Genomic DNA, 56,096 nt, shown 5'->3' with positions numbered 1-56,096 from the left:
GCCGCTGGCCGGTCGGTGTGTCATGGATTGCTTCCAGCATCGCCGCCACACGGCTGTCATCCTGCCGCCGCTCGATGCCGATGGCGCCCTGCGCCAGGGCGGGCAGCATCACCGAGGTTTCGATCGGGGTATAGGGCACGTCCTCCAGCTTCAGCCGGTTCAGCCCCGCCATCGCCAGAAACGTCGCCTCGGCCACGCCCTGATCAAGCTTCATCAACCGGGTCTGCAGGTTGCCACGGAATTCCACCACTTCCAGGTCCGGGCGGCGCAGCCTGAGCTGGGCGCTGCGGCGCAGGCTCGACGTGCCGACGACCGTGCCGGGAGCGAGGTCGGTCAGGCTGGCGGCGCGTGGCGAGATGAAGGCGTCGCGCACATCCTCGCGCGGCAGATAGGTGTCGAGCAGCAGCCCCTCGGGCTGCAGCGTCGGCATGTCCTTCATCGAATGCACCGCGATGTCGATGCCACCGTCCAGCAGCGCCTCCTCGATCTCGCGGGTGAACAGCCCCTTGCCGCCGATCTCCTTCAGCGGCCGGTCGATGATCCGGTCGCCGGTTGTCTTGATCACAACGATGCTGAACGCCTCGAACGGCAGATCGAAGGCACGGGCCAGCCGGTCGCGGGTCTCATGCGCCTGCGCGAGCGCGAGCAGGGAACCGCGGGTTCCGATCTTGAGGGGTGCGGCGGGGCTGGGCAAATCATGTGTCATGGCGCCTTCCTAGCCCGCTATCGCGGCAGAGCCAACTCTTGTATCCCCCCCGCCTTGCGTTAGATGTGGGCCAGTTCCAAATTGCAGAAAGATCCCGCCATGACACAGCAGAAAACCATCCTCCGTGCGCTTGCTGGCGAGACTCTGGACGTTCCGCCGATCTGGATGATGCGCCAGGCCGGGCGCTACCTGCCCGAGTACAAAGCGACCCGCGCCAAGGCCGGCGACTTTTTGTCGCTGTGCTACAACCCCGATCTCGCCGCCGAAGTGACCCTGCAGCCGATCCGCCGTTTCGGCTTTGACGCGGCGATCCTGTTTGCCGACATCCTGCTGGTGCCGCAGGCTCTGGGCGCGGATCTCTGGTTCGTCACCGGCGAGGGGCCGCGGCTTTCGACGATCACCACACAGGCGGATTTCGACACGCTGAAACCGGGCGATGCGATCCACGAGCATCTCGGGCCGATCTATGAGACTGTCGGGATTCTGGCAAAGGAACTGCCGACGGAAACCACGCTGATCGGCTTTGCCGGCGCGCCCTGGACCGTCGCCACCTATATGATCGCCGGTCAGGGCACCCCGGATCAGGGCCCCGCCCATGCGCTCAAGGCCGAGAACCGGGCGGTGTTCGAGGCATTGATGGGGCGGATCACCGACGCGACGATCCATTACCTCTCCGCACAGATCGAGGCCGGGGCCGAAGTGGTCAAGCTCTTCGATTCATGGGCCGGATCTCTGCAGGATGCCGATTTTATCAACTATTCGATCAAGCCGATGGCGCGGATCACCGCCGCGCTGAAGGAAAAGCACCCCGACACCCCGATCATCGCCTTCCCGCGCGGCGCCGGGGCGCGGTTCGAGGGTACCCATGCGGCAATCGGCGCCGATTGCATCGCACTCGACAATGGCGTGAGCGCCGCCTGGGCCGCCGAACATGTGCAGCCCGCAGGCTGCGTGCAGGGCAACCTCGCCTCTTCGCATATGGTCACGGGCGGCGACGCGTTGGTGCAGGAGACGCGGGCGATTGTCGATGCGCTGTCCAAGGGGCCGCATATCTTCAACCTCGGCCACGGGATCACCCCTGATGCCGACCCGGCCAATGTGCAGCTGATGATCGACACGGTGCGCCAGCGCTGAAACACAAAGGGGCGGCAGTGCCGCCCCTCGGCTCAGCCTGCGACAGGTCTCAGATCCATTTCGCCATCGGCGGCAGGCTCATCAGCACCGCATTGGCGTCATGGCCGGTTTCCAGCCCGAACTTGGTGCCCCGGTCATAGACCAGGTTATACTCCGCATAGAGCCCCCGGTGGACCAGCTGCGCCTCCTTGTCGGCCTCGCTCCAGACGGTCTCGCGGCGCCTGTCCACCAGCGGCGCGAAAGCAGGCAGGAACGCGGCGCCGACATCCCGGGTAAAGGCAAAATCCGCCTCCCAGTCGCCGGTATTGCGGTCATCATAGAAGATCCCGCCGACCCCGCGCGCCCGGTGTCGGTGCGGAATGTAGAAATACTCGTCCGCCCAGGCCTTCAGCTCGCCATAAAGCCCCGCGCCATGCGGATCGCAGGCGCCCTTCATCGCAGCGTGGAAATGCGCGGTGTCCTCGTCATATTCCAGACAGGGGTTGAGATCGGCACCGCCGCCGAACCACCAGGCATGCGGGGTCCAGAACATCCGCGTGTTCATATGCACCGCCGGGACATGCGGGTTCTGCATATGCGCCACCAGCGAGATGCCCGAGGCCCAGAACCGCGGATCGTCGGCCATGCCGGGAATGCCCCTACGCGCCGCCATTGCCATCTGCGCGCGATCCCCGAGCACGCCATAGACGGTGGAGATATTGACCCCGACCTTCTCGAACACCCGACCACCGCGCATCACGCTCATCTCGCCGCCCCCGGCGTCCGAACCGTCCTCGGCGCTGCGGCGGGTCTTGCTGACCTCGAAACGCCCGGCGGGCTGATCGCTCAGCGGCCCGTCCGTATGGCGATCCTCGAGCGCGTGAAACTCCGCGACGATCTCGTCGCGCAATCGGCGAAACCACTCGGCAGCCCGGCTCTTCATCGGCCCGAAATCTTCGCTCATCGTCTTTGCCTTTCTGATGTTGTCCGCAAGGCTTAGCGCCATCGCGCAGCGGCCTCCATGCGGCGCATCGGCGCGTCGCGCGGCCGCTCAGGAGCCGAAGATCAGCGGCGCGTGCTCGGCCATGTAGATGCGCAGCCACGGGGTGAAGAGCTCGGGCCGCGCGGCGATCTCGCGGCGCAATTCCGGCAGGCCGATCCAGCGCGTCGCCATCACCTCGTCAGGGTTCGGCGCCAGCGGCAGATCGCGCGCGGCCCGCGCGAGATAGACCTCCACCACCTCATCCTCGATCAGCCCGCCACCGACATCGGCACGATAGGCGACCTGTCCGCGATGCTCCGGCGCCAGCCCGCGAATGCCCAGCTCCTCGTCGAGCCGCCGCGCCACACAGGCATCCGCCGCCTCGCCCCAGTCGGGATGGGTGCAGCAGGTATTGGCCCAGAGCCCCGGCGTATGATATTTGCCGAGCGCGCGACGTTGCAGCAGCAGCGCGTCGCCGTCCATCACGAAGACCGAGACGGCCTGATGGCGCAGGCCGCGCAGATGGGCGTCCAGTTTCTCTACCGGCTGCAGGCGGCCGTCGATCCAGGCGGGTATCATGATCTTGCTCATCGCCGGGTCTGTGGCACAGATGGGCGCGCCGGGGCAAGGTCATTCAACAACGTCCCCCGGGCTGCGGCGCAAACGCGCAGCCGCATCGGCCCGCCCTTTACTCGTGGCACGCTCGCGCTACCTTGGCCATCAAACCAGCGAGGAGCCAACCATGAAAATCCTGTCGATGACCAGTCTGGGGCTTGCCCTGCTTGCCGCTCCGGCCTTTGCCGAAAGCCATATGAGCGGCGACCCCGAAGCCGGAGAAAACGTGTTCAAACGGTGCAAATCCTGCCACATGGTCGTTTCCGATGACGGAGAAGAGATCCAGAAAGGCGGCAAGACCGGCCCGAACCTCTATGGCATCTATCAACGCCAGGCCGGGTCGGTGGAGAATTTCCGCTATGGCGATGCGCTCGTAGCCGCCGGTGAGCAGGGGCTGAAATGGGAAGAGGCCGATTTCGTCGCCTATGTGGGCGATCCGAAGGGCTTCCTTGCCGAGCATCTCGACGACAAGAAGGCCCGCTCGAAAATGGCCTTCAAGCTGAAGAGCGAGGAAGACGCGGCCAATGTCTGGGCCTATCTGGTCTCCGTCGGTCCCGAGGTCGAGGCCGGTGACGCAGGCGAGGAAGCCGAGGAAGCGACCAACTGAATTATCCTCCTCGCGGATAAGAGAGACCGGCAGCCCTTGACGGGGCTGTCGCGAAGGCTGGTTCCGTTTGTAACCAACCTATGCTAGAATAGACGCATGAGCGTCGATGACGATATCGAGATGAAGGATTTCCTGCCCTACCTGCTCAATCAGGCCGGGGAGGAAATCAGCATGGAGTTCCAGCGCGTTTACAAGGAACGCTACGGAATGCTGCGGACCGACTGGCGTGTTCTGTTCCATCTCGGACGCTACGGGGACTTGATCTCGAGCGAGATTGTCCGCCGCTCGAAACTGCACAAGACCAAGGTCTCCCGCGCCGTGTCGCGGCTGGAGACGAAGCGTTTTCTGGTGCGCCGGGAGGTGCCGCAGGACCGTCGTCAGGAGGTGCTGAGTTTGACCCCGGCGGGGCGCGCCGCCTATCGCGATCTTTCGGTCGTGGCGCAGGAATACAACCAGCGGCTCTGGCAGGGGATCGACCCCGAAGACCGTGCCCGCATCACCCGGTTCCTCGCTGATCTGGCAAAGCTCGAAGGCTGAGCGCGGCGCAGGGCCAACGGGAACCCCTCTCTCAATCACCATCCTCGCTGTTCCGCTCCGGCGGTTGCAGCGCCGAATAATACCGCGCCAGCGCCTCGATCTCCTGTTCATTAAGGCTGGCCGCCGCCTTGGCCATCAACTCGGCGCGTGTGCCGCCACCACGTGCACCGTCACGCCAGAGCCTGAGCTGTGCCTCCAGAAAGAGCCGTGATTGTCCTGCAAGGGGCGGAAAATGCTGCCGATCGCGGCGCCGGTCCGGGCCGTGGCAGGCCTGGCAAGAAGGCACGTCATCGCTGCCGCGTGTCGCCAATTCGGCGCCGGGGTCGGACGCTTCGGGCGTCCCGGGTGGCAGGTCGGGTGGTGTGGTCCGGGACGGAGGTATCCGCGCGAAATACGTTGCCAACCGCGCCAGATCCGACTCGCTCACCTGCGCCGTCGCATGGGCCATGAAACCCGACCCGCGCCTGCCATCGCGATAATCAAGCAGTGTCTGGGCCATGTAGGTCTGCGACAGGATATCGAGCCGGGGGACATGGGCGTTGCGCGGATTGCCGTCGCTGCCATGGCAGGCGGCGCAATAGGCGATCTGCGGATCGTCGGGTTCCGGCGGGGTCGCGACCCGTTCCTGCGCCTTATTTGCGGAATGCTCCGGTAGCTGGTCGAGATAGGCGACGATGGCCCAGACCTCATCCTTGCGCGCGGCAGGCCAATGCGGCATGCCGGTCATCTTCACCCCCTCGTAGATGATCTGGAACATGTGCTCGGGCTGCCATTGGCGCACGGCTGTCTCGATATGCGGCGGCGGCGGTTCCATCGACAGCGCCGTGGCGCTGCGCGTGTTGCCGGGGCTGGCATGGCAGAAGGCGCAGGCGCTGTCGTAATGCCGTGCGCCGAGCGCCACGAGATCCGGGTCATCCAGCGGCGGGACCTCCTCGGGGGCAGGCGCCCGCAGTCGGATCGCGTTGCGATAGGCGCTGTGCATCACCCAGGAAACGCCGGGCAGATGTCCGGCCCGCGCCGAGACATTGTAAAGCCCCAGCCCCAGCACCGTGACGGCGCCCAGACCGGCGAGCGTTCCCAGCACCAGCAGCGTCAGCAGAACCTTCCTCATACGCCCTGTTCCTCCCCGCCTTCCAGCACGCCATGCACCAATATCAGACCACCGATCAGATAGACCGGCGTCCCGATCCCCAGCATCAGCAGCCCGCCGATCTGCTGCTGCCCGAGGTCGGGTGCCAGGCCGCAGATCGCCGCGAAAAGGTCGCGCGGCGCGAGGATCAAGAGCGCGCCGAGCAGGGTCATGTGCATCGAGGTCACCAGCAGCCCCCCCGCCCCGGTCAGCGCCTCGCCGGGACGCAAGGCGCTGACCCAGACCAGCAGCCCGACGGCCAGGAAGCCGGCCTGTTCCAATACGTAGCCCGGCAGGTGCAGATATGCGATCCCGTGCAGGGTCGGCAGGTGCCAGAGCCAGACGACCGCAAATTCCAGCGCGCTGGCCAGCAGCGGCGAGATGGTCAACCAGGGCATGCGCGCACCGAGCCCGATCGCCAGCAGCGGTGCGGCGATGGCAACGAGCGCCATGTGTCGCAGCATGTGAACCGGGAATACCCAGCCCAACCAGAGCTGAAGCGGCAGCAGCCAGATCGCCGCCAGCACCGCCAGCCCGGCATATGTGGCCGCCTGTCTCATGCGCAACTGCCGATCAGCAGCACCGGCAGCGCCACGTAGACCACCCCGATCAGCGAGATCACCGCCAGCAGAAACCCGGCATGGCCCATGAACTGATGCCGGTCTTCGCTGTGGCCCTGGTCATTCTCCCAATCCCGATCTCGGATCACGTCCCATTGCCGCCAGGAACGCCAGCCGAGCCAGAGGATCAGCGCCACGGCCAGCAATGTCAGCGCGCCGATCCCGAGCCGCAGCAGCGCCACGGCCTCTGCCGACCCTGCTATCCGCGCACAGACCAGCGCGGTCGCGCCATAGCTGATAACGAAATGCAATGCCCAGACGAGGGGGCCGAGAGTGAGCCGCCAGAGAGAATCCGCCTCCTCGCGGAACTCGGCGCTCTCTTGATTTCTGCCGATATCGCTCATCCCAGCACCCTCGGCGCGATGGTCATGACGAATCCGGTGACCAGCGCGGTCAACACCATGAAGTGCCAGAACAGCGTCACGTTCCACAGATCGGCGTCATAGCGCGGGGTCAGCTTGCCGAACAGCGACCCGGCGAGACAATAGAGCTGCATGATCGCGCCAAGCCCCGAATGCGCCACCAGCCAGATCATCAGCGCCCACATCAGCGCCGGATAGACATGGGCGGTCGGCTCCAGATCCAGCACCGAGAAAATTACCAGGGTCGCCGCGCCGATGGTCGCCAGCGCCCCCGCTGCCAACGCGCCGCGCGCCAGAGCAACGCTGTCGCGTCGGTTGAGCTCGCGTGCCGCCAACGTCAGCCCCCAGGACAGCACATAGAGCACGACGGCCAGCGCAACGACGATCGCTTCGGCATGGGCGGTGCCTTCGGGCAGGAAGTCGGGCCGCGCGGTCCAGTAGAAGAAGAAACCGAAGATCAGGCTGGCAAAGGCGGTGGAATCCCCGAGCATGGTGATCCAGACCGCCCACCAGCCCACCGCCTTTGGCCCCGAGGCATAGGTCGGCAGCGACAGGCCGAGACCGACGTCCTTGTGATCCTTCTCCGGGATCCGCGCGGTGCTGGTCCAGAGCCAATAGAGCACGCAGACAATGGCGAAGGCACCGCAGATGATCGCCGGAGGATAGATGTGGAAGGTCGGAAAGATGAAGGCACCGCCGGTGAACAGCGCCGCCCAGATCGTCACCCAGGCCGGACCGGTCACGCGCTGCACGACCAGCGGCTTGGCATCGATCACCGAGGTGGTGATGGTTTCGCGCCGCCCCTCTTCGGCATCCGGGAGATAGTAGCCGCCACGGTCCATCCGGGCGAGGAAATCCGGCTGGTCCCAGAGCGGATAGCGGCTGGTGACGTAGGGCACCGAGCGGTTGCCCCAGTTCTCCTCCGGCACGTCATGGCTCCATTCCAGCGTGCCTCCGCCCCAGGGATTGCGGTCGATCTGTCCCTGGCGGCCCTTGGGGCGAAACAGGTCATAGACAAAGACCGCGAATCCCGCCGCCACCACGAAGGCGCCGATGCTCGAAATCAGATTCAGCAGATCCCATCCCGCGCTTTCCGGATAGGTGAATACGCGGCGCGGCATGCCCTTCAGCCCGGTGAGATGCATCGGCAGGAATGTGATGTTGAAGCCTGAGAAGATCAACCAGAAGGCCCAGCGGCCGAGCCGCTCGCTCAGCATCTTCTTGGCGATGAACGGGTAATAGTAATAGACCCCCGCCAGCACCGGAAAGACCATGCCGCCGAACAGCGTGTAATGCAGATGCGCCACCACGAAATAGCTATCATGCGCCTGCCAGTTGAACGGCACGATGGCCAGCATCACCCCGGTCAGCCCCCCGGCGACGAAGATCGCCAGCGCGCCGGCGATCCACAGCATCGGCAGGGTCATCCTGACCCGCCCGACCATCAGCGTCGCGATGAAGGCGAAGAGCTGGATGCCGGTGGGAATGACCACGGCCTCGGAGGCGGCGGAGAAGAAACCGAGGCTGAGCTGCGGCAGGCCGGTGGTGAACATGTGATGCACCCAGAGACCGAAGCTCAGGAAGCCGGTGCCGACCGCCGAGAGCACGATCCAGGAATAGCCGACGATCGGGCGGCGTGCGACCGTCGGCACGATCATCGCGGCGATCGCGATCGAGGGCAGGAAGATAATATAGACCTCCGGATGGCCGAAGATCCAGAACAGGTGCTGCCAGAGGATCGGATCGCCCCCGCGCGTCGGGTCGAAGAACGGCCAGTCGAAGGAGCGTTCGAGCTCGAACAGGAAATCCCCGGCGATCAGCGGCGGGAAGGCGAAGAGGATCATGCCGCCCACCACCAGCACGTACCAGGCATAGAGCGGCATGATATTGACCCGCATTCCCGGCGGGCGGCATTTCAGCGCCCCGACGATCAGCTCGACCGCGGCGGCGATGGAGGCAACCTCGATGAACGACAGGCCAAGCAGCCAGATGTCGGAGCCGACTCCCTGTTCCTGCGTGGCCAGCGGCGGATACATGAACCAGCCCGCCTTCGGTGCCACGTCAAACAGCAGCGAGCCCATGACGAAGATGCCGCCGATCAGGAAACACCAGTAGCCATAGGCCGAGAGCCGCGGAAACGGCATGTCGCGCGCGCCGAGCATTCCCGGCAGCAGCAGGATCGAGATCGCCTCGAACATCGGCACCGCGAAGAGGAACATCATCGCCGAGCCGTGCATGGTGAAGAACTGGTTGAACCGGTCGGCATCGAGGAAGGTATTGTCCGGCACCGCGAGCTGCACCCGCATCAGCAGCGCCAGCACCCCGGCCAGCAGCATGAAGCCGAACGCGGTCAGCGTGTACCAGACCCCGATCTCGGTATTGTTGACCGCGGAGATATAGCGCCAGCCCTTCGGCGTCGCCCAGGTCTCGCGCAGCCGTTTCTTCTGCGCCTCCTGCAGCTCTTGCGGCACCGGTCGGTCCAACATCTCCTCGCTGGGTGGATAGATGCCTTTCGGCGCGAGCTCATCCTGCGGCGGTCTCACGTCAGCCCCTCCAGATAGGCGGCAAGCGCGCGCAGATCATCTTCTTCGAGATAATCGAAACTCGGCATTTTCACCTCGGGCTTCAGGCCTTCCGCATGGCCGATCCAGCGCATGAGCGCCCCACGCTCCATCGGAAGGATCCCGGCACCCAGCGACTTGCGCGCGCCGACATGGGTGAGGTCGGGCCCGACCCGGCCGATGGCCTCTGTGCCGCGGATCGCATGACAAGCACCACAGCCCTCGCGCGCGAAAACCTCGGCCCCCGCCTGCGCTAGCGGATCGCCCGGCGCTGCCGCGTCGCGTGCTTCTTCCGCGAGCCAGGCGTCGAAATCCTGCGGCGCCATGGCGACCGTCTCGAAGGCCATCAGCGCATGGGAAGCGCCGCAGAATTCGGCGCATTGCCCCCGGAAGACGCCCGTCCGCTCGGGCTTCAGGCTCATCCGCGTCTCGCGCCCCGGAATCATGTCGGTCTTGCCGCCCAGGGCGGGGACCCAGAAGGAATGGATGACGTTATGCGCGTTGAGGATCAGCTCGCTGCGCGCGCCGACGGGCAGGCGCAGCTCGTTGGCGGCGATTACCGGCGTACCCCCGTCCGCGGGCAGGTATTCCACACGCCACCACCATTGCTCGGCGGTGATGCGCACCACCAGCCCGTCACCCTCCTGGCGCTGCGCGCCCATCATCGGCAGCGAATAGGCCAGCAATGCCCCGAGCAGCAGCACCGGAAAGACGATCCCGCCGCCGACGATCAGCGTTTCGGCGAGCTTGCGGGGCATGGCGCTGACGTTGATCCGCGTCACATAGATGAAAAGCAGCGCCACCGCCCCCCAGAGCAGCAACGCGGCAATCACCATCACCCGAAATAGGTCGAAAAGATCGCGCGCATCCTCGCCCGCAGGATCGAGCACCGATTGCCGACCGGCACAGCCCGCCAACAGGAGCAGGCCGACAAGCAGCGTAGCGTTCCGCATGGAAAGGTGAGTGCGCGCCGTCACGTGGGCGCGACCGGTGAAGCAACGAATGGAAGACAAGGGCAAGAGCGTTGAGCAGCGGCCAAATCTCTCACGCCTGAACCCATGACGCCGCCCTTCCCTGCCGTCAATTCTTCAATTCGCCCGCGGCCCGGACGTTGCTTCCCTGTGCCTGCGCAACGTTCCCGGCAGCTCCAAGGTTCCACGATCACAACGATTTATCCACTCTTTTCCGCGCCCTTATGGGTCACCAGACGATAGAGGTAGATCAACACCAGCGCCGCGAGCAGCACATTGGTAACCGGATTCAGCCATTGCGCGACGCGGGTATATTGACTGCCCAGCAGATAGCCGAGCCCGGTGAGACCGCTGTTCCAGATCAGCGTGCCGATCAGGGAATAGAGCAGGAACGGCGCCGTCTTCATCCCGGTCAGCCCGGCAGGCACCGAGATCAGCGTGCGCACCCCCGGCACCATGCGACCCAGCAGGATCGCCATACGGCCGTGACGCTCGAACCAGTCGGAGGCACGGTCGAGATTGTCGGTACTGATGGTCAGCCAGCGGCCGTGTTTCTCCACCAGCCGCCGCAGACGTTCCTGACCGAACTTGCGCGCCGCCAGATACCACAGCCAGGTGCCGAGCAGCGAGCCGAACGTCCCGGCCAGCAACACCCCGATCAGCGTCAGCTTGCCCTGATAGACCAGGAAACCGGCCAGCGGCATGACCAGCTCTGACGGGACGGGCGGAAAGATGTTCTCGAACCACATCAGGAAGGCGGTGGCGAAATAGCCGCCCTGCTCCAGCAATCCGGTGATCCAATCGAACATGCTTAATCTCCTTTCACCGCGTCCACATCGGCACAGCGTCGCGGTTTACTACCTTGAAGGGCAAACACGAGGGGAGAGAGGCTTGTTCCGGGCCGCCTAGACGAGATCGAGCCTGACGCTGCCCATGCCGGGCATGTCCACCGCGATCCGCGCCGGTCCGGGCAGCAACCGGATCGGCGCATGGGTGCCGCAGAGGACGACCTGCCCCGCTTCGAGCGTGAGGCCGCGGGCGGCGAGGTGATTGGCGAGCCACAGCACGGCGGCGCAGGGATCCTGGGGCGCGGCGCCGGTCACGTCGAGCTCATCCTGTCCGTCGATCGTGACGATCATCCGCTGCCGCGCCACGTCGAGCGCGTCGGGAGCGATCCCCGGCCCGCCGATCACCGCCCCGGCATTGGTGATGTTCTGCCCGATGATATCGGGCATGTGACTGGTCAGCACATCGACCCTGCGCATGTCGAGCAGCTCGAGCGCCGGAACGAAGCGTGTCACCGCGTCGATGATCTCCGCCCGTTCGAAAGGCGCGTCCGGTGGCGCGAGCCGCTGGCCGATCACCGCCGCGATCTCGGGCTCATAGGCGAATTGCGCGAATTCCGCGGCCTTGAGGCGGGCCGGGGAAGCATGGCGCTGATCGGCAAAGACCCGACCGCTGGCCGGTTCGCTCATGGAGAATCTCTGCATCAGCGCCGCTGAATTGGCGGCGATTTTCCAGCCGCCGACAGCACCGCGCGCGCCATCGCGCTGCAACCTTGCGACCACCGCATCCTGCAGCGCATACCCCTCGGCAAGGCTGCGCGGCCGCGTGTCGGGATAGGGGTTGAACGTCCTGCCCTGCAGGATGTCGCGCGCGATCTCGCCCGCCGGATGGTCGCTGGCGCTCATGCCATCATCTCCCTGAAAGCCGCCATCCAGCCGAGCCCTTCCTGCGTCCTGCCGCGCGGGTGATATTCGGCCGATATTTCGCCTCGATAGCCGATCTCTTCCAAGGCCCCGAGCGCGGCGGCAAAATCGACCGAGCCGCTGCCCGGCTCATGGCGTCCCGGCGTATCGGCGAACTGCACATGACCGATCCGCGCGCCCGCCCGGCGGATCGCCGCGACCAGATCCGGCTCGTTGATCGACATGTGATAGAGATCGAATTGCAGCGCCAGGTTGGGATGATCGAGATCCGACAGCAGGTCGAGCGCGGGGGTAAGCCCGTCGAGGAAAAATCCCGGCACGTCGTGCGGGTTCACCGGCTCCACCATCACCCGCACGCCGAGCCCGCCGAGCAGATCCGCCGCCATCTGGAGATTGCGTGCGAGCACCTTGCGACAGGCATCGCGCGCCGCTTCCGGCGGCGGCCGTCCGGCCAGTACATTGACCTTGTGGACGCCCAGCGTCAGGCATTGGCTGCCGCAGATCTCGACCGCGGTGCGAAAGGCCTGTTCCTGCCCCGGCAGTGCCGCGAGCCCGACCGCATCGCCGAGCCCGCGGGGCACGTTGATCAGCACGATCGGGATGCCCGCCGCCTCGCTGGCGTCCCGCAGGGGGGCCACATCGCTAATCGTCGGGAACTGGACCTCGACCCCGTCGAAACCGGCCTGCGCAGCCGCGCCCACCCGCTCCGCCAGCGGCAGCTCGGTGAACAGCATCGAAATATTTGCGCAGAGCCGCATCGCCACCTTTACCCGTTCACATTCCTCTGTTCATATATGAATATGAAGGATAGTTTCTTTCAAGCTTAAAATAAAGCAGGGGGCAGGTTGCGATGTCGGATAGTCAGGGCAAACCTCTGCGATCGCGGATCACCACCGATGGTCTCGATCGCGCGCCGCACCGCGCCTTCATGCGCGCCATGGGGCTGGATGATGCGGCCATCGCGCGACCGATGGTCGGCGTGGTCAGCCAGAAGGGCGAAACGACACCCTGCAACATGACCCATTACGCGCAGGTCGAATATGCCAAGGAAGGTGTCGCCATGGCTGGCGGCACGCCGCGCGAATTCACCACGATATCGGTCTCCGACGGGGTCGGCATGAACCACGAGGGGATGAAGTTCAGCCTTGTGAGCCGCGAGCTGATCGCCGATTCCATCGAGGCGGTAGTGCATGGCCATGCCTATGACGGGCTGGTCGGCTATGGCGGCTGCGACAAGACCCTGCCGGGCGTGATCATGGGCATGGTACGCTGCAACGTGCCGTCGGTCTTCGTCTATGGCGGATCGGCGCTACCCGGGCGGTTTCAGGGGCGCGATGTCTCGGTGCTCGATGCCTACGAGGCGGTCGGCGCGGTGCAGGCTGGCACCATGAGTGAGGATGAGCTGACCGAGCTCGAAGAGGCCTGCAAGCCCACCATAGGCGCCTGTGCCGGGCAATTCACCGCCAATACCATGGCGATGGTCGCGGAAGCGCTGGGGCTGACGGTACCGAATTCGGCGATGGTGCCGGCCGTCTATGCCGAGCGTAAAGGCATCGGACAACGCGCCGGGGCGCTGGTGATGGAGATGATCGCACGCGGCGGTCCCCTGCCGCGCGAGATCGTCACCCGCAAGGCGCTGGAAAACGCCTGCGCCATCGTCGCCGCCACCGGCGGCTCGACCAATACCGCGCTGCATATCCCCGCAATCGCCCATGAGGCCGGGATCCGCTTCACCGCCGATGACGTGGCCGAAGTGCTGCAGCGCACCCCGTTCATCGGCAATCTGCGCCCCGGCGGCAAATATCACGCCAAGGATGTCTACGAGATCGGCGGCGCCCATGTGGTGATCAAGGAACTGATCGCGGGCGGGTATATGCATGGCGACACGTTGACCGTGACCGGGCGCAGCCTCGCCGTGGAGGTCGCCAATGCCCCCGCCCCCGATGGCGAGGTGATCCGCCCGCTCAGTGATCCGATCATGGCGTCGGGCGGTGTGGTGGTGCTCAAGGGCAACCTTTGCCCCGATGGCGCGCTGCTCAAGGTCGCCGGGCTGAAATCGCTCGGTTTCACCGGGAAAGCGCGGGTGTTCGAGAGCGAGGATGACGCGGTGATCGCGGTGCATGGGCGCGACTACGCCGCCGGTGAAGTGCTGATCGTGCGCAATGAAGGGCCGAGAGGCGGCCCCGGCATGCGCGAGATGCTCGGGCTGACCGCGCTGATCTATGGTCAGGGCATGGGCGAGAAGGTCGCGCTGCTCACCGACGGGCGCTTTTCCGGCGCTACCCGCGGCATGTGCATCGGCCACGCCGCACCGGAGGCGGCCACGGGCGGGCCGCTGGGGCTGGTGCAGGACGGCGACGAGATCAGCATCGACGGCAAGGCGGCGACGATCACTCTCAATGTCCCTGACGATGAGCTGGCAGAACGCCGCGCCAAATGGGTCGCGCCGGAAAGCCGCCACCGTGCAGGGCTGTTGCAGAAATACGCCGCGACCGTCGGGCAGGCCCATGAGGGGGCGGTGACCCACGCGGGCAATGCGCAATGGCCCGAGCCGCGCCGTGCGGCCGCGACCGACAAGGGAGCGAAGTCATGAGCGAGGCGTTGAGACTGGGCTTTATCGGTACCGGATTGATGGGCGCGCCGATGGCGGCGCGGCTGGTCGCGGACGGGCAGGATGTCACGGTCTGGAACCGCACCGGGGCCAAGGCCGCGCCGCTGGTGGCTCAGGGCGCGCGACAGGGCAAGGATGCCGCCGATGTGGCCGAGGGAGCGGATATCGTCTTCACCTGCCTGACCGACACCAAGGCCATGGAACAGGCGGTCTTCGGCCCGCGCGGCATTGCCGAAGGCGCGAAAACGGGGGCGATCCTTGTCGATTTTTCCTCCATGGCGCCGGATGCCACCCGCGAAATGGCGGCACGGCTGGAAGCGCAGACCGGGATGATCTGGCTCGATGCGCCGGTCTCCGGCGGCGTGCCCGGTGCCGAGGCCGGAACGCTGGCGATCATGGCGGGCGGGCCGGAAGACGCGTTTCGCAAGGTCGAGGACATCGTGCTGAAGATGGCCGCTCGGTTCACCCTGATGGGGCCCGTGGGTGCCGGTCAGACCACCAAGCTCTGCAATCAGGTGATCGTCGGCTGCACCATGGCGGTCCTGGCCGAAGCCGCCCGGCTAGCCACCAACGCCGGGGTCGATGCCACCCGTCTGCCCGAAGCGCTTGCGGGCGGTTTTGCCGACAGCAAGCCGCTGCAGATCTTCATGCCGCGCATGGTCAACGCAGAGCACAATCCGCCGCTCGGCCATGTCTGTACGATGCTGAAGGATCTGGATTCCGTGCATGATCTGGCCAAGGCCAGCACCTCGCCCGCGCCCTTCACGGCGCTCGCGGCGGAGCAATTCCGCCTGCTGATGGCGCGGGGCGGACCGGAAGCGGATGCGCTGGAGATCTTCAAGCTGAGCGGGCCGACAGAGCTCTGACCGAGCCCGAATTATCCGACAACAACAGGAGACAGGAATGACATTTTTCAAGACCTCCATCTGCGCTGCATTGCTCGCCGGGGCAAGCGCCCTGCCCGCGCTGGCACAGGACAGCACGACGCTGCGTATCGGCTCCTGGCTGCCGCCGCATCACCTGATCGTTTCGGGCATTCTGCAGCCCTGGGCCGATGCCATCGAAGACGAGACCGGCGGCACGTTGAAATTCGAGATCATGACCTCACCCCTCGGCCCGCCCCCGGCGCAGTTCGACCTGCTGCTCGATCAATCCTTCGATGTCGGCTATGGCGTCAGCGGCCATAACGCCGGACGCTTCCCGATGACCCAGGTGATGGACCTGCCCTTCATGTCGCCCGACCCCTGGGCCGGCTCCGCCGCCGCCTGGCTGACCTATGAGAAATTCGGCGCCGAATATGGGGAGCATGAGGGCGCGCATGTGGTGGGTCTTTTCACCCATTCCAACCCCAATATCAACATGGCCAAGGGCCGGGTCGAGACCTTGGCGGATCTGCAGGGCAAGACCATCCGTGTCGGCGGCAACGTGACCGGGCGGATCATGTCCGAGCTGGGCGCCTCGCCGGTGCAGCTGCCGCCCACCGAGGCGCAGACGGCGATGTCGCGCGGCGTGGCGGACGGGATTACCTTTCCCTCGGAATCGATTGATTTCTTCGGCATTACGCCGGTCATCACCTCGATCACACGGATCCCCGGCGGGCTTTACACCGATACATTCTGGGTGGCCTTCAACCAGCAGAGCTGGGACGCGCTGAGCGAGGAGCACAAGGCGGCGGTGGAGAAACATTCGGGCATGGGGATCGCGATGTTGTCGGGCTTTGCCTGGAGCAACGGCGATGCCTACGGCGAGGGCAAGCTCAACGAACAGGGGGTCGAGTTCATCACCCTGCCCGAGGGCGAGGTTGGCGCGGCGCGCGAGAAGCTGCAGCCGCTGGAGACCGAATGGCTGGCCCAAGCCACGGAGAAGGGCTTCGAGGGACAGCAGATCCTTGATTACGCCCGCGCCATGGTGGACCATTACCGCGCCGACAAGAGCGTGAACGTCGCCAAGTAAACCTCTGATATCGCTTAGACAGGGCCGCAACCCATTGCGGCCCTATGACGTCCCCCGCGCCCGGAGAGAGCCCTGCCGATGATCGCGCTCACTGCCCTGTACGACCGTTTCGCACGCGCCCTGGCCTGGCTGTCGGGCGCTATCGCGGCCTTCGTCATGGCGGTGACCTTCACCGGCGTGGTCATGCGCTACCTGCTGCGCAATCCGCTGTCGGGTGGTTTCGAGATGATCGAGATCGGCATGGGGCTGATGGTATTCACCGCTTTGCCGCTGATGGTGCGGCTGCGCGGCAATATCAGCGTCACGATCCTGACGGACCGGATGCCGCCCCGACTGCGCGACCTGCTGACGCTGTTCTCCGATCTGGTCGGCGCGGGCCTGAGCGGTTTCATGGCCTGGCGGGTCTGGTTGCAGGGCGAGCGGCTGCTGACCTATCGCGAGGTCACCATGGAGCTGCGCATTCCGAAGGGGCTGATCGCGCAGGGCATGGCGGTGATGCTCGCGGTGACCGCGCTCGCCTTCCTGCTCTGTGCCTACGAGGCGTGGCGCCACAGAACCCCGAAGACCGACAGCAAGATAGGGCAGCTCTGATGGGTATCTGGGAAAGTGCGGCGATCGCCTTTGCCGGGGTCTTCGTGTTGATGATGGGCGGGATGCCGATTGCCTTCGCGATGCTGCTGATCGGGCTGGCCGGGATCTGGCTCAGCATTTCCGAGCGCACGGCGATGGGAATGATCGGGCAATTGCCGATCAATGCCACCATGTCCTACGAACTCTCGGTGCTGCCGATGTTCATCCTGATGGGTGTGCTGGTGACCAAGGCGCGGATGTCGGAGGATCTCTACCGGCTCTGTCACGGTTTCGTCGGGCATATGCGCGGCGGTCTGGCCTCGGCCACCGTGTTGGCCTGCGGCGGTTTCTCGGCGCTCAGCGGCTCGTCGATTGCCACGGCGGCGACCATGGCCAAGGTCGCGGTGCCGGAGATGCGCCGCTATGGCTATGCCGACGGTTTCGCGGCTTCGGCGGTGGCGGCGGGCGGCACGCTCGGCATCCTGATCCCGCCCTCGGTGATCCTGGTGCTCTACGGCATCGCCACGGGCACAGACATCGGCGCGCTGTTCATCGCCGGCATCCTGCCCGGCGCGCTGGCAATCTGCCTTTACCTCGCCGCAATCCGGATCACCGCGCAGATCGACCCCTCACTTGCCCCCGCCGCCCCGCGCGCCCCCTGGTCGCAGCGGTTGCACTACCTGCGCAGTGTGGGGCCGATCCTGCTGCTGTTCATCGCCATCATCGGCGGGCTCTATCAGGGCGTCTTCACCCCGACCGAGGCGGGAGGCGTCGGGGCCACCGGCGCGCTCGGCTTCGCGCTCTGGCGGCGCAGCCTGTCGTGGCGCGGTCTGGTCGATGCGCTGGTCGAGACGGTGCTGACCACGGCGAGCCTGTTTCTGGTGCTGATCGGGGCGCTGGTGTTTTCCAATTTCATGAACCTCATCGGCCTGCCGCGCGCCCTGTCGGACCTGATCCTGGCAATGGGCCTCGGCCCGATTGCGGTGATCCTGGTGATCCTCGGAATCTACCTGATCCTCGGCATGTTCATGGAGAGCCTGTCGATGATCCTGCTGACAATTCCGATCTTCTTCCCGATCGTCACCGAGCTTGGCTTTGATCCGATCTGGTTCGGGATTTTCGCGGTGATGGTCACCGAGCTGTCGCTGATCACCCCGCCGGTGGGACTCAACCTGTTCGTGATCAAATCGGTGGTCGATGACCTGTCGGTCGGTCAGATGTACCGGGGCATCCTGCCCTTCGTGCTGGCCGATATCGTCCGGATTCTGGTCATTATCGCCTTTCCCGGCCTCGTGCTGTTCCTGCCCATGCTGGCGCGTTAGCAGTCGGCCCGCGGTGGTGGCGGCTCAATGCTTATGCGGCTCCTCGTCGAGCGCGCCGTGAATGGCGAATTGCTCCAGCCCGGCCTCCTGCGCCTCGATCACCCGATAGGTCTCGCGCACGCCGGATTCGGTCAGCGCGCGCGCCACGGTCAGCAGCGTGTTGGGCGCATGTTCGTCGCAGAGGTCGGCCATCTGCGCCAGCTCCTCAAGCGCCACGCCGCGCGCCGCCTCAAGCGACGGAGCGCCGTAGATCTCGACGAAATGCTGCGCCAGCATATCGACCAGCGCGTTATATTCGCTGCGCTCGATCCGGGTGACCGCGACAAAGCTGACCCGCCCGAAAGTCTCGCATCCGAGCCAGCCATTGGCAAAGGCCTGTCGCGCCTTGCCGGTGAGGTCGGCTTCGCTCCAGTTGGAAAATTCGAACCCTCCCGAAAGGCACCATTCGCCGGTGCGCGCCGGGTTGTGAAAGACGCGGGTGTCGCTGTCGTCGAAATGGATGGCACGGGCAAGTTTCATGGCGTTTCTTCCAGTAGATCGGTGAGCGGGATCAGAGCGGTTTTGTCGCCGGTTTTCAACAGCAGCCCGAAATGCTCGTCTACCCCGGTAAAGATACCGCGCTGCCCCGCGATCTCGATTTCCTTCTCAAGCCCCTGCGCCAGACCGAGCCAGTCGCGGTGCAGCCGCGCCGGACCGTCCTCTTCCCAGGCGTTGATCTCGACCAGCGTATGACGCACCCAGGCTTCGAGCAGCGTCATGGCATCGACATCGGCGCAGCCTTCGGCATAGAGCGCCGTGAGCTCAGGGGTCAGCCCGGTCTCGTCATCGGCGGGCCAGAGGTCGAGCGTCAGCCCGACGACCAGCCAATCGGGCAACGCCGCCGGATCACGCGTCGCGGCGCCAAGCGTCAGCCGCCCGCAATGTCCGCCGTTGACATAAAGTTCCCCGGCCCATCCCAGATGCACGGCAACCTCGGGAGGCGCCAGCGCACCGAGCGCGTTCTGGAAACCGACCCCGCAGAGCGGCAGCATCGCCGCAGCCTCCCGCAAAGCCACTTCGGGGGCCAAGACCAGCGCCGCGCGCAGCCGATCCGGTGCCAGATCATAGACGACCAGCCCGGCGTCACAGCCACGCGCCGCCTCGGTGCAGGCCAGCGCGAAAGGATACGCGCCGTGCGCATCGCGCCCGGCAAACAGCGGCGGAAAGACCGGGGTGGCGGTCATGCGTGGCCGGATGCGATCAGCGCCTGCGCGACGCTGCGAAACCCGGCGGCCTGCGCGCTTTCGGGTCTGGACACCACGATCGGCGCGCCGCCATCGGCGGCCAGCCGGATGTCGAGATGCAGCGGGATTTCCGCGAGCAGCGGCACGCCGAGCTTCTCCGCCTCCGCCGCCACGCCGCCATGGCCGAAGACATGTTCCTCGTGGCCGCATTGCGAGCAGATATGCGTGCTCATGTTCTCGATCATGCCGATGATAGTCGTGCCGAGCTGATTGAACATGTCGATGCCCTTGCGCGCATCCAGGAGCGCGACATCCTGCGGTGTGGAAACGATGATCGCGCCATCGAGCTGTGCCTTCTGGGCCAGCGTCATCTGCACGTCGCCGGTGCCGGGCGGCAGATCGACGATCAACACGTCGAGCGCGCCCCATTGCACCTGCGTCAACATCTGCTGCAGCGCGCCCATCAGCATCGGCCCGCGCCAGACCACCGCCTGATCCTCGTTGGTCATCAGCCCGATCGACATCATGGTGACGCCGAAATTGCGCATCGGCAGGATCGTCTTGCCATCCGGGGAGGCCGGTCGGCCCGACACGCCGAGCATGCGTGGCTGGCTTGGCCCGTAGACATCCGCATCGAGCAGCCCCACGCGGCGGCCCTCGGCGGCCAGTGCGCAGGCAAGGTTGGCGGCAATGGTGGATTTGCCGACCCCGCCCTTGCCCGAAGCCACCGCGATGATCCGGTCCACACCGGGCACCTTTTCCGGTCCGGCAGGTTCGGCGCGGCGCTGCAGCTTGAGGTCGGGCGGCGGTTTCGGCGTGCTGTGCGCCGTCATCACGACCGACAGCTTTTTCAGCCCCGGCAGCACCTTCAGCCGCGCCTCGACGGTCTCCCGGAGCCCGTCATATGCCGCCGCATGGGCACCGCTGACCTCGAGCACGAAACGCACTGCGCCGTCCTCGACTGTCAGCGCCTTGATCAGCCCGGCCCCGGTCAGCGGCTGCCCGCTGACCGGATCGGCGCATTGGCGCAACTCGGAGAGCACCTGCTCCCGGGTCAGGCTCACGTCAGGATTGCCCCGCGATCTTTCCGGTCACTTCATGTTCGAGATCGAGCTCCTCGATCGTCAGCACCACCTTGGCCTTGTAGGTCTTGCCCGCCGTGTCGCCCGCCTCGCGCATCGCCTCTTCGATGGCCTGCTGGGAGGTCACGCCGACCTGTTTGAGGAACTTGCGCATCGACATGTTGAAGTCTTCGCTCATCTTATTCTCCTTTGCTGAATGACGCGTTGCATCTGCCGTCTTATCTCAATGATCACGGCGCTTTGAAAGGTAATCTTCACTCGTGCGCACCCTTGGCCGCTCGGCCCCGGTAAAGGGGTTGTTCTCACTGTGATACTGCGCCTTGATCCGACAATTGTCACACATCTGTATCATCCGCGCCATTTCCGGCTTGGCGAACATGGCATGGTTGCCCGCGAGCTTCTCCATGATCTTCTCGACGGTGGATTTCACCCCGAACAGCACGCCGCATTCGATACAGGCGAAGGGCTCTTCCTCGTTCAGCACCACCTGCGTGAGCGCCGTTTCGGTCAGGTTGAACTGTGGTTGCAGGGTGATCGCATCCTCAGGGCAGACATTGGCACAGAGCCCGCATTGCAGGCAGGCATCCTCCTGAAAGCGCAGCTGCGGCAGGTCCGGGTTATCGCCCAGAGCCCCCGAGGGGCAGAGCGCCGCGCAGGCCAGGCACAGGGTGCAGGCGTCGGTATCGACCAGCACGGCACCATAGGGGGCCTGTTCGGGCAGCGCGATCACCTCTGCTTCGGGACGCAGTGTGCGGGCGGCGAGCCTTGCGACCTGACGGCGGCTGCCCTGCGGCAGGATCGGCGTGTCGATCAGCGGGGGCAGCGTGTCACGGGCATGGAGCTGCTCGGCCAGCATGTCGGGATCGGCGATATCGAGCAGCGCCACCGGTGCGGCCCCGGCAATGGCATTGGCCAGATCCGCCTGCGCCTGCAGGACGTCGCGTTCGCTGTTCGGGGCGAGCAGGATATCGACACAGGCGAAACCGCTGGCCAGCGCCGCCAGCGCTTCGGCATGGCCGAAGCCTGCCAGCGCCTCGATCTCCAGCGGGATCACCTCGGCAGGCAGGCCGCGACCGAAACGCGCGGCGAGGCGGATCATCTCGGCGCCATGGGCGTCATGCACCAGCAATGCGGCACCCTGCCCGCCCGCCGCGCGATAACCGCGCGCCAGCGTCGCGATGCGGCGGAACAGATGATCGACCGGCGGCGCATCATAGCTGATCGCTCCGGAGGGACAGACCGCCGAACAGGCACCGCAACCGGCACAGACCAGCGGGTCGATGCTGACATGCTCACCCGCCGGGCTGATCGCGCCGGTGGGGCAGAGATCGAGACAGCGCGAACAGGCGGGCTGTTCGGCGCGGGAATGGGTGCAGAGGCTAGGCTCGAGCCGCACATAGAGCGGCTTTTCATAGGTGCCGATCATCTGGCTCGCCGCCAGCACCGCATCGGCCACCGCCGTGATGCTGCCGGGATCGGCGCGCAGATAGCCGTCGCGCTTCTCTGGCGCCGGAAACAGGGAGGTGCCCCCGCTGAGATCGAGGATCACGTCACATTGCGAGCGCGCCCTGTCACGTGCTGGCGTGAGCTGCGGCGCGCCGCGCCCGCCCGGCACGACCTGCTGAAAGGCGTCGATGACCACGTGGAAATCGCCCAAGGTGCCGCTGGCCTGACGCAAATGTCCGACAATGACGTCAAAGCTGCCGGTAACCGGCAGTTCATCCGCATGCGGGATCAGGACGGTGACGGCCAGCAGATCGCCCAGCTTCTGCGCCGCCGCAAGCGCCGCATCCGGCGCCCCGAGGATCAGGCAGGTGCCTTCCGAGACCACGTCGAGCGTTTTCGGCAGGGGCGTTTCCAGCGCCGCTTCCGCCACCAGCGCCGCCATCTTCGGCGTCGCATCGCCGCTGCCGTCGCTCCACCCTGCCCGGTCGCGCAGATCCACGAAATCGGGAACCGGCGCGCCCAGATCCTCGGCCAGCGCGGCAAAGCGCGCCGCCTCCTGCTGGCAGGCGATCATCACCTCTCCGCTGCCGATCGCCTGTGCTGCCGCGCCGATCTCGGCATCGCACAGCGCGGTGTGAACCCGCGAACAGATCAGACCGCCGCTGCCCTGCAACGCATCGGCGTCGATTTCCTGAGTGCCGAGGCAGTCACAGAGGAACAGAGTTTTCTTCATGGCGCCCCCTTGGTTCACCCCACAGCTAGGCATGAATCCGCAGCAAAGCAAAGGCGATTTGCCGCGCCGCGCCAAACTGACGGCCCCGGCATACCGGAGCATGCAGATATGGCTTGGTTTTTACCCGATCTAAGTTACACTCGGGCCAGCGTATCTTGCACGCTGTAATCATTCCGCGTCGTAACCTTCAGGTGTCCACGTGTCGTTCGTCTTCCCCAAGGCCCAATCGATCCCGGTCGGGATCGTGCTGCGCAGAGCGCCCGGCGTGACCCGCTGGGCGCGCCATGTCTGGCGTGCGGTGGCGCTGCTGCCCGGTGCCGGGCCAGCGGAGTGGAAGGTCCTGCGCGAGGTCGAGGGGATCACCGAATTTCACGCCGCGACGCTGCCGCTGACGCTGTTCGTTTCCGATACCGAAGCCTATCTGCATGAATTGCAGGCGCGAGAGCCTTCGCTCTACGCGGTGCTGCGCCCGGATGACAGCCGCGCCGACATTCCGTGGAAGGCCGTGCTGCTTACCGCCTCCCCCTATGAGGCGCAGGATTATTGCGATTCCGACGAGGCGCTGGTCGAGAAACTGACAATGCCCGAGGGGATGCGCGCCTGGATCGGCGATTTCGTGCAGCGACATCACGAGGAGGAGAACTTCGTCAAGCGTCGCCGCGACCGACTGCGGGTGGACCGCGTCGAGGACGGGATCGGCGATCCGCGGATCGCGCAGGAAAGCGACGTCTACCGCGCGCCGGGTCGGCGCAAGGCCGGGCAGCCATGAGCGCGCCAGACAGTTTCTGGGCGCGCCGCCGCGCCGCCGTGCAGGCCGAGGCCGAGGCGGAAGCCGCCGAAGTGCAGGCGGCGCGCGAAAGGGAAGAAGAAGCGGCATTGGCCGAGCGCAGCGATGCCGAGATCCTCGCAGAGCTCGACCTCCCCGATCCCGACACGCTCGAAAAGGGCGACGATTTCTCGGCCTATCTCGCCCGTGCCGTGCCCGAGCGGATCCGCCAGCGCGCGCTGCGCAGGCTCTGGCGCAGCAATCCGGTGCTGGCCTGCGTCGACGGGCTCAACGATTACGACGAGGATTACCTCGCCGCCAGCATTGACAACGGGCCGGTGCGGACCAGCTATCAGGTCGGACGCGGCCTGACGGCGCATCTTGTCGAAATGCAGCGCCAGGCGGAGGCAGTGAAAAGCCCGTCGGACGCGGCGCTCGACAAAGTCGAAAATCTGGATGATGATACCGCCAGGCAAGGCCAGACGGAAGATTTGGACGACAGGAATCCGGAACCCCAGCCGCGCGATCAGCAGGTCGCACAGGCCGCGGAACCGGTGGCGCAGATGCCGCGCGAGCCTGAGGAGGCCACGCTGCAACCGCGCCGGATGGTGTTTTATTTTGACGGGGATATGTGATGACCCTCGTGGCCGAAGATACCGCGATACTCGAAGAAGACCGGTTGCGGGCGGATCTCTACGATTATCTGGGACTGATGCTCTCCGGCCCGCCCGCGGCGGCGCTGCTAGCGCAGAGCGCCGGGCTGCGCGGCGACGGTTCCGCGCTCGGCCAGGCAATCGCCGGGCTCGCGCGGGTCGCCGGGGCCAGCAGGCCGGAGGCGGTGCGCCGGGAATACAACGCGCTGTTCATCGGTCTGGGACGGGGCGAGCTGTTGCCCTATGCCAGTTATTACATGACCGGCTTTCTCAACGAGAAACCGCTGGCGCGGCTGCGCACCGACATGGCCGCCCTGGGGATTACCCGCGCGCCGAATGTGTTTGAACCCGAAGACAATATCGCCTCGCTGATGGAGATGATGGGCGGGCTGATCGTCGGTCGCTTCGCCAGCCCGGCGGGGCTCGAACAGCAGAAGCAATTCTTCAACAAGCATATCGGCCCTTGGGCGCCGCATTTCTTCAGCGATCTGCAGGGTGCGCGGGCCTCGGTGCTCTATGCCTCGGTAGGTGCGGTCGGCGCCGCCCTGCTGGATATCGAACGTGAAGCCTTCCGGCTCGGCAGTGGCTGAGCGGGCGACGCGGTCGCGTGACAATCGGCGAGCGCTGTTCGCCGGAATTGATAAGAGGAGTGAATCCGATGCGTGACGATAAACACGGTGACAAGGGGAACGGCACCGGCACGGCGGCCTGCGACAAGAAGGGCACCAGCCGCCGGTCCTTCCTCAAACTGGCGGGCACCGCCCTGCCCGGCGCGGCGGTCGTGGTCGCGGCCCGGCCCGATACGGCTCAAGCCGCGCCGGTCGACCTGTCGTCGAGCCGGTTGCAGGATACCGAACATACCCGCGCCTATCTCAAAAGCGCGCGTTTCTGACCCCAAGTCGAGACCAGTCCGGACGCCCCGCGGGCGCCCCCTCCGCCGGATCACCACTTGCCCGGCGCCGTTACAGGGAGAATGACCATGCTCAGGAAGAAGACCAACGGTTTCACCCGGCGCAGCCCGAACGCGCCGACCCAGGGCGCGGCGCCGCGGGGCATCGACCGGCGCGGTTTCCTGCGCGGTTCGGGCCTCGCCATCGGCGGGCTTGCCGCGATCGCGGGCACCGGCGGCACGGTGACACGGGCCAGCGCCCAGGATGCCGCGGCCAGCGCGGTGGAGCGGATCAAGTCGGTCTGCACCCATTGCTCGGTCGGCTGCACGGTGATCGCCGAAGTCGAGAACGGCGTCTGGACCGGCCAGGAGCCGGGCTGGGACAGCCCTTTCAACCTCGGCTCGCATTGCGCCAAGGGTGCCAGCGTGCGCGAACATGCCCATGGCGAGCGGCGGCTGAAATACCCGATGAAGAAGGTCAATGGCGAATGGGTGCGGATCTCGTGGGGCGAGGCGATCAACGAGATCGGCGACGGGATGATGAAGATCCGCGAGGAGAGCGGACCGGATTCCGTCTATTGGCTCGGCTCGGCCAAGCACAGCAACGAACAGGCCTATCTGTTCCGCAAATTCGCCGCCTATTGGGGCACCAACAACGTCGATCACCAGGCGCGGATCTGCCATTCGACGACCGTGGCCGGGGTGGCCAATACATGGGGCTACGGCGCCATGACCAACAGCTACAACGACATCCACAATTCCAAGGCGATGTTCCTGATCGGCTCCAACCCGGCGGAGGCGCATCCGGTGTCGCTGCTGCATATCCTGAAGGCCAAGGAGGAGAACAACGCGCCGCTGATCGTCTGCGACCCGCGATTCACCCGCACCGCGGCCCATGCCGACGAATTCGTGCGTTTCCGTCCCGGCAGCGACGTGGCGCTGGTCTGGGGCATCCTGTGGCATATCTTCGAGAACGGTTGGGAAGACGAGGAATTCATCCGCACCCGGGTCTGGGGCATGGACCAGATCCGCGAGGAGGTCGCCAGATGGACCCCCGACGAGGTCGAGCGGGTCACCGGCGCACCGGCCGAGCAGCTCGAGCGCGTGGCACGTACGCTGGCCAACAACCGGCCCGGCACCGTGGTCTGGTGCATGGGCGGCACGCAGCATACCAACGGCAACAACAACACCCGCGCCTATTGCATCCTGCAGCTTGCCCTCGGCAACATGGGCCGCGCGGGCGGCGGCACCAATATCTTCCGTGGCCATGACAACGTGCAGGGCGCCACGGATGTCGGCGTGCTCGCCGATACGCTGCCGGGCTATTACGGATTGTCCGAAGGCGCCTGGGCGCATTGGGCCCGGGTCTGGGAGGAAGATCTCGACTGGCTCAAGAGCCGGTTCTCCGATGCGACGGTCGGCGACACGCCGATGATGAACCTCACCGGCATCCCGGTCAGCCGCTGGATCGACGGGGTGCTCGAGGACAAGGAGAACCTCGACCAGCCTGACAACACCCGCGCCATGGTGCTCTGGGGCCATGCGCCCAATTCGCAGACCCGCATGAAGGAGATGAAGACCGCGATGGAGCGGCTCGACATGCTGGTGGTGGTCGATCCCTATCCGACCGTCTCGGCGGTGCTGCATGACCGGACCGACGGCGTCTATCTGCTGCCCGCCTGCACCCAGTTCGAGACCCGCGGCTCCGTCACCGCGTCGAACCGCTCGCTGCAATGGCGCGACCAGATCGTCTCGCCGTTGTTCGAGAGCCTGCCGGACCAGACGATCATGGCCCTGTTTGCGAAAAAGTTCGGCTTCCATGACCGGCTGTTCCGCAACATCGCCATCGACGAGGGCGAAGAGCCCAATATCGAGGACATCACCCGCGAGTTCAACCGCGGCATGTGGACCATCGGCTATACCGGGCAGAGCCCCGAGCGGATGAAGATGCACATGGCCAACCAGCATACGTTCGACCGCACGACCCTGCGCGCGACGGGCGGCCCGGCGGACGGGGATTTCTACGGACTGCCCTGGCCCTGCTGGGGCACGCCGGAGATGAAACATCCCGGCACCGCCGTCCTCTATGACATGTCGATGCCGGTCGCCGAGGGCGGGCTGACCTTCCGGGCCCGGTTCGGGGTAGAACGTGACGGTGACAACCTGCTGGCCGAGGGGGTCTATTCCAAAGGCTCGGAGATCAAGGACGGCTATCCCGAGTTCACGGTGCAGATGCTGCGCGATCTCGGCTGGGAAAAGGACCTGACCGAGGATGAGGTCGCGAGCATCAACAATGTCGCGGGCTATCCTGACGGAGCGCCGCTGACCAATGCACCGGCGGATGACGGCGGGGCCAGCAAGGATGAGGAAGTCGGTGAAACCTCCCAGCAGGGCGAGATTCCTTCCGATTTCGAGAAGGACACCGGCGGGGTCAACTGGAAGACCGACCTCTCGGGCGGCATCCAGCGGGTCGCGATCAAGCATGGCTGCGCGCCCTTCGGCAATGCCAAGGCCCGCGCCGTGGTCTGGACCTTCCCCGACCCGGTGCCGCTGCACCGCGAGCCGCTCTATTCGGCGCGCCGCGATCTGGTGGCGGATTACCCGACCTACGAGGACAAGCAGTTCTGGCGGGTGCCGACCATGTATGCATCGATCCAGCAGAAGGATTTCTCGGAGGATTATCCGATTATCCTGACCTCGGGTCGGCTGGTTGAATACGAGGGCGGCGGCGATGAAACCCGTTCCAACCCCTGGCTTGCCGAGCTGCAACAGGAGATGTTCGTGGAGATCAACACCCGCGACGCCAACAACCTCGGCATCCGCGACGGCAGCCAGGTCTGGGTCGAGGGGCCGGAGGGCAGCAAGGTCAAGGTCATGGCGATGGTGACCGAAAGGGTCGGCGTCGGTGTCGCCTTCATGCCATTCCATTTCGGGGGGCATTTCGAGGGCGATGATCTGCGTTACAAATATCCCGAGGGCGCGGATCCCTATGTGCTCGGGGAATCCTGCAACACCGCGCAGACCTATGGCTATGACAGCGTAACCCAGATGCAGGAGACCAAGGCGACTCTCTGCAAGATCTGGACAGCATAAGGAGTTCTCACCATGGCCAGAGCAAAGTTTCTCTGCGACGCTGAACGCTGCATCGAATGCAACGCCTGCGTCACCGCCTGCAAGAACGAGCACGAGGTGCCCTGGGGCATCAACCGGCGCAAGGTCGTCACGCTGAACGACGGCCAGCCGGGCGAACGCTCGATCTCGGTCGCCTGTATGCATTGCTCGGACGCGCCCTGCATGGCAGTCTGCCCGGTCGATTGCTTCTACCAGACCGAGGACGGCATCGTGCTGCATTCCAAGGATCTCTGCATCGGCTGCGGCTATTGCTTCTACGCCTGCCCCTTCGGCGCACCGCAATATCCGCAGGCCGGAAATTTCGGCTCGCGCGGCAAGATGGACAAATGCACCTTCTGCGCTGGCGGCCCGGAGGAAAACCACAGCCAGGCGGAGTTCCAGAAATACGGCCGCAACCGGATCGCCGAGGGCAAGCTGCCGCTCTGCGCCGAGATGTGTTCGACCAAGGCGCTGCTGGCCGGGGATGGCGATGACGTTTCGTCCATTTACCGGGAGCGCGTGGTGGCGCGCGGCTTCGGGTCCGGCGCCTGGGGCTGGGGCACCGCCTATGAACGCAAGGGCGGCTGAACGGCGCTGCCCTGCCTCACCGGCGGCCCGGTCGCGGGCCGCTGCCGGTCACTCCAGTGCAAGGAAACGCATAGATGTTCCGTCTTCTCGCCGTCATCGCCCTGCTCTTCGGCCTGATTGGCCCCCTCTCGGCGCAGGAGACCGTGCCGGAGCCGCGCGCCGAGACCGGCGGTGCGCAGACGCTCGACGACATCTTGCGCCGCCAGAATGCACAAAAGGTCGATGACGAATTCCGCCGCCGCAATATCGGCGATCCCGAGGCAGCGCCGGCCCTGTCGAGCCCGCTCGGCACGCTCGGCGGCGCCTCGGATGCCGACATGTGGCGGGCGCTGCGCTATGACGTGGCCGATGTGACGACGCTGCAACGGGGCCCGGCGGCGCGGACATTGATCCAGGATGGCGGCATGTGGTGGCTGCAGGTGCGCCGGGGGCCGCTGCTGGTCTATGGCGGCGGTCTGCTGGTCGGCACGCTGGTGCTCCTGCTGATCTTCTATCTGCTGCGCGGTCGGATGCGGATCGAAGGGCGCAGGACCGGCCGCACGATCACCCGTTTCAAGGCGATCGAGCGTTTCGCCCATTGGCTGCTCGCGGGCTCCTTCATCGTGCTTGGCCTGACCGGGCTGATCTCGCTGTTCGGGCGCAAGCTGCTGATCCCGGTCTTCGGGCTCGAGGCCTTCTCAACCGTCGCGATTGTCACCAAATGGCTGCACAACAACATCTCCTGGGCCTTCATGATCGCGCTGGTCATGGTCTTCGTCTTCTGGGTGGCGCACAACCTGCCGCATCCGTCCGACGTCAAATGGCTGCTGCGCGGTGGCGGCATGTTCGGCGGCGGCCATCCCCCGGCGAAGAAATTCAACGCCGGGCAGAAGCTGGTCTTCTGGGCGGTGATCCTGCTCGGCACGTCGATCTCGCTCTCCGGGCTGTCGTTGCTGTTTCCCTTCGAGTTCAATCTCTTCGGTCATACCTTCTCGGCGCTCAACGACTGGGGCGTGCCCGGTTGGTTCGGGCAAGACCCGCTGCCCTACCCGCTCGCGCCGCAGGAGGAGATGCAATATGCCCAGCTCTGGCATGCGATCATCAGCCTGGTCCTGACGGCCGTGATCTTCTTTCACATCTATATCGGCACGGTCGGCATGGAAGGGGCCTTTGATGCCATGGCGAGCGGCGAGGTCGAGGAGCAATGGGCACGGGAGCATCATTCCCTTTGGCTCAAGGATCTCGAACCGACCCGGGAAGACCGTATCCGTCGCAGCAAGAGGGCATGAGATGAAAGCGTTTCTGATGGCGATGCTGGCACTGGTGGTGATCACCGTCGTCGCAAACCAGGCGCTGCTGCGCATCGGCGATTTTTCCAGCGCCGAGGTCAGCAAGTCCGACCGCAGCGTGCGCCTGGGCGACTGAGCCTTTTTCACAAAACACGATACGGCGCCAACGCGGGAGCGCCGACGCCGTGCTGTTCATATGCGGCAGACGCGACGACAGGGAACCGCCGCGCCCGAGCCGATCAGTTCTGCAGATAGACCTCAAGTGAATCGTCGAGCGCGTCTTTCCAGGACGTGTGATGCACCGGGGCCATCGTACCGGTGATCACCGAACGGTAGGAATTGTTGCGGAAGGCCATGATGTCGTCCATCTTGTGCTGCTTCCAGGCATAGAAAGCCTCGCAGGCGCCATCGACGTCGAAGCTCGGATAATCGGTCTCCGCGATCAGCTCCTTGATGTAGTCGCCCTGATACTTGATCGCGTATTTGACATCATCGCTTTCTTCCTCGCGCGCCACCCGTTCCTCGACATCGGCCTGCAGCACCTCGGGGTCGCTCGGCACGTCGATCTTGCCCATGATCGCGTCACGTACCCACCAGGCCTGCGCGTCGAACATGTTGAAGGTGAACCACTGATCCTGCATCCCGAGGTAGAACATCTTGGGGTTCTTGACGAAGACCACGCCCTTGTAGAGATCCGCCGCGGCCAGACGGTTGGCGGTCTTGAGGCGCAGGTCGTCGGGCAGGAAATTAAAGAAGTGCTTGTAGCCGGTGCAGAGAATGATCGCGTCGATCTCGCGGGTGGTGCCGTCCTTGAAATAGACCGTCTTTCCGTCCACGCGTTCGAGCGCCGGTTTCTCCTCCCAGTTCGCGGGCCAGTCAAAACCCATCGGCGCGCTGCGATAGCAGGAGGTGATCGAATTGGCGCCGTATTTCCAGCATTGCGAGCCGATGTCCTCGGCCGAGTAGGAAGAGCCGACAACGAGGATGTCCTGCCCGGCAAATTCACGCGCGTCGCGGAAGTCATGGGCGTGCAGGATGCGGCCGTTGAACGTGTCGAAGCCCTCATAGAAGGGCACGTTCGGGGTCGAGAAATGGCCCGAGGCGCAGATCACGTGATCGAAGGTCTCTTCATAGGTCGAATCCTCGATCTGGTCATGCACGGTGACGGTGAAGTTTTCCTCCGCCTCGTTGTAGCGCACGAAACGCACCGGGGAGTTGAAGCGGATCCATTTGCGGATCTTCGCCTTCTCGACGCGGCCGACCATGTAATCGAAAAGCACCGCGCGCGGCGGATAGGAGGCGATCTGCTTGCCGAAATGCTCCTCGAACGAGTAATCCGCAAATTCGAGACCTTCCTTCGGGCCATTCGACCAGAGGTAACGGTACATCGAGCAATGGACCGGCTCGCCATATTCATCGAGCCCGGTACGCCAGGTATAGTTCCAGAGCCCGCCCCAGTTGCTCTGCTTCTCGAAGCAGACGACTTCGGGGATCTCCTCGCCCTTTTGCTGCGCCGACTGGAAGGCCCGCATCTGGGCCATGCCCGAAGGTCCTGCCCCGATAATCGCGATTCGTTTTGCTGTCATTATGTTTCTCCCATTGGTATGGACCAAATGATAGGTTTGGTACTTTTGGTTCTCTAAATGGTGCAATTTCTTATACCAAACTGTCAAGATTTTTCCAGATCGGGTTAATAATTGGTGAAAAATCGAGAAATTGGTGCTACTTGGAGCCATGGCCCCTTCCAGTTTCGCACATCGTCTGGCGATTTCTTCCTCCTTTCCGCGGCTCTCTGTCGGGATGAACGAACCGGTGCGCGTCGGATTCCTCGCCCCCCTGAGCGGACCGGTCCAATCCTGGGGGCTGCCGGGGTTGAACGGCTGTCAGATCTGGGCGGATTCACTCAACCGCAACGGCGGGTTGATGATCAGCGGCCGCCGCTATCCGATCGAGATCCTGCCCTATGATTGCGGCTATGACGGCGACCGGGCCATGGCCGGGGCGCAGCAGCTGGTCGAGAAGAACGGGGTCCGGCTGCTGTTGATGCTCGGCGGCGACACGATCACCCCGATCCTTGATTACCTCGCCGAACGCAGGATCCTGACCTCGACCCTGCTGCCCAGCGATCTTTCCCCCGACACGCCCTATCTGATCGCACCGAGCGAGCTGCATCCGATCTACAATGTCACCGGCGTGGACTGGCTGGCAAGGCACCGGCCCCGGCTCAGGAAGGTCGCGCTCTGCAGCCAGAAGGACGCGCTCGGCCTGCCCTCTCTGGCGACCTATCGCGCCGCTTTCGGGGCTGCCGACATGCCGCTGGTCAAGGAGATCCAGTATCCGGCGGATTGCACCGATGCCGCCGCGATCGTGCAGCCGATGCTGGAGGCGGAGCCGGATATCCTGTGCTGGTGCACGAGCTATACGCCGATGGTCCATGCGATGACGGAATATGCGCATCAGCAGGGATTCAAGGGTCAGATCATCTCCTGCACGCTCGATCACTACGAGCTTCTGGTGGCGCGCACCTCGGTCGAATTCATGGAAGGCACGATTTTCCAGTTTCCGGATTTTGACGATCCGCTGCTGCGCGAGAAATCATTTTTCTTTAATCAACCGCATGTTTTCTTTGAAGAATACAATCGCCGCTTTCCCGACAGCTGGAGCGCGGTGAGCTGGGAATATGCGGCGATCCTCGACATCTGGCATTCCGCCGTCGAGAAGTGCAACAGCGTCAATTCGGTTTCCGTCCTCGCGGCGATGAAACAGCTCGGCCATGTCTCCCACGCCTTCGGCCCGGCGCATTGGTGGGGCGAGGACATGTTCGGCATCGATAATGCGCTGGTCGGCGACTGGCCCGTCGTGTCAATTCAGGAGGGCAAGGCGCGGGTGGTCGATTTCGGTTCCATCCCCGACTGGCTGGCCCGTCACGGCGGCGCGCTGAAGGAGGAAATGTCGGCGCTCGGTCAGCTCTGGGACCAGCGGCTCACCACCGGTGCCGCGCAGCCACATTTCAACGCCCGCACCCCGGCGCTCTGATCACAGGTCCTGCAGCAGCAGCTTCTGTTCCTCGATCAGGTGCAACTTGATGAATTCCACTGCCCGCTCGACATCGCGCGAGGCGATGGCGTTGAACAGCGTGTTGTAGCGCTGCTGATATTCGAGGATGCGCTTGGGGGTCAGATGACGGCGCAGCAGCGTCGTGCGGAAAGAGGCGCGACAGGATTCGATCGCCAGGTTGTAACAGGAGGCAAGCAGCGGGTTGCGCGTGCCCGCGGCGATCTTGCGATAGATGTTTTCCTCGCATTTGATGAATTCGGCCACATCGGTGCGCACGGCCTCGATCTCCGACATCAGCTGTTCGAGATCGCGGATGTCGCGCGGCGTCATGTTGATGACCGCAAGGCGCACCATCTCGGGCTCGAGGATGCCACGCACCACAAGATGATCGAGCGGGCTGCTTTCGAAGGCGACCGACAGATCGGCATTCTCGACGCTCGGTTCGGAGCGGTAGGTCACGAAACTGCCACTGCCGGGGCGGCGCTTGATCACGTTGCGCGCCTCCAGCACGTCGAGCGCCTCGCGCACCGTGTTGCGCGCCACGCCAAGCTCCGCGGCCAGCGCCCGCTCCGACGGCAGCCTTGTGTCGAGCGGGTATTCCTCGTTCTTGATCTGCGCGAACAGCCTGTCGAGCACCACCTGCACCGTTGCGCCGACTGAATGGCTGGCGATGATCTGCGACGTGACTTCGGGTGTGTTGTTGCTCATGTTCTGGCCTTGAAACCGGTTTGTGCCTGCGGCGGCGGAATGACGAATCCATAATGTCGGAGAACTGACATTGTAGTATTTCTCGAATCCGGTCCAGTCGGGCGCCGGGCTATCCTAGCATATCGCCTGGATCCGGTTGTCCGAAAGGACCAGTTCGCCGGGGAAATCCGTCGATCTGGTTCAAAATTGGTCCGGTCCTGAGTGGCCCGAATGATGCGTGACGCGTAGAAGTTCTTTGTGGCACATCGAATTAGACACGCCCATTCTCAACCTGAAGAGGCGCCCGCACTCTCCCCGCTTGAATTCAACAGGGTGGAAATTGGTATGCTTGAAGCGAGACATTGAAAAAGCCCCGCAACTCGCCGAGTTGCGGGGCTTTCCCGTGACTTTCGATCAGGCTCAGTAGTTGCCCTTCACCCGCTCCTTGGTGGGATCGAAATGCGGGAAGGGCACGATCTTGGCCTTCAGCCGCTTCTGTTCGCCGTCAAGCCGCCCGATCTCCACTTCGGTGCCGAGCTCGGCATGGGCCACGTCGATCCGCGCCAGCGCGATGACCTTGCCGAGCACCGGCGATTTCAGTCCCGAGGTGACGACGCCGATCTGCGGCTTGCCGATATGCACGCAATCGCCCGGATCCGGCACGATGCCGCCTTCGAGATCGAGCCCGACCAGCTTCTTCTGCGGGTTCGCCTTGCGGCGTTCCAGCGCGGCACGGCCGATGAAATCGTCTTCCTTGGTCTTCAGCGGCACGGTGAAGCCGATTCCCGCTTCCATCGGGTCGGTCTGGTCGTCGAATTCGGACCCGGCGAAGATCAGCCCGGCCTCGATGCGCAGCATGTCGAGCGCCGCGAGACCCAGCGGGATCATCCCCATCGGCTCGCCGACCTTCCAGATCGCGTCGAACACCTCGACGGCATCCTTGGGATGGCAGAATACCTCATAGCCGAGCTCCCCGGAATAGCCGGTCCGGCTGACCACGACCGACGGGCCGTGGAAATCGCCGATCCGTCCGATCGTCAGGCGGAACCAGGGCAGTTCCTCGACAGTGGCCTGCTCCGGCGGCGTCCAGATCACCTCTTTCAGGATGTCACGCGACAGCGGGCCCTGAATGGCGATGTTGCAATGATGATCGGTCGAGGCCCGCACCCAGGCGTTGAGCCCGCGCTCCACCGCCTGTTTGCGCAGCCAGAGACCGGATTGGTCATTGCCGCCGATCCAGCGGAAGTTGGTCTCGCCGAGGCGATAGACGGTGCCGTCGTCGATCATGCCGCCATGTTCGTAGCACATCGCGGTATAGACGATGCCGCCGACCGACAGTTTCTTCATGTTGCGGGTGACGCAGAGCTGCATCAGCTCTTCGGCATCCGGCCCGGTGACCTCGTATTTGCGCAGCGGCGACAGGTCCATCACCACGGCTTTCTCGCGCGCCGCCCAATATTCGGCGATGGCGCCGTGGTTGGTCATCTGGTTGGGCAGCCAATAGCCCGCATATTCCACGAAGTTACGCGTATGCCGTGCAAAGCATTCGTGAAAACCGGTTTTCTTGGTCTCTTCCATATCCGACTCCGGAGTTTTTCGCCAACCGATAGAGCGGCTGAATTCGTTGGTTTTTTCATAGGTACGGACCTGGATGTCCGTGGGGTTCCAGCCATTGGCCGGATCGACGTCACAGGGACATGCCGTCGAGATGCAGACCAGGTCGGTCAGCGCGCGCAGAAGCACGTAGTCGCCGGGACGCGAATAGGGATCGTCCATGCTGATCGCGTTGGTCTCGTCGAGCATGGTGTTGAAGAAGAAGTTGATCGCAGGCCAGCCGCCGCGCGGACGGATGCCATAGCGCGAGACTTCGGCGTTGATATTGTCCGAGCAATTGACGTGACCGGGGTAGCCGAGTTCCTCGTAATAGCGCGCGGTACAGGCCAGGCCGAAAGTGTCGTGCCGCCCGACCGTGTCCTGCACGATCTCGACGATCCGCTCCTGATCGGAGGTGGCGTATTTGGCGAAGAGGCCGGGCGCGGGATAGAGCGAGCCCATCAGCGAGCGCGTCGTGGTCGGGTCGATCTCCCGCTCGAGCCCCTTGTCCAGCGCGCGTTGCGAGAAGGCCTGGAAGTCGGAACATTCGCGGCCCTGCACGTCGAGCACCTGGATATACTGACCCTTGCGCACCTCGTAGGCTTTCGCCTCGCCGGGCAGGATGTTGATATCGACGATCGGATCGGCCAGCGGCTCGGGCGGCAGCAGCCCGCCCTTCACGTCACCCGGCTGGGCGCGCTTGACGTAGAGCGCCACCTCGGTCGGGGCCCATTGCTCATGCGGCTCCATCGCGCCGCCGGGCGCGCAGACAATCAGCAGACCGTCACTGGAGGCGGTGAAGGTCTGGTAATCCCCGGCATGGGAGCCGTCGGCGAAGACCAGCGTGCCGTCGGCGCGGCCGATATCGAACCCGGCCGCATCGAGCGCGCGCACGACCTTGGCGCCGGACGGATCGGAAAGCAGCGCGGCCTTCAGACCGGCCGGATCGCGACCGCCCTCGGCGCCGATCATCCCGGCATCGGAACTGCCGTCGGGGGCGAAGAACACCATCTCGACGGGTTGCAGACCTTCGCGGTCCTGCACGGTGATCTCGTCGCCCTGCATGATCCGCACCGCGCGGCTGCCGCCGCCGGGTACGGGATGGCGCTCGACCCCATGGGGCAGAATGGGCAGGCCGGGCGTCACCACGCCGGCACGTTCGTAGGGGGTCTGGAAGATTGGTTTGATGTTCATGACAGGGGCATCCCACTCAACAATGTCAGAAGTGAACTTTCAGGCCATCGAGAGCGCTGGCCGACGCAGGGTGACTTGCCGCCCGACTCAGTGCTCGGACTTGCGGCTATATTGACCTTTAAGCGGCTTTTCTCTGAATGTTTTTTTGATATTCTGAGCCCGCATTATTTAGCGCCAGAGGGCTTTCAAACCCCGGTTTCAAAAGCCATAAGTCGCGTATATCTGGCGCTGTTCGCGTTGCCCGGTCTAGGATGGTTCGAGAATGAAAAAAGGCAATCCGGCACTGCCGCCGCTCGACTACCTGCTGGCCTTCGAGGCGGCGGCGGAACAGCAGAGTTTCGTGGGCGCCTCGCGCCAGCTCAACATCAGCGAGACCGCGATCAGTCGCAAGGTCCGCCTGCTCGAGCATCATTACAACGTGCCGCTGTTCATGCGCGGCCACCGCTCGATCCATCTCACCCCGCAGGGCCAGCGCTTCCTCAATCAGATCAAGCCGGCGCTGCAGGGGCTGCGCGATGCCTCGCGGCGTATCGTCTCGGAGCATCAGGTGCGGCCGGTAACGCTGGCGGCGACGAATTCGGTCGCGGCGCTCTGGCTGATGCCGCGGATGCAGGCCTTCAGCCGCGCCAACAAACATATCAAGATCATGCTGGTCGCCTCGGACAACGACACCGAATGCCTTGCCGATTCGGTCGATCTCGCGATCCTGCGCGGCAATGGCGACTGGCCGACCCACGAATCCCAGCTTCTGTTCGGCGAGAACGTGTTCCCGGTCTGCTCCCCCGATTATCTCGCCGCCAATCCTTCGGCCGCGGATCTGGGGAAACTGGCCGAGCAGGACCTGATCGAGGTCACCTCGGCGCGCAAGGAATGGATGGTCTGGAAAACCTGGCTGGCACAGGCCGGGGCCAGCGGCGTCGAGCCCGACCAGGCGGCGCTGTTCAACACCTATCCGCTGTCGGTTCAGGCGGCGGTCGACGGGCTCGGCCTGGCGCTCGGCTGGGGCCATCTGGTGGATCGTCATCTCGAACAGGGCAGCCTCGTGCGCCCGCTCGGCGATCTCGAAGTGCGCACCGAGCAGGGCTATTACCTGCTGCGTCCACGCAAGGCGGAGAGATTCGACGAATGCCGCGTGGTCGAGGATTGGCTGCTCGACGTCAGTGCCGCGACGGCGATCTGAGCCGCGGCGGAACCCCGCCCAACGCGCCGAATTTGCAGCTGAAAACCCGGCCCACCCCGGCCTGGCGCGCCAAGGAAATCCGCAGCGGCGGTTATCTGCCAAAATGCGACACCTGTCGGATCCGGGGGGACGAATGTCCGATCCGATGCTTATCGCGGCACGGTTTTGGTCCAATATCGTGTCGCAAATGAGTGAGGTCATCCATGCGCTATTCAGGTCTGAGGGTCATCAAGGAAGCACTGACGGGGCACAAGGGCTGGCAGCCAGCCTGGCGCGATCCCGAACCGCAAGCGAGCTATGATTACATCATCATCGGCGGCGGTGGTCACGGTCTGGCGACAGCCTATTACCTCGCCAAGACCTACGGCAAGAAACGCATCGCCGTGCTCGAGAAGGGCTGGATCGGCGGCGGCAACGTCGGGCGCAACACCACGATCATCCGCTCGAACTACCTGCTCGACGGCAACGAGCCTTTCTATGAATATTCGCTGCAGCTCTGGGAGGGGCTGGAACAGGAGCTGAACTATAACGCGATGGTCTCCCAGCGCGGCATTCTCAACCTGATCCACACCGACGCGCAGCGCGACGCCTTCACCCGGCGCGGCAATGCGATGATCCTCAACGGCGCCGATGCCGAAATGCTCAGCGTCGCGCAGATCAAGGAGCGCTACCCGTTCCTCAACTTCAACGACGCCCGTTTCCCGATCAAGGGCGGCCTCGCTCAGCATCGCGGCGGCACCGTGCGTCATGACGCGGTCGCCTGGGGCTATGCCCGCGGTGCCGACAGCCATGGTGTCGACATCATCCAGAATTGCGAGGTCACCGGTTTCCGCATCGAGAACGGCGTCTGCAAGGGCGTCGAGACCAGCCGCGGCTTCATCGGCGGCGGCAAGGTGGCCAGCTGCGTCGCCGGCTCCTCCTCGCGGCTGATGTCGAAAGCCGACATGCGCCTGCCGATCGAAAGCACGGTGCTGCAGGCCTTCGTCTCGGAAGGGCTGAAGCCGGTGCTGCCGGGGGTCATCACCTTCGGGGCCGGGCATTTCTATTGCAGCCAGTCCGACAAGGGCGGGCTCGTCTTCGGCGGCGACCCGGACGGCTACAACAGCTACGCACAGCGCGGCAACATGCCGGTGGTCGAGGATGTCTGCGAAAGCGGCATGGCGCTGATCCCGGCTCTGGGCCGCGCGCGGCTGCTGCGGATGTGGGGCGGCATCATGGACATGTCCATGGACGGCTCGCCGATCATCGACCGCACCGAGGTGGACGGTCTCTATTTCAACGGCGGCTGGTGCTACGGCGGCTTCAAGGCGACCCCGGCCTCGGGCATGTGCTACGCGCATCTGCTGGCCACCGACACGCCGCATAAATACGCCTCCGCCTATCGTTTCGATCGTTTCCGCCGCGGTTACATGATCGACGAAAAAGGCATGGGCGCGCAGCCCAACCTGCATTGAGGAGCCCTTCGAGATGATCATCAATCACCCGCTTCTTGGACCGCGCGACGCGCAGGAATTCACCTATCTCGGCGATGCCTCGCTGATCGACCGGCCCGATTGGGAGGCCGAGGACGCGCAGGAGAAATTCTACGAATACGCCTATCTGCGCGACAACCCGGCCGGTCTGCACCGCGAATTGTGGTTTCACGAGACCGGCGACCGCAGCTGGCTCGTGGTCACCCGCAACACGCTGACCCATGAAATCACCAATGTCGAAATGGCCAGCGATGTGGCCCGCGCACGGGGGCGCAGCAAATGACCTATACCAACCGGGTAGACGGCAGCCAGATCGGCCAGCAGCATATCTCCAGCGGCATCAACACCAGCCGCAGCCAGGACAAGCGCCAGACCAACCGCCTGCCGGGCGGCCAGGTCGACCAGTCGCGTACCGTGAGCTTCCGTTTCGACGGCAAGTCCTACCAGGGCCATCCGGGCGACACGCTCGCCTCGGCCCTGCTGGCCAACAACGTGCGGCTGATGGGCCGTTCGTTCAAATACCACCGCCCCCGCGGCGTGCTGAGCGCGGGCAGCGAAGAGCCCAACGCGCTGGTCGAGCTGCGCACCGGGGCGCGCAAGGAGCCCAACACACGCGCCACCACGGCGGAGCTCTTCGAGGGGCTCGAGGCGAACAGCCAGAACCGCTTCCCCTCGCTCAAGTTCGACGCCATGGCGATCAACGACCGGTTCTCCAATTTCCTGACCGCCGGGTTCTACTACAAGACCTTCATGTGGCCCGCCGCCTTCTGGGAAAAGATCTACGAACCGATCATCCGCAAGGCCGCCGGGCTCGGCTCGCTGTCGCTGGAGGATGATCCGGACGAATATGACAAGGGTTTCCTGCATTGCGACCTGTTGATCATCGGCGGCGGACCCTCCGGTCTGGCGGCGGCGCTGCGGGCCGGGCGGGCCGGGGCCAAGGTGATTTTGGCGGACGAGGATTACCTCTTCGGCGGGCGGCTCAATGCCGAGACCTTCGACATCGGCGATCAGACCGGACAGGGCTGGGTCGCCGCGACGCTGGCGGAACTGCAGGCCATGCCGAACGTGCGCTGCATGCGCCGCACCACCATCGTCGGCGCCTTCGATCACGGAATCTATTCCGCCGTCGAGCGGGTCAGCGATCACCTGCCGCAGCCGCAACCGGGCAAGCCGCGCCAGATCCTGTGGCGGATCTATTCCAAACGCGCCCTGCTCTGCGCCGGGGCCATCGAACGGCCCATCGCGTTCGAAAACAACGACCGGCCCGGCATCATGCTGGCCAGCGCCATGCGCGCCTATGCCAACCGCTGGGCGGTGACGGCAGCACCGCGTGTCGCGGTCTTCACCAACAATGACGACGGACACCGCACCGCCGTCGATCTGATCGCCAAGGGCGTCAAGGTTGCCGCGGTGATCGACACCCGGCCCGACGCGCCGCGCATCGCCGATTGCGAATTGCTCGCCGGGGCGCAGGTGATCGACACGTCGGGCCGATTGGGGCTCAGCTTCATCCAGGTGCAGCAGGCCGACGGTTCGGAACGGACCATCGAATGCGGCGCGCTCGGCGTCTCCGGCGGTTGGAACCCCAATGTCGGCATGACCTGCCACCAGCGCGGCCGCCCGGTCTGGAACGACCGGATCGCCGCCTTCGTCCCGGGCGAGACCGGCCCCGTCGGGCTCAGCGCCGCGGGTGCGGCCAACGGTGATTTCTCCACCGCCGCCGCCCTGCATACCGGCAGCGAACAGGCCGCCGCAGCGCTGCGCGACCTCGACATCACGGCGCCGGAGATGATCCTGCCGCAGGCCGAGGACGCGCCGGTGAAGATCACCCCGTTCTGGTACGTCAAGAAGGGCAAGGGCCGCGCCTGGCTCGATCAGCAGAACGACGTGACCGTCAAGGACGTCAAACTGGCGCATCAGGAGAACTTCCGCTCGGTCGAGCATCTCAAGCGCTACACGACGCTCGGCATGGCCACCGATCAGGGCAAGACCTCCAACATGGGCGGCCTGGCGATCATGGCCGAGCTGGCGGGCAAGACCATTCCCGAGGTCGGCACCACCATGTTCCGTCCGCCCTATACGCCGGTGCCGATGGGCACGCTCGGCGGCCGCGCGCGGGGCAAGAACTTCCACCCGGTGCGCGAAACCCCGAGCCACAAGTTCTCGGTCGAGAACAACGCCACCTTCGTCGAAGTCGGCAACTGGCTGCGGGCACAATGGTTCACCAAGCCCGGCGAAACCACCTGGCGCGAAAGCGTCGATCGCGAAGTGCGCGCCGTGCGCTCTTCGGTCGGGGTCTGCGACGTGACCACGCTCGGCAAGATCGACGTGCAGGGCACCGATGCGGCGCAATTCCTCAACAAGGTCTATGCCAATGCCTTCGCCAAGCTCGCTGTCGGCAAGACCCGCTACGGCCTGATGCTGCGCGAGGACGGGATCGCCATGGACGACGGCACCACCGCACGGCTGGCGGAGGATCACTTCGTGATGACGACCACCACCGCCAATGCGGTCGGGGTCTACCGGCACATGGAATTCGTGCGCCAGTGCCTTTACCCGGACATGGATGTGCAGCTGATCTCGACTACCGAGGCCTGGGCGCAATATGCCGTGGCCGGTCCGAATTCGCGCAAGCTGCTGCAGAAGATCGTCGATCCGGAATTCGATATCTCCAACGAGGGGTTCGAATTCATGGCCTGCCGCGAGATCACCGTCTGCGGCGGTCTGCGGGCGCGGCTGTTCCGGATCTCCTTCTCCGGCGAACTGGCCTATGAGATCGCGGTGCCGACCCGTTATGGCGACGCGTTGATCCGCAAGATCATGGAAGCGGGCAAGGAATTCGACGTGGTTCCCTACGGCACCGAGGCGCTCGGCGTGATGCGGATCGAGAAGGGCCATGCCGCGGGCAACGAGCTCAACGGCACGACCACGGCGCTGAACCTCGGCATGGGGCGGATGGTTTCCAAGAAGAAGGACAGCATCGGCTCGACCCTGTCGGAACGCGAAGGGCTCAATCAGCCCGATGCGCTGATGCTGGTCGGGTTCAAACCGCTCAACAGCGAGGAGAAGGTTACGGCCGGGGGTCACCTGATGACCAAGGGCACGCCGGTCGATGCCGCGCATGACCAAGGCTATGTCACCTCGGCCTGCTATTCGCCGATCCTCAATTCGTCGATCGGCATCGGCTTCCTGAAGGACGGGGGCAATCGTCTCGGCGAGGTCCTGACCCTCGTCACGCCCCTGACCGGCGCGGATGTCGATGTCGAAGTCGTCAGCGCCCATTTTGTCGATCCAGAGGGAGAACGTCTCCGTGCATGATTTGAAACCCATCACCCCGCTCGGCGGCACCGCGCCGCAGGTCGACAGCTTCGACGGGCTGCAGATCGCCGAATGTCCTGATTGGGCGCTCGCCTCGATCGCGGCCCGTCGGGGGCGCGAGGCGGAAGCAGCGGGGGCGGCCGAGAAATTTCTCGGCTCCGCCCTGCCCGACGTGGCCGCCTCGACGCAGGAAGGGCCGTTCACCGCCTTCTGGACCGGGCCGCAGCAATGGATGGTCGAAGCCCCGCATGACAGCCACGAGGATCTCGCCGCACAGGTGAAATCGGCGCTCGGCGATACGGCTTCCATCACCGAGCAGACCGACGGCTGGTGCCGCTTCGACCTGACCGGCAGGCGGTGTCACGACGCGCTGGAACGGCTTTGCAACGCCGACAGCCGCGCCATGGCGCAGGGGCAGGTCACCCGCACCCGGCTCGAACATCTCGGCTGTTTCCTGATCTGTCGCGAAAAAGACAGCCACTTTAGCGTCATCGGCCCGCGCTCTTCGGCAGGCTCGATCCATCACGCGCTCACCGTCGCGGCGGGCAGCGCGATCTGATTGCGAAAAAACCTCAGGTCGAGGGTATCGAACGGTTATTCTCGACCCGGAACATGTTGATCGTCTTGCGGTCCTCGTTCGGGCTCAGCCCGAAGCTTTCCTTGTAATGCCGCACCATCGGCGTGGCGCTGGCATAGCCCACGGCATTGGCGATCTCGGTCATCGAATCCTTTGAATAAAGCACTAGCTGCCGGGCCGCGTTCATCCGCAGCGACCGGTAATAATGCGACGGGCTCTGCTCGGTGGCCTGTTTGAAGCTGCGTTCGAGCTGGCGCGCCGAGACGCCGATGATCTGCGCCACGTCATAGACCCCGATCGGGTCTTCGATATGGCTTGCGAAAATTTCCACCGCCTGCGCCACGATCGGCGGCAGCATGTCCGAAGTGCTCTGCTTGCGCACCGTCGGGATCTTCTGGCGCACCCCCTGCCCGCGCACCAGCGGATGCTGGAACCAGCAGGCAACTTCGGTGGTCACGTCATCACCGAGCTCTTCCTCGATAAGATGCAGCATCAGGTCGAATGCCGCCGCCGCGCCGGAGACGGTATAGCGATTGCGATCAATGTTGATCACCTCGCCGGTCATCTCATGATCGGGAAATTCCGCCGCGAAAGCCGCCTCATAGCACCAATGCACGCTGCATTCATAGCCCGAGAGAAGGCCCGAGCGCGCCAGCGGAAACACCCCGCCGCTGATGCCGCCCATCTTGACGCCATGCCGCGCCAGACGGCGCAGATGTCCGTCCGAGGCGCGCGGATTCTCGAAACTGCCTTGCGGGCTGCTGAGCAGGAACAGGTAATCGAGGTCTTCGACCGCCTCGAGCGCCAGGTCGGGATCGAAGCTCACCTCGGCGCTGGAGCGCACCCGCGTACCGGTTTCCGAGATCAACCGCCAGGAAAACGCCTGCTCGCCCGCGATCTCGTTGGCGGCGCGCAGGGGTTCGATGGCCGAGGTCAGACAGGCCATCGGGAACCCCGGATAAATCAGAAAGCCCAAGGTTGTTGATTTTTTTCTGCTATTCATGAAATATTACCTACATGAATTTTTTCGAGCATTTCCGGATCCAGAACCAGGATTGGTTGTTGTAACTTGTTGGCAGGTATATGGCGCCCGCGCGGGTCGAAGGTAAAGGCGAAAGACGATGAAGCAAGACAAGCACGACCCGAAGGCATCCACAAAGGTGCTCACCCAGGATCCGCACAAGCCGGGCGGCCAACGCGAAAAAGTTCTGGAGGTGGCCATCGGCAAGGAAGTCCGGGCCTTTCGTCGCCAGCAGAAGATGACCGTCTTCGCGCTCGCCGAGGCGACGGGCCTGTCGATCGGTATGCTCTCGAAGATCGAGAACGGCAATACCTCGCCTTCCCTGACCACGCTGCAGGCCCTGTCCTATGCGCTGAGCGTGCCGCTGACCGCGTTTTTTCGCGGCTTCGAGGAAACCCGCAGCGCGGTGCTGACCAAGGCCGGCGAAGGGGTGGAAACCGAACGGCGCGGCACAAGGGCCGGGCATCAGTACAACCTGCTCGGGCATATCGGCTCCAACGCCAGCGGCGTCATGGTCGAGCCCTACCTGATCACCCTGTCGGAGAAATCCGACGTGTTTCCGGTGTTCCAGCATGACGGGATCGAGACGATCTACATGCTCGAAGGCGAGGTCGATTATCGTCACGGCAACGAGGTCTATCCGCTCAAGCCCGGCGACACGCTGTTCTTCGATGCCGATGCGCCGCACGGGCCGGAAGTTCTGGTGAAACTCCCGGCCCGCTATCTCTCCATCATCGCCTATCCGCAGGCCAGCTGACCGCCCTGCGGTTTGCGAAATTATTTCTGCAGCGGCGGCTCGGTTTCCTTGTCCGGCCAGATCCCGTCGGACGTCGGCAGGCCGTCGTCGAATTTCGACAGGTACTCGACGATCATCGGGCGGTTGTCGATGAAGCCCTTGTAGGTCGCCAGCTCCTCGGGCAGATCGCGGATCACCCGGTGCAGGCGGCGGCCCCATTTCGGCACCGTGACCAGGTCTTCGAGCGCGATCAGGTAGCAGCGTATCGGGAAGACCAGCGCATTGGAACGCGGCAGGCGGAAGAAGGTCTGCAGCTCGACCCGCAGATGCTGCTTACGGCCGATGTTCTCCGGCGTCAGCTCGGTCTTCTGCACGCCCCATTTGTGATAGTTCTCGGGGCTGGTGTCGAGCAGCGGGTTGACCGTCATCGTCCAGTTCAGACGTCGCGCGGGCATGCCCTGCTGGATGTTGAGCAGGAATTTCAGCGCCCGCTGGAAGATCCCCATCTCATGCGCCTTGGGCACCGGCGCGTGCCATTCGAAGAAATTCATCCCGATGTCGAAATCGAGCGACCAATCCGCCTGGGTGGTGACCATGCCGGCATCCATCCACAGGTTCTCATCGCGCTGGTCGAGCACCGCGAAATCGCCCTGGGTCTGGCGGGTGATATATTCCATCGGGCCATAGGGCAGCGTCGATTCATCCATGAAGACGAATTTCTGTTCGATGCCGAGCGGCTTGTTGATCCAGTGCCAGTTGTTGCCGTCACGGTGCAGCTCGAACAGGTCCGGGTAATCCTCGGACTTGCTGACCATGATCAGCTCCAGCAGATCCCAGCCCGCCAGGGTCATATGCGGCAGCGACTGGCAGCGCAGCGGGTCTTCGGCCAGCACCAGCGCGCGGTCTTTCATTTCCGCGACATAATGCTCGTCCACGTCGAAACGCTTCTCGTAGATGCTGCCCTCGGGGCCGCCCTGGTGCTGCTCCATGTTGACCGAATACATGTAATGGTCTTCGTGGAACGGGAACGGAAAGCGGTCGATCGCCCATTGTGAATTTTTGAACGTGTAATCGTCGCGGAACGTCTCTTCGTTGAATTGGATTGTCATCTTGGCTCCTCCCTAGCGGTCCAGCACGAGAATCTTGCCTTCGAATCTGCTCACGCAGGGCATGATTTTCTTGCCGCTTTTCTTTTCTTCGTCTTCCAGCCAGTGATCGCGGTGCAGGATCTCCCCGTCATATTCCACCACATCGGTCTCGCATTGCCCGCAGGCGCCGCCGCGGCACAGATAGGGCGCATCGACCCCGGCCGCCTCGATGGCTTCGAGCAGGCTCTGGTGTTCGCCGACCTCGAAGGTCTTGCCCGAACGCGCCAGCTGCACGGTGAACGGCTTGCCCGATTGCGGCGCGAGAAATTCCTCGTAATGCACCGTCTCGCGCGGCCAGCCGAGCTCCTCGGCCTTGCCGCGTACCCAGTTGATCATGCCCTTGGGACCGCAGACATAGACATGGGTGCCGAGCGGCTGCCCGTCGAGCAGGCTTTCGAGGTTAATCGCCTGGCCGTCATCGTCGTAATAGACATGCACGTTGTTGGGATGCGCGCTGCTCAGCTCTTCGACATAGGAGCCGAGCGCCTTGTTGCGGCAGGCGTAATGCAGCTCGAAATGCCCGTTGGCGGCGTTGAGCTGCTTGATCTGCGCAAGGAACGGCGTGATGCCGATCCCGCCGGCAATCATCAGGTGCTTCCGGGCGCGCAGGTCGAGCGCGAAGAGGTTGACCGGGTAGCTGATCACCATCTCGTCGCCGATCCGCACCTTGCGGTGCATGAAAAGCGAGCCGCCCCGCCCCTCGTCGTCGCGGCGCACCGAGATCGTATAGGCGCTGCGGTCGTTGGGGTCGGACATCAGCGAATAGGGGTTGAGCCGGGTGGTCTCCCCGTCCTTCATCTCGATCACCGTATGCGCCCCGCCCGAGAAGGTCGGCAAGGGGCCGCCGTCGCTGCGTTCGAACTTGAAACGGGTGACCAGGTCATTGACCGGCACGACATCGGTGACGGTCACGAGAATCTTGTTGGTTCCGGCGCTCATGAGTACAGCTCCGTGGCTGGTGGGATGTTTCCGGGGTCCTCGGCATCCACCCGAACGCCCTGATAGGCGGCGTGGCGGCGCGAGTAGTGATCGCGCACGAAGAGATGCAGACCGCAATGGGAACAGACGAAGGGATCGACCATGACATTCTCGGTGATTCCCTTGCAATGCACGCATTGCATGCGCCGCGCCACCGAGCCGCGATGCTCGGTCTGGATGCCGGTATGCGGGATGCCGACGTTCGTGGCTTCGTTCATCGCCTGACCCATCAGCCCCTCGGTACCGGTCAGATAGACCTGCAACCCCATATGCGCATCCTGCAGCACTCGGCGCAGACGCGGCACCGCGGCCTCGTAGCTCGGCCCCACATAGAGCTGGGCCGGGCCCAAATCCTTGAGCTGGCTTATATATGTATCGCCCGTCGCGCCCGGAATGTAGATGATATGCGCGCGGCTCATCAGCCCGGCATCCTGCGCGGCCAGCTCGATCAGCGCCTCGGCCCCTTCGGCATCCGCGATCATCAGATGATGTTTGCCCGGCCGCGGCTCCAGCTTGCCATAGACCGGCCGACTGGTGATCGAGGGCGGAAATTCGAACGTGCTCATCCTGAGTATCGTCCCCCTGTTGCGTTTTTTAGAGAAAGGCGCGGCAGATGTTCTGCCGCGCCTTTGCAACCGTCAACCCTTTGCGGTGCGGCGCTTCTTGTCCGGATCATGGAACGGCAGCGAATGCGCGACGCATTTGATCTCGCCGCTTTCGTTCTTCACCGTCATCTGGGTGCCGTCCACGGCACAATCGACCGGCATCCGGGCAATCCCGACGTTCCACTCGTTGAGCGGCGAATACATGCCGATTGTCACGACGCCGACCTGCTTGCCGTCCTTCATCAGCGGCGCGCCCTCTTCCGCGGGCTCCTTGCCGTCGAGCTTGACGCCGTAGATCTTGAAGCGCTCCTTGCCCTTCAGACGGTAATGCTCCTCGGCCCCGCGGAAGCCGGTCTTGCCCGGCGAGACGGTGAAATCGAGGCCCAGCTCCCAGAGCGTATCGCCCGCCTTCTCGTTCTCGAAGGGATACATCTCAGAGTTGTCGTAGGGATAGAACAGCAGGTAGCTTTCCGCGCGCAGCATGTCGAGCGTGGTGAAGCGGGTCGGGATGATGCCTTTCGGCGCGCCCTTCTCGACCAGGTTGTCCCAGATATGCCCGGCGTCCTGGCCGCGGCAGAAGATCTCGTAGCCGCGCTCGCCGGTGTAGCCGGTGCGCGAGATGGTCACCGGCTTGTCGAACAGCGTGGTGTGCTGATGGCTGAAATAGACCTGGTCACGGATGCCCGGCACGCCCAGCTCTTCGAGGAAATCGACCGATTTCGGACCCTGCAGCGAGATGTCATGCAGGTTGTCGTCAAAGCGCACGTCAACGTCGCGACCGGTTGCAGCCATGGTCAGCTGCTCATGCCCGCCACCGGTGCCGTGCACGACCATCCAGGAGTTCGGACCCATGCGATAGATCACGCAATCGTCGATGAACTTGCCTTCGTCGTTGAGCATGCAGGCATAGGACGAGCGGCCCGGCTTGATCTTCTCGACGTTGCGGGTGGTGGCGCGGTCGATCACATGCGCGGCATGTGGCCCGACCAGGTGCACCTTGTGCAGACCGGACACGTCCATGAACCCGGCATTGGTACGGATCGCCATGTATTCTTCGGTCTGGTCCTTGTCATAGGTCCAGGCGGTGCCCATGCCGCCCCAGTCTTCCAGGTTGGACCCCATGGCGCGGTGTCGGTCTGCGAGGGCCGAAAACCTCCAGGATGCTGTCATGTCAAACTCCTTGATTCGTCTGACCCGCTGCGGTGCAGGGGCCGTTGCGTTCATTTTCCGGGCTCAGGGCTCTTGCAGCCCGACCGGTCGAACCGGCCTGATGTTGCCCAACTTTCCCGCCATTCCAGCGAAGAATTTTTGCAGGCTGTGGCCACAAAATTCAACGGCAAGGCTGAGAACAGTTGACAGGTCGCGCCCCGAAAAAGCAATACTAAACGAAAAATAGTTTCCTCAGAGGCAAATGTTCGGACATTTTCCGCCGCAGTCCGCGGTATGGGTGAAGTGAACTGCAATAATAATGAAGCGCCCGGAGACAGGGGGCTCACCAGAAAGACAACCAACAAGGGATATTCGACATGGTTACAACAACCGAAAACGTGGCACCGGCCGGGGGCGATGGCAGTCTGCATCGCGCCATCGGCTGGAAGGATGCCTTCTGGATGGCATCGGGGGTTCCGGCACTGGTGCTGTTCTCGATTGGCGGCATCGCCGCAACCGTCGGCAACCCGTCTTGGGTAATCTGGATGCTTTCGGTGAGCTTCGGCTTCCTGCAGGCCTTCGTCTATGCCGAGATCGCCGGGCTGTTCCCGAGCAAATCCGGCGGCGCCTCGGTCTATGGTGCGGCCGCCTGGGTGCGCTATTCCAAGGTGATCGCGCCGCTGTCGGTCTGGTGTAACTGGCTCGCCTGGACCCCGGTTCTCGCCATCGGTGGCGGTCTGGCGGCAGGCTATGTGCTGACCTCGATGTTCGGCGCCGAAGCCGCGGTCAACGCTTGGGAAATCACCCTGCTGAACCTCGATTTCCTCAACGAGGGCCTGACCCTGCGGATCAATGCGACCTCGATCGTCGGCACGGTGATCCTGCTGCTGGTGTTCATGGCGCAGCATCACGGCATTTCCGCCGCCGCCAAGATCCAGACGATCATGGGTCTCGCGGTTCTGATCCCGCTGCTCATCGTCGGCGTGGTGCCGCTGCTCACCGGCGACGTGCTGTCGAGCAATCTCACCCCGGTAATCCCGATCACCGGTTCCTGGAACATCGAGGGCACGACGCTGTTCCTTGGCGGTCTCTTCATTGCCGCCTGGTCCGCCTATGCCTTTGAAACCGCGATCTGCTACACCAGCGAATTCCGCGATCCGCAGCGTGACACGGTGCGCGCGATCATCGCCGCCGGTGTGGTCTGCGTGGTGATCTACACACTGGTGCCGCTGAGCTTCCAGGGGGTTCTGGGTGTCGATGGCATGCTCGAGCCGGGCATCGTCGATGGGTCCGCCGTGGCGGGTGCCATGGCCGGTATGGTCGGGGGCGGCTCCTTCATCGCCAAGATCATGGTGGTGATGCTGTTCCTCGCCCTCGTTCTGGCGATCATGACCTCGATGGCGGGCTCCTCGCGAACGCTCTACCAGGGTTCCGTCGATGGCTGGCTGCCGAAGTTCCTGTCCCATGCCAACGAGCACGGCGCCCCGACCCGCGCCATGTGGACCGACCTCGGCTTCAACCTGATCCTGCTGATGATGTCGGACTACCTCTTCGTCCTCGCGGTCTCGAACTGCTGCTACCTAGTGTTCAACTTCCTGAACCTGCACAGCGGCTGGCTGCACCGGATCGACAACGGCAATGCGCATCGCCCCTGGAAGGCGCCGACGATCATGCTCTGGATCGGTGGCGGTCTGGCCTTCGTCAACGCGGTGCTGCTCGGTGCCGGGGCCAATGTCTGGGGCGAGGGCACGCTGCGCTCGGCGATCATCGCCATCGCGCTGATCCTGCCGGTCTTTGCCTATCGTCACTACGTGACCGACAAGGGCCAGTTCCCGGCCAAGATGCTCGAAGATCTCGCGGTCGGCGGCACGACGGATCTCAAGGTGCGCAAGGCGGGGATGAAACCCTATATCACCCTCGCAGCGGGCCTGATCGTGGTCGTGATCGCGAACCAGGTGTTCCAGCTCGCCTGAGCCGCAGACCCGTAACAAGTCCAGCAAAACAAGAAATGCGCGCCGGTTTCCGGCGCGCATTGTCGTTTCACACTGTTCCCTGCATGAAAAAAGTTTTCTTCTCAGTTGAATTGAAAAAAAGGACCTGCTAGCGTTTGAGTCGACAGTTCTCAGAAAGGATCAAGGCGATGTGTGGGATCGTAGGACTATTCCTCAAAGATAAATCGCTCGAGCCACGCTTGGGCGAGATGCTGACCGACATGTTGGTCACGATGACGGATCGGGGCCCTGACAGCGCCGGTATCGCGATTTACGGCAATGACGCGGGCACGATGGCGAAATTGACCGTGCAATCCGACCATGCGGATGCGGATTTCGCCACGATCGACGCCGATCTGGGCCATGCGATCAACGCGAAGGTCTCTTCCAAGCACAAAGACACCCATGCCGTCCTGTCGCTCCCGGCCGACAAGCTTGCCCATGCCCGCGAGGCGCTGCGCGAGATTCGCCCGAACGTGCGCATCATGAGCGCCGGCGATTCCATCGAGATCTACAAGGAAGTCGGCCTGCCCAAGGACGTGGCGCATCGCTTCCATGTCGAGCAGATGAGCGGCAGCCACGGCATCGGCCATACCCGCATGGCCACCGAATCGGCGGTCACCACGATGGGCGCGCACCCTTTCTCCACCGGCTCGGACCAGTGCCTTGTGCACAACGGCTCGCTGTCCAACCACAACAGCCTGCGCCGCAAGCTGCGCCGCGAGGGCATCCATATCGAGACCGAGAATGACACCGAAGTCGGTGCCGCCTACCTGACCTGGAAGATGCAGAACGGCTCCACCCTGGGTGAGGCACTGGAAAGCTCGCTGGAAGATCTCGACGGGTTCTTCACCTTCGTGGTCGGCACCAAGGACGGCTTCGGCGTGGTCCGCGACCCGATCGCCTGCAAACCCGCCGTGATGGCCGAGACCGACCAATATGTCGCCTTCGGCAGCGAATATCGCGCGCTGGTCAACCTTCCCGGCATCGAAGACGCCCGCGTCTGGGAGCCGGAGCCCGCAACCGTCTATTTCTGGAGCCATTGAGATGCAGACAATCGACCTTGAAGCACAAGGCCTTCGCAGCCTCAACGAAACCCTGCATGCGCAGAGCGCGGACACCAACCAGACCGCCTGGGAAGTCGTCAACGCCAAAGGCAGCCATGCGATCGCCGTCGGTCTCGACGCGCCGATCGAAGTGACGGTGAACGGATCCACCGGTTATTACTGCGGCGGCATGAACAAGCAGGCCACGATCAACGTCAAGGGCTCGGCCGGTCCCGGTGTCGGCGAGAACATGATGTCGGGCACCATCATCGTCGAGGGCGATGCCAGCCAATATGCCGGGGCCACCGGCCATGGCGGCCTGCTGGTGATCAAGGGCAATGCCTCCTCGCGCTGCGGCATCTCGATGAAGGGCATCGACATCGTCGTGCACGGCAACATCGGCCACATGTCGGCCTTCATGGCGCAGTCGGGCAACCTGGTGGTGCTCGGCGACGCGGGCGACGCGCTCGGCGACAGCTGCTATGAGGCCCGGCTCTTCGTGCGCGGCGAGGTCAAGAGCCTCGGCGCGGATTGCGAGAAGAAGGAGATGCGTCCGGAACATATCGAGATCCTCAAGGACCTGCTCGAGCGCGCCGGCGCCGATGCCAAGCCCGAGGAATTCACCCGCTATGGTTCGGCCCGCAAATTGTACAACTTTGACGTCGATAACGCGTCGGCCTATTGAGGAGCATGTCATGAAAGACCAACAGCACAAGGGCATCCCGACGACCACGCCGCGCCAATCCGCGACCTTCAGCCAGGACGTCAACAGCGACATCCGCCGTGCCGCGGCTACCGGGATCTATGACATCCGCGGCGGTGGCGCCAAGCGCCGGGTGCCGCATTTCGACGACCTGCTCTTCATGGGCGCCTCGATCTCGCGCTACCCGCTCGAAGGCTACCGGGAAAAGTGCGAGACAAAGGTCACGCTCGGCACCCGTTTCGCCAAGAACCCGATCGAACTCGACATCCCGATCACCATCGCGGGCATGAGCTTCGGCGCGCTGTCCGGCCCGGCCAAGGAAGCCCTCGGCCGCGGCGCCAACGCGGCCGGTACATCGACCACCACCGGCGACGGCGGCATGACCCCCGAAGAGCGCGGCCATTCGGCCAAGCTGGTCTATCAATACCTGCCCTCGCGCTACGGGATGAACCCCGATGACCTGCGCAAGGCGGACGCGATCGAGATCGTGGTCGGCCAGGGCGCCAAGCCCGGCGGCGGCGGCATGTTGCTCGGTCAGAAGATCTCCGACCGTGTGGCGATGATGCGCAATCTGCCCAAGGGCATCGACCAGCGCTCGGCCTGCCGTCACCCGGACTGGACCGGCCCCGATGACCTCGAGATCAAGATCCTCGAGATCCGCGAGATCACCGGCTGGAAAGTGCCGATCTACGTCAAGATCGCCGGCGCGCGCCCCTATTTTGACACCACGCTCGCGGTCAAGGCCGGTGCGGACGTGATCGTGCTCGACGGGATGCAGGGCGGCACCGCCGCGACCCAGGACGTGTTCATCGAACATGTCGGCCAGCCGACCCTGGCCTGTATCCGCCCCGCCGTCCAGGCGCTTCAGGATCTCGGGATGCACCGCGAAGTGCAGCTTATCGTCTCCGGCGGCATCCGCTCGGGCGCCGATGTGGCCAAGGCGATGGCGCTTGGCGCCGACGCAGTGGCGATCGGCACGGCGGCGCTCATCGCGCTCGGCGACAACGACCCGAAATGGGAGGAGGAATACCAGAAGCTCGGCACCACCCATGGCGCCTATGATGACTGGCACGAAGGCCGCGACCCGGCCGGGATCACCACCCAGGACCCGGAGCTGATGGCCCGGTTCGACCCGATCGAAGGCGGACGGCGCCTGAAGAACTACCTCAAGGTGATGACCCTGGAAGCCCAGACCATCGCCCGGGCCTGCGGCAAGAACCACATGCACAACCTCGAACCCGAGGATCTGGTGGCCCTGACCATGGAGGCCGCCGCCATGGCGCAGGTCCCCCTGGCCGGTACCAACTGGTATCCTGGAAAAGGGGGTTTCTAATCACGGCAAAACGCGGCAAACCTTTCACCGGGGATGCCGCGTTTTTTCTTGGGGGGAAAATCGGAGAGCGCAGGCTCCCGATCTGAGAGAGACAAATAGGGAGAGGAATCCACGATATGCCGAAAGATCACAAGGCACGCGATACAGAGGTCAGCCTGGCCGATTTCGCCGCAGAGCGCGGCGTCAAATACTTCATGATTTCGTTCACGGACCTGCTCGGATCACAGCGTGCCAAGCTGGTCCCGACGCGGGCCATCGCCGACATGCAGGAGAGCGGTGCGGGCTTTGCCGGCTTTGCCACCTATCTCGACCTGACCCCCGCGCATCCCGATATGCTGGCGGTGCCGGATGCCAGCGCCGCGATCCAGTTGCCCTGGAAACCCGAGATCGCCTGGGTGCCCGGCAATTGCGTCATGGAAGGGCAGGATGTCGAACAGGCTCCGCGCAACGTGCTGCGCCGCCTGATCCGCGAAGCCGCCGAAGAGGGCATGCATGTGAAGACCGGCATCGAGGCCGAATTCTTCCTGCTCACCCCGGAAGGCGACGCGCTGGCCGACACGCTCGATACCGCCGCCAAGCCCTGCTATGACCAGCAGGCGATGATGCGCAGCTACGAGGTGATCCGCGAGATCAGCGATTACATGCTCGAACTGGGCTGGGGCGCCTATCAGAACGATCACGAGGACGCCAACGGCCAGTGGGAGATGAACTGGGATTTCGACGATGTGCTGACCATCGCCGACCAGCACAGTTTCTTCAAGTTCATGACCAAGACCGTCGCGGAGAAACACGGTCTGCGCGCCACCTTCATGCCCAAACCCGTCCAGGGCCTGACCGGCAACGGCTGCCACGCGCATATCTCGGTCTGGGACGCGCCCGGCGAGGAATCCAAGACCAATATCTTCGCCACCGACAAGAGCACCGGCAGCCAGACCGCCGAGCTCGGCCTGTCCGAGAAGGGTTCGCATTTTCTCGGGGGCATCATGAAACACGCCAGCGCCCTGGCGGCGATCACAAACCCGACGGTGAACAGCTACAAGCGCATCAACGCGCCGCGCACCACCTCGGGCGCGACCTGGGCGCCCAACAGCGTCACCTGGACCGGCAACAACCGCACCCACATGGTGCGTGTCCCCGGCCCGGGCCGCTTCGAGCTGCGCCTGCCCGATGGCGCGGTGAACCCCTATCTGCTGCAGGCGGTGATCATCGCTGCCGGTCTCTCCGGCGTGCGCAGCAAGGCCGATCCCGGCAAGCGTCACGACATCGACATGTATGCCGAGGGCCACAAGGTCACCGGAGCGCCGAAACTGCCGCTCAACATGCTCGACGCGCTGCGCGAATACGACAAGGACGAGGAGCTCAAGGAGTCGATGGGCAAGGAATTCTCCGCCGCCTATCTCAAGCTCAAGCATGACGAGTGGAACGATTACTGCACCCATTTCACCGAATGGGAGCGCGCCCGCACGCTGGATATCTGATCGCTTCGGATCTCCCCGACAAACCGCCCCGCCGACCCCGAAAGGTCCGGCGGGGTTTTTCATTGCCGAGGCCCTGCTCGGTCAGAGGGTAAGCGTTCAGGGGATGAAATTGCCCAGCCAGTTGCCATGCGCCCAGCCAAGCCGCTGCTGCGGGCCGAAGCTGATGCCATACCAGCCGCCGTGTCCGGCGAAGACACCCACCCGATCGCCGTTATGGACCTTGCCGATCATCGCATATTGCGACCCCGGCCCGGTCCGCACCGCAAGGAACCCGTCACCCTGCGGATTGAGCCCCATCACCGTCGCGGCCCCGAAACAGGCAGCCTCGGCATCGGGCGGACAATAGGTGCTGAACGGCACGTCGAGCGGCTGCGCTTGAGACACAGCGGGCAGAAGGGCTGCGCAGGCGGCGGCGAGTATGATTGTCGGTCTCAATGAATGCATCGCAAAATCTCCGGATAGCAGAGGGAAATGCCGGAGCTTACGACAGGTTGGGTTGTCAGCCAAATACAGGGTGCAGGCGTAAGACAACGCGCGGGGTTCCGGCGGGACCGGTGGGGAATGGGCCCGCACGAAACAAAACGGCCCCGCGCATTTCTGCCGGGGCCGTTCTTCGTTTCGGCTGATCCGCTTCAGAGCTCGGGATACATCGGGAAGCGTTTGCAGAGGGCCTCGACCTCGCCGCGCACCCGGGCCTCGA

53 protein-coding genes (1 of these 53 running past the window's edge) are annotated in these 56,096 nt (G+C 64.2%); 28 read left to right on the top strand and 25 right to left on the bottom strand.

From position 1 onward, the window contains the following. Positions 1 to 706 carry the 5' portion of a hydroxymethylbilane synthase gene (gene hemC / locus ACFSUD_RS07835; protein WP_386373127.1) on the bottom strand. It extends 242 nt beyond the left edge of the window, so only the first 706 of its 948 coding nucleotides appear in the window; its start codon is at positions 704 to 706; the stop codon falls past the left edge of the window. 99 nt (positions 707 to 805) lie between these two features. Between hemC and hemE the strand changes: the two genes are divergently transcribed. After that, positions 806 to 1,840: a uroporphyrinogen decarboxylase gene (gene hemE, locus ACFSUD_RS07830; protein WP_386373125.1), complete on the top strand. Its 1,035-nt coding sequence runs from the start codon at positions 806 to 808 to the stop codon at positions 1,838 to 1,840. A 49-nt stretch (positions 1,841 to 1,889) separates the two neighbouring features. Here hemE and hemF read toward each other — a convergent pair whose 3' ends face one another. Together hemF and idi are read right to left on the bottom strand one after the other, a co-directional pair. Next, entirely contained in the window at positions 1,890 to 2,783 is an 894-nt protein-coding gene (hemF, locus tag ACFSUD_RS07825) for an oxygen-dependent coproporphyrinogen oxidase (RefSeq protein WP_386373123.1), read from the bottom strand. 87 nt (positions 2,784 to 2,870) lie between these two features. Then, a complete protein-coding gene (gene idi / locus ACFSUD_RS07820; protein ID WP_386373121.1) occupies positions 2,871 to 3,392 on the bottom strand; it encodes an isopentenyl-diphosphate Delta-isomerase in 522 nt (173 codons plus the stop codon). Between the two features lie 151 nt (positions 3,393 to 3,543). Here idi and ACFSUD_RS07815 point away from each other — a divergent pair, with 151 nt between their 5' ends. Beyond that, positions 3,544 to 4,023: a c-type cytochrome gene (locus ACFSUD_RS07815; RefSeq protein WP_386373119.1), complete on the top strand. Its 480-nt coding sequence runs from the start codon at positions 3,544 to 3,546 to the stop codon at positions 4,021 to 4,023. Between the two features lie 96 nt (positions 4,024 to 4,119). Continuing rightward, positions 4,120 to 4,560, top strand: coding sequence for a MarR family winged helix-turn-helix transcriptional regulator (locus ACFSUD_RS07810; RefSeq protein ID WP_386373117.1), 441 nt, complete (start codon positions 4,120 to 4,122; stop codon positions 4,558 to 4,560). A 31-nt stretch (positions 4,561 to 4,591) separates the two neighbouring features. On the opposite strand, the gene ACFSUD_RS07805 is transcribed toward ACFSUD_RS07810, so the two are convergent. From ACFSUD_RS07805 to ACFSUD_RS07770, 8 genes are all read right to left on the bottom strand, one after another. Then, positions 4,592 to 5,671, bottom strand: coding sequence for a c-type cytochrome (locus tag ACFSUD_RS07805; RefSeq protein ID WP_386373115.1), 1,080 nt, complete (start codon positions 5,669 to 5,671; stop codon positions 4,592 to 4,594). After that, positions 5,668 to 6,249 carry a cytochrome c oxidase assembly protein gene (locus ACFSUD_RS07800; RefSeq protein WP_386373113.1) on the bottom strand — a complete coding sequence of 194 codons (582 nt, stop codon included), beginning with the start codon at positions 6,247 to 6,249 and terminating at the stop codon, positions 5,668 to 5,670. Before ACFSUD_RS07800 ends, ACFSUD_RS07805 begins: the two co-directional genes overlap by 4 nt. Then, positions 6,246 to 6,653 (bottom strand): hypothetical protein, encoded by a 408-nt coding sequence (locus ACFSUD_RS07795; RefSeq protein ID WP_386373111.1) that lies wholly within the window; start codon positions 6,651 to 6,653, stop codon positions 6,246 to 6,248. The genes ACFSUD_RS07800 and ACFSUD_RS07795 overlap by 4 nt, the downstream gene beginning before the upstream one ends. After that, positions 6,650 to 9,157 carry a cytochrome c oxidase subunit I gene (gene ctaD / locus ACFSUD_RS07790; protein ID WP_386373419.1) on the bottom strand — a complete coding sequence of 836 codons (2,508 nt, stop codon included), beginning with the start codon at positions 9,155 to 9,157 and terminating at the stop codon, positions 6,650 to 6,652. Before ctaD ends, ACFSUD_RS07795 begins: the two co-directional genes overlap by 4 nt. A 53-nt stretch (positions 9,158 to 9,210) precedes the next feature. Next, entirely contained in the window at positions 9,211 to 10,185 is a 975-nt protein-coding gene (locus tag ACFSUD_RS07785; RefSeq protein ID WP_386373109.1) for a cytochrome c oxidase subunit II, read from the bottom strand. Positions 10,186 to 10,403: 218 nt separating this feature from the next. Then, positions 10,404 to 11,012: a DedA family protein gene (locus ACFSUD_RS07780; protein ID WP_386373107.1), complete on the bottom strand. Its 609-nt coding sequence runs from the start codon at positions 11,010 to 11,012 to the stop codon at positions 10,404 to 10,406. Between the two features lie 96 nt (positions 11,013 to 11,108). Beyond that, the gene (locus ACFSUD_RS07775; RefSeq protein WP_386373105.1) at positions 11,109 to 11,894 is read right to left on the bottom strand and encodes a 2-keto-4-pentenoate hydratase; all 786 of its coding nucleotides are present in this window, start codon (positions 11,892 to 11,894) and stop codon (positions 11,109 to 11,111) included. Beyond that, positions 11,891 to 12,670: a hydroxypyruvate isomerase family protein gene (locus tag ACFSUD_RS07770; protein ID WP_386373103.1), complete on the bottom strand. Its 780-nt coding sequence runs from the start codon at positions 12,668 to 12,670 to the stop codon at positions 11,891 to 11,893. The genes ACFSUD_RS07775 and ACFSUD_RS07770 overlap by 4 nt, the downstream gene beginning before the upstream one ends. Positions 12,671 to 12,762: 92 nt before the next feature. Here ACFSUD_RS07770 and ilvD point away from each other — a divergent pair, with 92 nt between their 5' ends. The 5 genes from ilvD to ACFSUD_RS07745 all read left to right on the top strand — a co-directional run bounded on the left by ilvD (position 12,763) and on the right by ACFSUD_RS07745 (position 18,368). Then, positions 12,763 to 14,505 carry a dihydroxy-acid dehydratase gene (ilvD, locus tag ACFSUD_RS07765; RefSeq protein ID WP_386373101.1) on the top strand — a complete coding sequence of 581 codons (1,743 nt, stop codon included), beginning with the start codon at positions 12,763 to 12,765 and terminating at the stop codon, positions 14,503 to 14,505. Further along, a complete protein-coding gene (locus ACFSUD_RS07760) occupies positions 14,502 to 15,389 on the top strand; it encodes an NAD(P)-dependent oxidoreductase (protein ID WP_386373099.1) in 888 nt (295 codons plus the stop codon). The genes ilvD and ACFSUD_RS07760 overlap by 4 nt, the downstream gene beginning before the upstream one ends. A 37-nt stretch (positions 15,390 to 15,426) precedes the next feature. Beyond that, entirely contained in the window at positions 15,427 to 16,476 is a 1,050-nt protein-coding gene (locus tag ACFSUD_RS07755; RefSeq protein ID WP_386373097.1) for a TRAP transporter substrate-binding protein, read from the top strand. A gap of 78 nt (positions 16,477 to 16,554) precedes the next feature. Then, positions 16,555 to 17,067, top strand: coding sequence for a TRAP transporter small permease (locus ACFSUD_RS07750; protein ID WP_386373095.1), 513 nt, complete (start codon positions 16,555 to 16,557; stop codon positions 17,065 to 17,067). After that, complete coding sequence (locus tag ACFSUD_RS07745; protein ID WP_386373093.1) at positions 17,067 to 18,368, top strand: TRAP transporter large permease; 1,302 nt, start codon at positions 17,067 to 17,069, stop codon at positions 18,366 to 18,368. The genes ACFSUD_RS07750 and ACFSUD_RS07745 overlap by 1 nt, the downstream gene beginning before the upstream one ends. Positions 18,369 to 18,392: 24 nt before the next feature. Here the strand turns inward: ACFSUD_RS07745 and ACFSUD_RS07740 are convergent, their stop codons facing one another. Genes ACFSUD_RS07740 through ACFSUD_RS07720 form a run of 5 tightly spaced genes read right to left on the bottom strand, consistent with a single transcriptional unit; the run spans position 18,393 to position 22,852 of the window. Beyond that, on the bottom strand, positions 18,393 to 18,887 hold the full coding sequence (locus ACFSUD_RS07740) for a DUF6505 family protein (RefSeq protein ID WP_386373091.1): 495 nt from the start codon (positions 18,885 to 18,887) through the stop codon (positions 18,393 to 18,395). Continuing rightward, positions 18,884 to 19,591, bottom strand: coding sequence for a biotin/lipoate--protein ligase family protein (locus tag ACFSUD_RS07735; RefSeq protein WP_386373089.1), 708 nt, complete (start codon positions 19,589 to 19,591; stop codon positions 18,884 to 18,886). The genes ACFSUD_RS07740 and ACFSUD_RS07735 overlap by 4 nt, the downstream gene beginning before the upstream one ends. Next, complete coding sequence (locus tag ACFSUD_RS07730) at positions 19,588 to 20,655, bottom strand: Mrp/NBP35 family ATP-binding protein (protein ID WP_386373087.1); 1,068 nt, start codon at positions 20,653 to 20,655, stop codon at positions 19,588 to 19,590. Before ACFSUD_RS07730 ends, ACFSUD_RS07735 begins: the two co-directional genes overlap by 4 nt. 1 nt (position 20,656) lies before the next feature. Beyond that, entirely contained in the window at positions 20,657 to 20,851 is a 195-nt protein-coding gene (locus tag ACFSUD_RS07725) for a DUF6494 family protein (RefSeq protein WP_386373086.1), read from the bottom strand. 45 nt (positions 20,852 to 20,896) lie between these two features. After that, positions 20,897 to 22,852, bottom strand: coding sequence for a 4Fe-4S binding protein (locus tag ACFSUD_RS07720; RefSeq protein WP_386373084.1), 1,956 nt, complete (start codon positions 22,850 to 22,852; stop codon positions 20,897 to 20,899). A gap of 199 nt (positions 22,853 to 23,051) precedes the next feature. On the opposite strand from ACFSUD_RS07720, the gene ACFSUD_RS07715 reads away from it, so the two are divergent. The 8 genes from ACFSUD_RS07715 to ACFSUD_RS07680 all read left to right on the top strand — a co-directional run bounded on the left by ACFSUD_RS07715 (position 23,052) and on the right by ACFSUD_RS07680 (position 30,263). Continuing rightward, the gene (locus ACFSUD_RS07715) at positions 23,052 to 23,621 is read left to right on the top strand and encodes a DUF3305 domain-containing protein (protein ID WP_386373082.1); all 570 of its coding nucleotides are present in this window, start codon (positions 23,052 to 23,054) and stop codon (positions 23,619 to 23,621) included. Beyond that, entirely contained in the window at positions 23,618 to 24,253 is a 636-nt protein-coding gene (locus ACFSUD_RS07710; protein WP_386373080.1) for a DUF3306 domain-containing protein, read from the top strand. The genes ACFSUD_RS07715 and ACFSUD_RS07710 overlap by 4 nt, the downstream gene beginning before the upstream one ends. Then, positions 24,253 to 24,861, top strand: a complete 609-nt coding sequence (locus tag ACFSUD_RS07705; RefSeq protein ID WP_386373078.1) for a TorD/DmsD family molecular chaperone — start codon at positions 24,253 to 24,255, stop codon at positions 24,859 to 24,861. The genes ACFSUD_RS07710 and ACFSUD_RS07705 overlap by 1 nt, the downstream gene beginning before the upstream one ends. A gap of 68 nt (positions 24,862 to 24,929) precedes the next feature. Further along, entirely contained in the window at positions 24,930 to 25,163 is a 234-nt protein-coding gene (locus ACFSUD_RS07700) for a twin-arginine translocation signal domain-containing protein (protein WP_386373076.1), read from the top strand. An 87-nt stretch (positions 25,164 to 25,250) separates the two neighbouring features. Continuing rightward, the gene (locus ACFSUD_RS07695) at positions 25,251 to 28,253 is read left to right on the top strand and encodes a formate dehydrogenase subunit alpha (protein ID WP_386373074.1); all 3,003 of its coding nucleotides are present in this window, start codon (positions 25,251 to 25,253) and stop codon (positions 28,251 to 28,253) included. Between the two features lie 12 nt (positions 28,254 to 28,265). Then, positions 28,266 to 28,859, top strand: coding sequence for a formate dehydrogenase FDH3 subunit beta (gene fdh3B / locus ACFSUD_RS07690; protein WP_386373072.1), 594 nt, complete (start codon positions 28,266 to 28,268; stop codon positions 28,857 to 28,859). 74 nt (positions 28,860 to 28,933) lie between these two features. After that, positions 28,934 to 30,127, top strand: coding sequence for a formate dehydrogenase subunit gamma (locus ACFSUD_RS07685; RefSeq protein WP_386373070.1), 1,194 nt, complete (start codon positions 28,934 to 28,936; stop codon positions 30,125 to 30,127). Position 30,128: 1 nt separating this feature from the next. Further along, complete coding sequence (locus tag ACFSUD_RS07680) at positions 30,129 to 30,263, top strand: hypothetical protein (protein ID WP_386373068.1); 135 nt, start codon at positions 30,129 to 30,131, stop codon at positions 30,261 to 30,263. Positions 30,264 to 30,366: 103 nt separating this feature from the next. On the opposite strand, the gene ACFSUD_RS07675 is transcribed toward ACFSUD_RS07680, so the two are convergent. Next, positions 30,367 to 31,713: an NAD(P)-binding domain-containing protein gene (locus ACFSUD_RS07675; RefSeq protein ID WP_386373066.1), complete on the bottom strand. Its 1,347-nt coding sequence runs from the start codon at positions 31,711 to 31,713 to the stop codon at positions 30,367 to 30,369. Positions 31,714 to 31,861: 148 nt separating this feature from the next. Between ACFSUD_RS07675 and ACFSUD_RS07670 the strand changes: the two genes are divergently transcribed. Beyond that, complete coding sequence (locus ACFSUD_RS07670; RefSeq protein ID WP_386373064.1) at positions 31,862 to 33,163, top strand: ABC transporter substrate-binding protein; 1,302 nt, start codon at positions 31,862 to 31,864, stop codon at positions 33,161 to 33,163. On the opposite strand, the gene ACFSUD_RS07665 is transcribed toward ACFSUD_RS07670, so the two are convergent. Next, positions 33,164 to 33,892 carry a FadR/GntR family transcriptional regulator gene (locus tag ACFSUD_RS07665; protein ID WP_386373062.1) on the bottom strand — a complete coding sequence of 243 codons (729 nt, stop codon included), beginning with the start codon at positions 33,890 to 33,892 and terminating at the stop codon, positions 33,164 to 33,166. Between the two features lie 399 nt (positions 33,893 to 34,291). Then, positions 34,292 to 36,658 carry a DUF1989 domain-containing protein gene (locus tag ACFSUD_RS07660; RefSeq protein ID WP_386373060.1) on the bottom strand — a complete coding sequence of 789 codons (2,367 nt, stop codon included), beginning with the start codon at positions 36,656 to 36,658 and terminating at the stop codon, positions 34,292 to 34,294. Between the two features lie 262 nt (positions 36,659 to 36,920). On the opposite strand from ACFSUD_RS07660, the gene ACFSUD_RS07655 reads away from it, so the two are divergent. From ACFSUD_RS07655 to ACFSUD_RS07635, 5 genes are all read left to right on the top strand, one after another. Then, entirely contained in the window at positions 36,921 to 37,838 is a 918-nt protein-coding gene (locus tag ACFSUD_RS07655; protein WP_386373058.1) for a LysR substrate-binding domain-containing protein, read from the top strand. A 203-nt stretch (positions 37,839 to 38,041) separates the two neighbouring features. Then, complete coding sequence (locus ACFSUD_RS07650; protein ID WP_386373056.1) at positions 38,042 to 39,292, top strand: sarcosine oxidase subunit beta family protein; 1,251 nt, start codon at positions 38,042 to 38,044, stop codon at positions 39,290 to 39,292. Positions 39,293 to 39,305: 13 nt separating this feature from the next. Continuing rightward, complete coding sequence (locus tag ACFSUD_RS07645; RefSeq protein WP_386373054.1) at positions 39,306 to 39,593, top strand: sarcosine oxidase subunit delta; 288 nt, start codon at positions 39,306 to 39,308, stop codon at positions 39,591 to 39,593. Beyond that, positions 39,590 to 42,631 (top strand): sarcosine oxidase subunit alpha family protein, encoded by a 3,042-nt coding sequence (locus ACFSUD_RS07640; RefSeq protein WP_386373052.1) that lies wholly within the window; start codon positions 39,590 to 39,592, stop codon positions 42,629 to 42,631. Before ACFSUD_RS07645 ends, ACFSUD_RS07640 begins: the two co-directional genes overlap by 4 nt. Further along, a complete protein-coding gene (locus ACFSUD_RS07635) occupies positions 42,624 to 43,190 on the top strand; it encodes a sarcosine oxidase subunit gamma (protein ID WP_386373050.1) in 567 nt (188 codons plus the stop codon). The genes ACFSUD_RS07640 and ACFSUD_RS07635 overlap by 8 nt, the downstream gene beginning before the upstream one ends. A 13-nt stretch (positions 43,191 to 43,203) precedes the next feature. Here ACFSUD_RS07635 and ACFSUD_RS07630 read toward each other — a convergent pair whose 3' ends face one another. After that, positions 43,204 to 44,154 (bottom strand): GlxA family transcriptional regulator, encoded by a 951-nt coding sequence (locus ACFSUD_RS07630; protein WP_386373048.1) that lies wholly within the window; start codon positions 44,152 to 44,154, stop codon positions 43,204 to 43,206. A 175-nt stretch (positions 44,155 to 44,329) separates the two neighbouring features. Here ACFSUD_RS07630 and ACFSUD_RS07625 point away from each other — a divergent pair, with 175 nt between their 5' ends. After that, positions 44,330 to 44,986 (top strand): helix-turn-helix domain-containing protein, encoded by a 657-nt coding sequence (locus tag ACFSUD_RS07625; RefSeq protein ID WP_386373046.1) that lies wholly within the window; start codon positions 44,330 to 44,332, stop codon positions 44,984 to 44,986. 20 nt (positions 44,987 to 45,006) lie between these two features. Here the strand turns inward: ACFSUD_RS07625 and ACFSUD_RS07620 are convergent, their stop codons facing one another. The 4 genes from ACFSUD_RS07620 to ACFSUD_RS07605 form a co-directional block, all read right to left on the bottom strand. Continuing rightward, the gene (locus ACFSUD_RS07620; RefSeq protein WP_386373044.1) at positions 45,007 to 46,074 is read right to left on the bottom strand and encodes a heme-dependent oxidative N-demethylase family protein; all 1,068 of its coding nucleotides are present in this window, start codon (positions 46,072 to 46,074) and stop codon (positions 45,007 to 45,009) included. Between the two features lie 12 nt (positions 46,075 to 46,086). Then, complete coding sequence (locus tag ACFSUD_RS07615) at positions 46,087 to 47,052, bottom strand: PDR/VanB family oxidoreductase (protein WP_386373042.1); 966 nt, start codon at positions 47,050 to 47,052, stop codon at positions 46,087 to 46,089. After that, a complete protein-coding gene (locus ACFSUD_RS07610) occupies positions 47,049 to 47,657 on the bottom strand; it encodes a dimethylamine monooxygenase subunit DmmA family protein (protein WP_386373040.1) in 609 nt (202 codons plus the stop codon). The genes ACFSUD_RS07615 and ACFSUD_RS07610 overlap by 4 nt, the downstream gene beginning before the upstream one ends. A 72-nt stretch (positions 47,658 to 47,729) precedes the next feature. Then, positions 47,730 to 48,866, bottom strand: a complete 1,137-nt coding sequence (locus tag ACFSUD_RS07605; RefSeq protein ID WP_386373038.1) for an aminomethyltransferase family protein — start codon at positions 48,864 to 48,866, stop codon at positions 47,730 to 47,732. Positions 48,867 to 49,222: 356 nt separating this feature from the next. Here ACFSUD_RS07605 and ACFSUD_RS07600 point away from each other — a divergent pair, with 356 nt between their 5' ends. The 5 genes from ACFSUD_RS07600 to glnT all read left to right on the top strand — a co-directional run bounded on the left by ACFSUD_RS07600 (position 49,223) and on the right by glnT (position 55,396). Continuing rightward, on the top strand, positions 49,223 to 50,818 hold the full coding sequence (locus tag ACFSUD_RS07600; protein ID WP_386373036.1) for an APC family permease: 1,596 nt from the start codon (positions 49,223 to 49,225) through the stop codon (positions 50,816 to 50,818). A gap of 167 nt (positions 50,819 to 50,985) precedes the next feature. After that, positions 50,986 to 51,882 (top strand): class II glutamine amidotransferase, encoded by an 897-nt coding sequence (locus tag ACFSUD_RS07595; protein ID WP_386373034.1) that lies wholly within the window; start codon positions 50,986 to 50,988, stop codon positions 51,880 to 51,882. 1 nt (position 51,883) lies between these two features. Beyond that, positions 51,884 to 52,567, top strand: a complete 684-nt coding sequence (locus tag ACFSUD_RS07590) for a GltB/FmdC/FwdC-like GXGXG domain-containing protein (RefSeq protein ID WP_386373032.1) — start codon at positions 51,884 to 51,886, stop codon at positions 52,565 to 52,567. A gap of 10 nt (positions 52,568 to 52,577) precedes the next feature. Further along, positions 52,578 to 53,918 (top strand): FMN-binding glutamate synthase family protein, encoded by a 1,341-nt coding sequence (locus tag ACFSUD_RS07585; protein WP_386373030.1) that lies wholly within the window; start codon positions 52,578 to 52,580, stop codon positions 53,916 to 53,918. 116 nt (positions 53,919 to 54,034) lie between these two features. Continuing rightward, positions 54,035 to 55,396, top strand: a complete 1,362-nt coding sequence (glnT, locus tag ACFSUD_RS07580) for a type III glutamate--ammonia ligase (RefSeq protein ID WP_386373028.1) — start codon at positions 54,035 to 54,037, stop codon at positions 55,394 to 55,396. 96 nt (positions 55,397 to 55,492) lie between these two features. On the opposite strand, the gene ACFSUD_RS07575 is transcribed toward glnT, so the two are convergent. Then, positions 55,493 to 55,840, bottom strand: coding sequence for an SH3 domain-containing protein (locus ACFSUD_RS07575; protein ID WP_386373026.1), 348 nt, complete (start codon positions 55,838 to 55,840; stop codon positions 55,493 to 55,495). Positions 55,841 to 56,096 lie beyond the last annotated feature (256 nt).

Origin of the sequence: Sulfitobacter aestuarii (genome assembly GCF_042685005.1) — a bacterium.
Taxonomy (GTDB): Bacteria; Pseudomonadota; Alphaproteobacteria; order Rhodobacterales; family Rhodobacteraceae; genus Sulfitobacter; species Sulfitobacter aestuarii.
This window is presented reverse-complemented; position numbering and strand designations above follow the sequence as displayed.

Excerpts from the sequence above, each read along its gene's own strand:
- ilvD (WP_386373101.1), top strand. The coding sequence starts at position 12,763 with ATGTCGGATAGTCAGGGCAAACCTCTGCGATCGCGGATCACCACCGAT.
- ACFSUD_RS07770 (WP_386373103.1), bottom strand. The coding sequence starts at position 12,670 with ATGCGGCTCTGCGCAAATATTTCGATGCTGTTCACCGAGCTGCCGCTG.
- ACFSUD_RS07605 (WP_386373038.1), bottom strand. The coding sequence starts at position 48,866 with ATGACAGCATCCTGGAGGTTTTCGGCCCTCGCAGACCGACACCGCGCC.
- ACFSUD_RS07810 (WP_386373117.1), top strand. The coding sequence starts at position 4,120 with ATGAGCGTCGATGACGATATCGAGATGAAGGATTTCCTGCCCTACCTG.
- ACFSUD_RS07795 (WP_386373111.1), bottom strand. The coding sequence starts at position 6,653 with ATGAGCGATATCGGCAGAAATCAAGAGAGCGCCGAGTTCCGCGAGGAG.
- ACFSUD_RS07585 (WP_386373030.1), top strand. The coding sequence starts at position 52,578 with ATGAAAGACCAACAGCACAAGGGCATCCCGACGACCACGCCGCGCCAA.
- hemE (WP_386373125.1), top strand. The coding sequence starts at position 806 with ATGACACAGCAGAAAACCATCCTCCGTGCGCTTGCTGGCGAGACTCTG.
- ACFSUD_RS07740 (WP_386373091.1), bottom strand. The coding sequence starts at position 18,887 with ATGAAACTTGCCCGTGCCATCCATTTCGACGACAGCGACACCCGCGTC.
- idi (WP_386373121.1), bottom strand. The coding sequence starts at position 3,392 with ATGAGCAAGATCATGATACCCGCCTGGATCGACGGCCGCCTGCAGCCG.
- ACFSUD_RS07645 (WP_386373054.1), top strand. The coding sequence starts at position 39,306 with ATGATCATCAATCACCCGCTTCTTGGACCGCGCGACGCGCAGGAATTC.
- ACFSUD_RS07670 (WP_386373064.1), top strand. The coding sequence starts at position 31,862 with ATGGCCCCTTCCAGTTTCGCACATCGTCTGGCGATTTCTTCCTCCTTT.
- ACFSUD_RS07720 (WP_386373084.1), bottom strand. The coding sequence starts at position 22,852 with ATGAAGAAAACTCTGTTCCTCTGTGACTGCCTCGGCACTCAGGAAATC.
- ACFSUD_RS07575 (WP_386373026.1), bottom strand. The coding sequence starts at position 55,840 with ATGCATTCATTGAGACCGACAATCATACTCGCCGCCGCCTGCGCAGCC.
- ACFSUD_RS07710 (WP_386373080.1), top strand. The coding sequence starts at position 23,618 with ATGAGCGCGCCAGACAGTTTCTGGGCGCGCCGCCGCGCCGCCGTGCAG.
- ACFSUD_RS07775 (WP_386373105.1), bottom strand. The coding sequence starts at position 11,894 with ATGAGCGCCAGCGACCATCCGGCGGGCGAGATCGCGCGCGACATCCTG.
- ACFSUD_RS07620 (WP_386373044.1), bottom strand. The coding sequence starts at position 46,074 with ATGACAATCCAATTCAACGAAGAGACGTTCCGCGACGATTACACGTTC.
- ACFSUD_RS07755 (WP_386373097.1), top strand. The coding sequence starts at position 15,427 with ATGACATTTTTCAAGACCTCCATCTGCGCTGCATTGCTCGCCGGGGCA.
- ACFSUD_RS07660 (WP_386373060.1), bottom strand. The coding sequence starts at position 36,658 with ATGAACATCAAACCAATCTTCCAGACCCCCTACGAACGTGCCGGCGTG.
- ACFSUD_RS07600 (WP_386373036.1), top strand. The coding sequence starts at position 49,223 with ATGGTTACAACAACCGAAAACGTGGCACCGGCCGGGGGCGATGGCAGT.
- ctaD (WP_386373419.1), bottom strand. The coding sequence starts at position 9,157 with ATGTTGGACCGACCGGTGCCGCAAGAGCTGCAGGAGGCGCAGAAGAAA.
- ACFSUD_RS07615 (WP_386373042.1), bottom strand. The coding sequence starts at position 47,052 with ATGAGCGCCGGAACCAACAAGATTCTCGTGACCGTCACCGATGTCGTG.
- ACFSUD_RS07695 (WP_386373074.1), top strand. The coding sequence starts at position 25,251 with ATGCTCAGGAAGAAGACCAACGGTTTCACCCGGCGCAGCCCGAACGCG.
- ACFSUD_RS07745 (WP_386373093.1), top strand. The coding sequence starts at position 17,067 with ATGGGTATCTGGGAAAGTGCGGCGATCGCCTTTGCCGGGGTCTTCGTG.
- ACFSUD_RS07700 (WP_386373076.1), top strand. The coding sequence starts at position 24,930 with ATGCGTGACGATAAACACGGTGACAAGGGGAACGGCACCGGCACGGCG.
- ACFSUD_RS07680 (WP_386373068.1), top strand. The coding sequence starts at position 30,129 with ATGAAAGCGTTTCTGATGGCGATGCTGGCACTGGTGGTGATCACCGTC.
- ACFSUD_RS07655 (WP_386373058.1), top strand. The coding sequence starts at position 36,921 with ATGAAAAAAGGCAATCCGGCACTGCCGCCGCTCGACTACCTGCTGGCC.
- ACFSUD_RS07705 (WP_386373078.1), top strand. The coding sequence starts at position 24,253 with ATGACCCTCGTGGCCGAAGATACCGCGATACTCGAAGAAGACCGGTTG.
- ACFSUD_RS07640 (WP_386373052.1), top strand. The coding sequence starts at position 39,590 with ATGACCTATACCAACCGGGTAGACGGCAGCCAGATCGGCCAGCAGCAT.
- ACFSUD_RS07665 (WP_386373062.1), bottom strand. The coding sequence starts at position 33,892 with ATGAGCAACAACACACCCGAAGTCACGTCGCAGATCATCGCCAGCCAT.
- fdh3B (WP_386373072.1), top strand. The coding sequence starts at position 28,266 with ATGGCCAGAGCAAAGTTTCTCTGCGACGCTGAACGCTGCATCGAATGC.
- ACFSUD_RS07725 (WP_386373086.1), bottom strand. The coding sequence starts at position 20,851 with ATGAGCGAAGACTTCAACATGTCGATGCGCAAGTTCCTCAAACAGGTC.
- ACFSUD_RS07685 (WP_386373070.1), top strand. The coding sequence starts at position 28,934 with ATGTTCCGTCTTCTCGCCGTCATCGCCCTGCTCTTCGGCCTGATTGGC.
- ACFSUD_RS07760 (WP_386373099.1), top strand. The coding sequence starts at position 14,502 with ATGAGCGAGGCGTTGAGACTGGGCTTTATCGGTACCGGATTGATGGGC.
- ACFSUD_RS07625 (WP_386373046.1), top strand. The coding sequence starts at position 44,330 with ATGAAGCAAGACAAGCACGACCCGAAGGCATCCACAAAGGTGCTCACC.
- ACFSUD_RS07630 (WP_386373048.1), bottom strand. The coding sequence starts at position 44,154 with ATGGCCTGTCTGACCTCGGCCATCGAACCCCTGCGCGCCGCCAACGAG.
- glnT (WP_386373028.1), top strand. The coding sequence starts at position 54,035 with ATGCCGAAAGATCACAAGGCACGCGATACAGAGGTCAGCCTGGCCGAT.
- ACFSUD_RS07800 (WP_386373113.1), bottom strand. The coding sequence starts at position 6,249 with ATGAGACAGGCGGCCACATATGCCGGGCTGGCGGTGCTGGCGGCGATC.
- ACFSUD_RS07815 (WP_386373119.1), top strand. The coding sequence starts at position 3,544 with ATGAAAATCCTGTCGATGACCAGTCTGGGGCTTGCCCTGCTTGCCGCT.
- ACFSUD_RS07675 (WP_386373066.1), bottom strand. The coding sequence starts at position 31,713 with ATGACAGCAAAACGAATCGCGATTATCGGGGCAGGACCTTCGGGCATG.
- ACFSUD_RS07610 (WP_386373040.1), bottom strand. The coding sequence starts at position 47,657 with ATGAGCACGTTCGAATTTCCGCCCTCGATCACCAGTCGGCCGGTCTAT.
- hemF (WP_386373123.1), bottom strand. The coding sequence starts at position 2,783 with ATGAGCGAAGATTTCGGGCCGATGAAGAGCCGGGCTGCCGAGTGGTTT.
- ACFSUD_RS07735 (WP_386373089.1), bottom strand. The coding sequence starts at position 19,591 with ATGACCGCCACCCCGGTCTTTCCGCCGCTGTTTGCCGGGCGCGATGCG.
- ACFSUD_RS07780 (WP_386373107.1), bottom strand. The coding sequence starts at position 11,012 with ATGTTCGATTGGATCACCGGATTGCTGGAGCAGGGCGGCTATTTCGCC.
- ACFSUD_RS07785 (WP_386373109.1), bottom strand. The coding sequence starts at position 10,185 with ATGCGGAACGCTACGCTGCTTGTCGGCCTGCTCCTGTTGGCGGGCTGT.
- ACFSUD_RS07805 (WP_386373115.1), bottom strand. The coding sequence starts at position 5,671 with ATGAGGAAGGTTCTGCTGACGCTGCTGGTGCTGGGAACGCTCGCCGGT.
- ACFSUD_RS07595 (WP_386373034.1), top strand. The coding sequence starts at position 50,986 with ATGTGTGGGATCGTAGGACTATTCCTCAAAGATAAATCGCTCGAGCCA.
- ACFSUD_RS07590 (WP_386373032.1), top strand. The coding sequence starts at position 51,884 with ATGCAGACAATCGACCTTGAAGCACAAGGCCTTCGCAGCCTCAACGAA.
- ACFSUD_RS07650 (WP_386373056.1), top strand. The coding sequence starts at position 38,042 with ATGCGCTATTCAGGTCTGAGGGTCATCAAGGAAGCACTGACGGGGCAC.
- ACFSUD_RS07750 (WP_386373095.1), top strand. The coding sequence starts at position 16,555 with ATGATCGCGCTCACTGCCCTGTACGACCGTTTCGCACGCGCCCTGGCC.